General features: G+C 46.2%; 55 protein-coding genes, 2 tRNA genes and 1 other annotated feature (2 of these 58 cut by a window edge). Of the genes, 17 read left to right on the forward strand and 40 right to left on the reverse strand.

From position 1 onward, the window contains the following. The 5 genes from FGQ85_RS01470 to pap all read right to left on the reverse strand — a co-directional run. Positions 1–533 carry the 5' portion of a Nif3-like dinuclear metal center hexameric protein gene (locus FGQ85_RS01470; protein WP_087168248.1) on the reverse strand. 253 nt of this gene lie to the left of the window's left edge, so the window shows 533 of its 786 coding nt (coding positions 1–533); its start codon is at positions 531–533; its stop codon lies off the left edge, out of view. Between the two features lie 13 nt (positions 534–546). Continuing rightward, positions 547–1,251, reverse strand: coding sequence for a class I SAM-dependent methyltransferase (locus FGQ85_RS01475; RefSeq protein WP_087168249.1), 705 nt, complete (start codon positions 1,249–1,251; stop codon positions 547–549). Between the two features lie 9 nt (positions 1,252–1,260). After that, positions 1,261–2,379, reverse strand: a complete 1,119-nt coding sequence (rpoD, locus tag FGQ85_RS01480; RefSeq protein WP_087168250.1) for an RNA polymerase sigma factor RpoD — start codon at positions 2,377–2,379, stop codon at positions 1,261–1,263. 36 nt (positions 2,380–2,415) lie between these two features. Next, positions 2,416–4,188: a DNA primase gene (gene dnaG / locus FGQ85_RS01485; RefSeq protein ID WP_138372463.1), complete on the reverse strand. Its 1,773-nt coding sequence runs from the start codon at positions 4,186–4,188 to the stop codon at positions 2,416–2,418. A gap of 117 nt (positions 4,189–4,305) precedes the next feature. Next, complete coding sequence (gene pap / locus FGQ85_RS01490; protein ID WP_087168251.1) at positions 4,306–5,790, reverse strand: polyphosphate:AMP phosphotransferase; 1,485 nt, start codon at positions 5,788–5,790, stop codon at positions 4,306–4,308. A 100-nt stretch (positions 5,791–5,890) separates the two neighbouring features. On the opposite strand from pap, the gene FGQ85_RS01495 reads away from it, so the two are divergent. Both FGQ85_RS01495 and FGQ85_RS01500 read left to right on the forward strand, forming a co-directional pair. After that, positions 5,891–5,975, forward strand: a tRNA-Leu gene (locus FGQ85_RS01495). Positions 5,976–6,173: 198 nt separating this feature from the next. Further along, positions 6,174–6,258 (forward strand) — tRNA-Leu (locus tag FGQ85_RS01500). A gap of 166 nt (positions 6,259–6,424) precedes the next feature. Here FGQ85_RS01500 and FGQ85_RS01505 read toward each other — a convergent pair. From FGQ85_RS01505 to infC, 4 genes are all read right to left on the reverse strand, one after another. Then, positions 6,425–7,339: an NAD(P)/FAD-dependent oxidoreductase gene (locus FGQ85_RS01505; RefSeq protein ID WP_087252789.1), complete on the reverse strand. Its 915-nt coding sequence runs from the start codon at positions 7,337–7,339 to the stop codon at positions 6,425–6,427. A gap of 198 nt (positions 7,340–7,537) precedes the next feature. Continuing rightward, on the reverse strand, positions 7,538–7,894 hold the full coding sequence (rplT, locus tag FGQ85_RS01510) for a 50S ribosomal protein L20 (protein ID WP_087168253.1): 357 nt from the start codon (positions 7,892–7,894) through the stop codon (positions 7,538–7,540). Between the two features lie 30 nt (positions 7,895–7,924). Further along, positions 7,925–8,122 carry a 50S ribosomal protein L35 gene (gene rpmI, locus FGQ85_RS01515; protein ID WP_087168254.1) on the reverse strand — a complete coding sequence of 66 codons (198 nt, stop codon included), beginning with the start codon at positions 8,120–8,122 and terminating at the stop codon, positions 7,925–7,927. A gap of 34 nt (positions 8,123–8,156) precedes the next feature. Then, complete coding sequence (infC, locus tag FGQ85_RS01520; RefSeq protein WP_087168255.1) at positions 8,157–8,651, reverse strand: translation initiation factor IF-3; 495 nt, start codon at positions 8,649–8,651, stop codon at positions 8,157–8,159. 366 nt (positions 8,652–9,017) lie between these two features. Between infC and FGQ85_RS01525 the strand changes: the two genes are divergently transcribed. The 6 genes from FGQ85_RS01525 (at position 9,018) to FGQ85_RS01550 (ending at position 17,195) form a co-directional block, all read left to right on the forward strand. Then, entirely contained in the window at positions 9,018–10,352 is a 1,335-nt protein-coding gene (locus tag FGQ85_RS01525) for a sodium-dependent transporter (RefSeq protein WP_087168256.1), read from the forward strand. A 120-nt stretch (positions 10,353–10,472) separates the two neighbouring features. Beyond that, positions 10,473–11,822, forward strand: a complete 1,350-nt coding sequence (locus tag FGQ85_RS01530) for a spore germination protein (protein WP_138372464.1) — start codon at positions 10,473–10,475, stop codon at positions 11,820–11,822. A gap of 85 nt (positions 11,823–11,907) precedes the next feature. After that, positions 11,908–12,771, forward strand: a complete 864-nt coding sequence (locus FGQ85_RS01535) for a DegV family protein (RefSeq protein ID WP_087168258.1) — start codon at positions 11,908–11,910, stop codon at positions 12,769–12,771. 163 nt (positions 12,772–12,934) lie between these two features. Continuing rightward, complete coding sequence (locus tag FGQ85_RS01540; protein WP_087168259.1) at positions 12,935–13,552, forward strand: TetR/AcrR family transcriptional regulator; 618 nt, start codon at positions 12,935–12,937, stop codon at positions 13,550–13,552. A gap of 140 nt (positions 13,553–13,692) precedes the next feature. Then, positions 13,693–15,468: an ABC transporter ATP-binding protein gene (locus tag FGQ85_RS01545; protein ID WP_138372465.1), complete on the forward strand. Its 1,776-nt coding sequence runs from the start codon at positions 13,693–13,695 to the stop codon at positions 15,466–15,468. Further along, the gene (locus FGQ85_RS01550; RefSeq protein ID WP_138372466.1) at positions 15,465–17,195 is read left to right on the forward strand and encodes an ABC transporter ATP-binding protein; all 1,731 of its coding nucleotides are present in this window, start codon (positions 15,465–15,467) and stop codon (positions 17,193–17,195) included. Before FGQ85_RS01545 ends, FGQ85_RS01550 begins: the two co-directional genes overlap by 4 nt. 77 nt (positions 17,196–17,272) lie before the next feature. Here the strand turns inward: FGQ85_RS01550 and glyA are convergent, their stop codons facing one another. The 6 genes from glyA to FGQ85_RS01585 form a co-directional block, all read right to left on the reverse strand. Then, positions 17,273–18,514: a serine hydroxymethyltransferase gene (gene glyA / locus FGQ85_RS01555; RefSeq protein ID WP_138372493.1), complete on the reverse strand. Its 1,242-nt coding sequence runs from the start codon at positions 18,512–18,514 to the stop codon at positions 17,273–17,275. A gap of 21 nt (positions 18,515–18,535) precedes the next feature. Continuing rightward, positions 18,536–19,039, reverse strand: coding sequence for a deoxyuridine 5'-triphosphate nucleotidohydrolase (locus FGQ85_RS01560; protein WP_087252792.1), 504 nt, complete (start codon positions 19,037–19,039; stop codon positions 18,536–18,538). A 173-nt stretch (positions 19,040–19,212) separates the two neighbouring features. Continuing rightward, positions 19,213–19,986, reverse strand: a complete 774-nt coding sequence (locus tag FGQ85_RS01565) for an ATP-binding cassette domain-containing protein (RefSeq protein ID WP_087168263.1) — start codon at positions 19,984–19,986, stop codon at positions 19,213–19,215. Beyond that, positions 19,979–20,860 (reverse strand): ABC transporter permease, encoded by an 882-nt coding sequence (locus FGQ85_RS01570; RefSeq protein ID WP_138372467.1) that lies wholly within the window; start codon positions 20,858–20,860, stop codon positions 19,979–19,981. The genes FGQ85_RS01565 and FGQ85_RS01570 overlap by 8 nt, the downstream gene beginning before the upstream one ends. A 24-nt stretch (positions 20,861–20,884) precedes the next feature. Then, a complete protein-coding gene (locus tag FGQ85_RS01575; RefSeq protein ID WP_138372468.1) occupies positions 20,885–21,898 on the reverse strand; it encodes an ABC transporter substrate-binding protein in 1,014 nt (337 codons plus the stop codon). 151 nt (positions 21,899–22,049) lie between these two features. Further along, positions 22,050–22,299, reverse strand: a binding site (T-box leader). 23 nt (positions 22,300–22,322) lie between these two features. Next, positions 22,323–22,841, reverse strand: a complete 519-nt coding sequence (locus FGQ85_RS01585) for a shikimate kinase (RefSeq protein WP_138372469.1) — start codon at positions 22,839–22,841, stop codon at positions 22,323–22,325. Between the two features lie 93 nt (positions 22,842–22,934). Here FGQ85_RS01585 and aroE point away from each other — a divergent pair, with 93 nt between their 5' ends. Next, on the forward strand, positions 22,935–23,807 hold the full coding sequence (aroE, locus tag FGQ85_RS01590) for a shikimate dehydrogenase (RefSeq protein WP_138372470.1): 873 nt from the start codon (positions 22,935–22,937) through the stop codon (positions 23,805–23,807). Positions 23,808–23,911: 104 nt separating this feature from the next. Here aroE and metA read toward each other — a convergent pair whose 3' ends face one another. From metA to FGQ85_RS01625, 7 genes are all read right to left on the reverse strand, one after another. Beyond that, positions 23,912–24,832 (reverse strand): homoserine O-succinyltransferase, encoded by a 921-nt coding sequence (gene metA, locus FGQ85_RS01595; protein ID WP_138372471.1) that lies wholly within the window; start codon positions 24,830–24,832, stop codon positions 23,912–23,914. Beyond that, positions 24,810–26,168, reverse strand: a complete 1,359-nt coding sequence (locus FGQ85_RS01600) for an AI-2E family transporter (RefSeq protein ID WP_087168270.1) — start codon at positions 26,166–26,168, stop codon at positions 24,810–24,812. The genes metA and FGQ85_RS01600 overlap by 23 nt, the downstream gene beginning before the upstream one ends. Before the next feature lie 109 nt (positions 26,169–26,277). Further along, positions 26,278–26,592: a DUF1540 domain-containing protein gene (locus FGQ85_RS01605; protein WP_087168271.1), complete on the reverse strand. Its 315-nt coding sequence runs from the start codon at positions 26,590–26,592 to the stop codon at positions 26,278–26,280. Between the two features lie 54 nt (positions 26,593–26,646). Further along, entirely contained in the window at positions 26,647–28,572 is a 1,926-nt protein-coding gene (thrS, locus tag FGQ85_RS01610; protein WP_087168272.1) for a threonine--tRNA ligase, read from the reverse strand. A 25-nt stretch (positions 28,573–28,597) separates the two neighbouring features. After that, the gene (locus FGQ85_RS01615) at positions 28,598–29,455 is read right to left on the reverse strand and encodes an aldo/keto reductase (protein ID WP_087252796.1); all 858 of its coding nucleotides are present in this window, start codon (positions 29,453–29,455) and stop codon (positions 28,598–28,600) included. A 334-nt stretch (positions 29,456–29,789) separates the two neighbouring features. Next, complete coding sequence (locus FGQ85_RS01620) at positions 29,790–30,521, reverse strand: YdcF family protein (protein ID WP_087252797.1); 732 nt, start codon at positions 30,519–30,521, stop codon at positions 29,790–29,792. Then, positions 30,521–31,033: an SEC-C metal-binding domain-containing protein gene (locus FGQ85_RS01625; RefSeq protein ID WP_087168275.1), complete on the reverse strand. Its 513-nt coding sequence runs from the start codon at positions 31,031–31,033 to the stop codon at positions 30,521–30,523. Before FGQ85_RS01625 ends, FGQ85_RS01620 begins: the two co-directional genes overlap by 1 nt. Positions 31,034–31,189: 156 nt before the next feature. Here FGQ85_RS01625 and FGQ85_RS01630 point away from each other — a divergent pair, with 156 nt between their 5' ends. Next, entirely contained in the window at positions 31,190–31,399 is a 210-nt protein-coding gene (locus FGQ85_RS01630; RefSeq protein ID WP_087168276.1) for a hypothetical protein, read from the forward strand. Between the two features lie 145 nt (positions 31,400–31,544). Here the strand turns inward: FGQ85_RS01630 and FGQ85_RS18255 are convergent, their stop codons facing one another. Next, positions 31,545–31,697, reverse strand: a complete 153-nt coding sequence (locus FGQ85_RS18255) for a hypothetical protein (RefSeq protein WP_162610171.1) — start codon at positions 31,695–31,697, stop codon at positions 31,545–31,547. A 248-nt stretch (positions 31,698–31,945) separates the two neighbouring features. On the opposite strand from FGQ85_RS18255, the gene asnA reads away from it, so the two are divergent. Continuing rightward, on the forward strand, positions 31,946–32,956 hold the full coding sequence (asnA, locus tag FGQ85_RS01635) for an aspartate--ammonia ligase (RefSeq protein WP_087168277.1): 1,011 nt from the start codon (positions 31,946–31,948) through the stop codon (positions 32,954–32,956). 88 nt (positions 32,957–33,044) lie between these two features. Here asnA and FGQ85_RS01640 read toward each other — a convergent pair whose 3' ends face one another. After that, on the reverse strand, positions 33,045–34,319 hold the full coding sequence (locus FGQ85_RS01640; protein ID WP_087168278.1) for an adenylosuccinate synthase: 1,275 nt from the start codon (positions 34,317–34,319) through the stop codon (positions 33,045–33,047). A gap of 155 nt (positions 34,320–34,474) precedes the next feature. Next, a complete protein-coding gene (gene cls / locus FGQ85_RS01645) occupies positions 34,475–36,040 on the reverse strand; it encodes a cardiolipin synthase (protein WP_347563030.1) in 1,566 nt (521 codons plus the stop codon). A gap of 197 nt (positions 36,041–36,237) precedes the next feature. Between cls and FGQ85_RS01650 the strand changes: the two genes are divergently transcribed. Then, on the forward strand, positions 36,238–36,549 hold the full coding sequence (locus FGQ85_RS01650) for a hypothetical protein (RefSeq protein WP_087168279.1): 312 nt from the start codon (positions 36,238–36,240) through the stop codon (positions 36,547–36,549). A 63-nt stretch (positions 36,550–36,612) separates the two neighbouring features. Further along, positions 36,613–38,730: a glycogen debranching protein GlgX gene (glgX, locus tag FGQ85_RS01655; protein WP_347563032.1), complete on the forward strand. Its 2,118-nt coding sequence runs from the start codon at positions 36,613–36,615 to the stop codon at positions 38,728–38,730. 35 nt (positions 38,731–38,765) lie between these two features. Here the strand turns inward: glgX and FGQ85_RS01660 are convergent, their stop codons facing one another. After that, entirely contained in the window at positions 38,766–39,635 is an 870-nt protein-coding gene (locus tag FGQ85_RS01660; RefSeq protein WP_087252801.1) for a radical SAM protein, read from the reverse strand. Positions 39,636–39,796: 161 nt separating this feature from the next. On the opposite strand from FGQ85_RS01660, the gene FGQ85_RS01665 reads away from it, so the two are divergent. Next, complete coding sequence (locus tag FGQ85_RS01665) at positions 39,797–41,146, forward strand: nucleobase:cation symporter-2 family protein (protein WP_087252802.1); 1,350 nt, start codon at positions 39,797–39,799, stop codon at positions 41,144–41,146. 79 nt (positions 41,147–41,225) lie between these two features. On the opposite strand, the gene FGQ85_RS01670 is transcribed toward FGQ85_RS01665, so the two are convergent. From FGQ85_RS01670 to FGQ85_RS01695, 6 genes are all read right to left on the reverse strand, one after another. After that, positions 41,226–42,674: a 4Fe-4S dicluster domain-containing protein gene (locus tag FGQ85_RS01670; RefSeq protein ID WP_087168380.1), complete on the reverse strand. Its 1,449-nt coding sequence runs from the start codon at positions 42,672–42,674 to the stop codon at positions 41,226–41,228. Positions 42,675–42,773: 99 nt separating this feature from the next. After that, positions 42,774–44,354, reverse strand: coding sequence for a DUF975 family protein (locus FGQ85_RS01675; RefSeq protein WP_087252803.1), 1,581 nt, complete (start codon positions 44,352–44,354; stop codon positions 42,774–42,776). Continuing rightward, on the reverse strand, positions 44,341–45,672 hold the full coding sequence (locus FGQ85_RS01680; protein WP_138372473.1) for a replication-associated recombination protein A: 1,332 nt from the start codon (positions 45,670–45,672) through the stop codon (positions 44,341–44,343). Before FGQ85_RS01680 ends, FGQ85_RS01675 begins: the two co-directional genes overlap by 14 nt. Positions 45,673–45,731: 59 nt before the next feature. Next, a complete protein-coding gene (locus tag FGQ85_RS01685) occupies positions 45,732–47,075 on the reverse strand; it encodes a CapA family protein (RefSeq protein WP_171027854.1) in 1,344 nt (447 codons plus the stop codon). Between the two features lie 129 nt (positions 47,076–47,204). Then, the gene (locus tag FGQ85_RS01690) at positions 47,205–48,416 is read right to left on the reverse strand and encodes an aminotransferase class I/II-fold pyridoxal phosphate-dependent enzyme (RefSeq protein ID WP_087252806.1); all 1,212 of its coding nucleotides are present in this window, start codon (positions 48,414–48,416) and stop codon (positions 47,205–47,207) included. A gap of 129 nt (positions 48,417–48,545) precedes the next feature. Next, on the reverse strand, positions 48,546–49,091 hold the full coding sequence (locus FGQ85_RS01695) for a histidine phosphatase family protein (RefSeq protein ID WP_242958989.1): 546 nt from the start codon (positions 49,089–49,091) through the stop codon (positions 48,546–48,548). Positions 49,092–49,345: 254 nt separating this feature from the next. Between FGQ85_RS01695 and FGQ85_RS01700 the strand changes: the two genes are divergently transcribed. The 3 genes from FGQ85_RS01700 to FGQ85_RS01710 all read left to right on the forward strand — a co-directional run bounded on the left by FGQ85_RS01700 (position 49,346) and on the right by FGQ85_RS01710 (position 50,594). After that, positions 49,346–49,885, forward strand: coding sequence for a Uma2 family endonuclease (locus tag FGQ85_RS01700; protein WP_138372475.1), 540 nt, complete (start codon positions 49,346–49,348; stop codon positions 49,883–49,885). Positions 49,886–50,059: 174 nt separating this feature from the next. Further along, complete coding sequence (locus FGQ85_RS01705; protein WP_087168386.1) at positions 50,060–50,332, forward strand: hypothetical protein; 273 nt, start codon at positions 50,060–50,062, stop codon at positions 50,330–50,332. Then, the gene (locus FGQ85_RS01710) at positions 50,316–50,594 is read left to right on the forward strand and encodes a DUF4160 domain-containing protein (protein ID WP_087168387.1); all 279 of its coding nucleotides are present in this window, start codon (positions 50,316–50,318) and stop codon (positions 50,592–50,594) included. The genes FGQ85_RS01705 and FGQ85_RS01710 overlap by 17 nt, the downstream gene beginning before the upstream one ends. Before the next feature lie 259 nt (positions 50,595–50,853). On the opposite strand, the gene FGQ85_RS01715 is transcribed toward FGQ85_RS01710, so the two are convergent. From FGQ85_RS01715 to FGQ85_RS01750, 8 genes are all read right to left on the reverse strand, one after another. After that, on the reverse strand, positions 50,854–51,864 hold the full coding sequence (locus FGQ85_RS01715) for a GGGtGRT protein (protein WP_087252808.1): 1,011 nt from the start codon (positions 51,862–51,864) through the stop codon (positions 50,854–50,856). A gap of 20 nt (positions 51,865–51,884) precedes the next feature. Continuing rightward, a complete protein-coding gene (locus FGQ85_RS01720; protein ID WP_048622003.1) occupies positions 51,885–52,577 on the reverse strand; it encodes a nitrogen fixation protein NifU in 693 nt (230 codons plus the stop codon). Positions 52,578–52,732: 155 nt separating this feature from the next. Continuing rightward, a complete protein-coding gene (locus FGQ85_RS01725) occupies positions 52,733–53,998 on the reverse strand; it encodes a competence/damage-inducible protein A (RefSeq protein WP_138372476.1) in 1,266 nt (421 codons plus the stop codon). Between the two features lies 1 nt (position 53,999). Then, positions 54,000–54,545: a CDP-diacylglycerol--glycerol-3-phosphate 3-phosphatidyltransferase gene (gene pgsA, locus FGQ85_RS01730; protein WP_087168390.1), complete on the reverse strand. Its 546-nt coding sequence runs from the start codon at positions 54,543–54,545 to the stop codon at positions 54,000–54,002. Further along, on the reverse strand, positions 54,546–55,868 hold the full coding sequence (rimO, locus tag FGQ85_RS01735; RefSeq protein WP_138372477.1) for a 30S ribosomal protein S12 methylthiotransferase RimO: 1,323 nt from the start codon (positions 55,866–55,868) through the stop codon (positions 54,546–54,548). 63 nt (positions 55,869–55,931) lie between these two features. After that, positions 55,932–56,174 (reverse strand): DNA-directed RNA polymerase subunit omega, encoded by a 243-nt coding sequence (gene rpoZ, locus FGQ85_RS01740; RefSeq protein ID WP_087168392.1) that lies wholly within the window; start codon positions 56,172–56,174, stop codon positions 55,932–55,934. 26 nt (positions 56,175–56,200) lie between these two features. Then, complete coding sequence (gene gmk, locus FGQ85_RS01745; protein ID WP_087252811.1) at positions 56,201–56,818, reverse strand: guanylate kinase; 618 nt, start codon at positions 56,816–56,818, stop codon at positions 56,201–56,203. 29 nt (positions 56,819–56,847) lie between these two features. Continuing rightward, positions 56,848–57,671, reverse strand: the 3' portion of a protein-coding gene (locus FGQ85_RS01750; RefSeq protein ID WP_087168394.1) for a YicC/YloC family endoribonuclease. The gene runs 55 nt beyond the window's last position; only the last 824 of its 879 coding nucleotides appear in the window; its start codon lies off the right edge, out of view; the stop codon is at positions 56,848–56,850.

The following is a 57,671-nucleotide window of genomic DNA, read 5'->3' on the forward strand; positions in this document are numbered from 1 at the left end:
ACCGCCACCGTTTTGACCGGCCTGTCTGCTCCAAAGCACCGAAGTTCCTCCAGGCCAAAACGTGTTCTGATTCTGGCCGCAAATTCAAGAAGGCTCTCCGGCTCTTTCAACGTTCCGGTCACGCCGATTCCACACGGAACCCCCAGCCATTCCCCGGTTTCCTCAAGCGGACCGGTCTCTTCCAGTCCGATTTTTTCTGCGGCAAGCATCCCCATCCTGCAGATATCGTAGTTCGTATGCATGGCATAGTAGGCCACGTCTGCCTGTATCAGCTTTAGAATTCTTCTTCCGATAAACGCTTCATCCGTAATCCGCTTCACAGCCCGGAACAGAAGCGGATGATGAGAAAGGATCATATCCGCCTTGATTTCCAGTGCCGTCTCCACGGCAGCATCATCGACATCAACCGTAATCAGGACCTTTTGGACCTCCTTTTCTTCTCTTCCAAGTATGAGACCGCTGTTATCCCAGTCAAGCGCATAACTCTCCGGTGCAGCCTCCACCAAAATATTTCGGATTTCTTTTACCTTCATCTTGCCTCTCCTTTTACCGGTACCTGCCTTCTGCTGCGTACAGCTGCTTCAGTTCTTTTTCTATCTCTATGATCCGGGCTTTGGAACTTTCCGACGGATCCTGGCTCTTCCTCAGATTCTCCAGAATGTTCGTCCGGATCCGGATTTCCCGTTTCAGAAAATCATGGAGAACCGGATGTTTCTCTTTCAGAAGAACTCTTCCATACTCATATTCCTCTTCCGTGTACGGGAACTGCTCCCTCTTCCCCGGAACAGCCTTCATCATCGGGTAGTATTTTCCATCCTCATATATCATATTCTCATACTCAATGGAAAATCCGTTTTCAATCAGAAACCGGCGGACTTTCCCGATCTCCGACTGCGGCTGGAGAATACATTCTTTCAGCGACGCCGTCGTTTCCGGACAGGCCGACAAAATCTGTATAATAAGAGCGCCGCCCATTCCGGCGGCGATCATACTGTCTGCTTCCTGGATGCTCAGTTCTTTGAGTCCATCTGATCTTCTTGTCCCGATTTGCTCTTCAAGCCCATATTCTCCGATATGTTCTCTGGCACGCTGGAGCGGCCCTTCGTTAACATCCATCGCAACCGCGGATGGAATCCGTCCGTTTTGCACCAGCCAGATCGGGACATACGCGTGATCCGTCCCGATGTCTGCCACTCTGTATCCGGGCGTCACCAGCTCGGCGACCGCCCGAAGTCTCTTTGATAATTCCATGCTCCGCTCCTAATCCAGATAGTCTCTTAATTTACGGCTGCGGCTTGGATGGCGCAGTTTTCTCAGTGCCTTGGCCTCAATCTGACGGATACGTTCTCTTGTAACATCAAACTCTTTACCGACTTCCTCCAGTGTCCTTGCCCGGCCGTCGTTCATTCCAAAACGCAGTCTTAAGACCTTCTGTTCTCTGTCTGTCAGTGTATCCAGCACTTCATTGAGCTGTTCCTTTAACAGTGTGGCGGCAGCAGCTTCCGCCGGAACCGGCACATTATCATCCTGAATGAAATCACCAAGATGGCTGTCCTCTTCTTCCCCGATCGGTGTCTCAAGAGACACCGGTTCCTGTGAAATCTTCAAAATCTCTCTGACACGGTCCACAGGCATGTCCAGTTCTTTTGCAATCTCTTCCGGAAGCGGCTCTCTTCCGAGCTCCTGAAGGAGCTGTCTGGATACCCGGATCAGTTTGTTGATCGTCTCCACCATATGAACAGGAATACGGATCGTTCTCGCCTGGTCCGCAATCGCTCTCGTAATTGCCTGACGGATCCACCAGGTCGCATAGGTACTGAACTTAAATCCCTTCTGGTAATCAAACTTCTCAACCGCCTTGATCAGACCAAGATTACCTTCCTGAATCAGATCCAGAAAGAGCATTCCCCGCCCGACATAGCGCTTTGCAATGCTGACTACAAGACGGAGGTTCGCCTCTGCCAGTCTCTTTTTGGCACTCTCATCGCCTTCCGCCATTCTTTTGGCCAGATCAATCTCTTCTTCTGCACTTAAAAGAGGAACCTTTCCGATTTCTTTCAAGTACATACGCACCGGATCCTCAATGCTGATCCCGTCCGGCACAGACAGATCGATCTTTTCCATATCGACCTCTTCCTCTTCTTCTGCAAGAATCAGATCGTCAATATCTGCGTCCAGGTCATCATCATTTCCAATACGCAGCACATCGATATTCATTGCCTCCAGATACTCATACACCTTTTCCATCTGCTCTGAAGATAATTCCAGATCAGCCAGAAAATCACTGATCTCCTGAATTTCCAGAACTTTCTTTTTCTTTTTTCCAAGTTCGACCAGCTCTTTCAGCTTTTCCTCAAATTTTGCTACGTTTTCTTCCATGCTTTTGTCCATCCTCTCATCGCTTGTTCTATACTTTTATTTTATGGATATCTGCATCTGATACAGTTTCTGCAGATCCTTTTTGGCTTCCATGAGCTTCTGAAGACCTTTGATATCCGTCGGGTCCAGCGCTCTTCCCGCTTCTTCAATACTGTGGTTTTTCACCTTGATCACCGTCTCTTTGAGAGCTTTTTCCTGCTCCTCTTTCGTGGAGAGTTCACGAATCTTTGTATGAAACAGTGATGCGGCCTCCCGATGCTCTTCCTCATCCGTAAAGTGATTCAAAATGCGGGCAGGATTGAGATCTCCCTCTTCATACTGCTCATAAAGCAGTGAGGCAACTTCCTTATACAGGCTTCCGGTGAAATCGTCCGGTGTAATGTAATTCTTCACCTGAGAAAATACTGTCATATCATCAATCATCCAGGTCAGAAGGATCTTCTGGGACTTCAGATTTCCGTCTTCCTTCTCCTTGACAGCCGCAGTCTGCTTCGGCCGTCTGGCCGGTGCTGCCAGCCCCTTCTCTATAGCCGTCTTTGCCACCAGCTTTTTCAGATCCTCGAAGGCTACTTTATATGCTCTGGCAACCGCCTCGGTATAATTATCCCTTTCAATCTGCTCTTCAAATTCTCCAAGTCTTGCCGCTGCCTCTTTCATGAAACCGGTCTTACCTTCCGGGGAATTCATGTCATACTGACGTTCCAGCACCTCCAGACTGTACATAAACCCGTTTCTGGCTTTGCTGATCCGCTCTTCAAAAGCCGCCGCACCCAGATTTTTGATAAACTCGTCCGGATCCTTATACGGATCCATCCGGATCACTTTCGCCGTAATGCCCGCCTCTTTCAGAATCGGCATCGCTCTCAGGGCTGCCTTCGTTCCTGCCTCATCGCTGTCATAAGTCAGATATACTTCCTGAACGTACCGCTTAATTAAAGATGCATGTCCAGGTGTAAATGCAGTCCCGAGGGAGGCAACTGCATTGGTAAATCCTGCCTGATGAAGCGCAATCACATCCATATACCCTTCGCACAGCAGAAAATAAGGCTTTCTGGAACTTCTTGCACGGTTCAGCCCGTAAAGATTTCTGCTTTTATCAAAAATCGGAGTCTCAGGGGAGTTCAGATATTTCGGTTTCCCGTCACCCATGACACGGCCGCCGAATCCAATAACACGGCTGTTTGCGTCCATGATCGGAAACATCACACGATTCCAGAATTTATCATGAATTCCTTGTTTCTCATCGACACTTGCAAGCCCGGACTGCACGATCAGCTCATCCGAATAGCCCTTCAACTTCAGGAATCTGCTCAGATCATCGCTGTATTTATTTGCATATCCGAGCCCGAAGTGCACGATGGTCTCCTCTGTCAATGCTCTGTCGGTCAGATATTGATAGGCCTGCCGCCCTTTTTCCGACTTCAGCTGTGCAAAATAATATTTTGCTGCAAGCTTGTTGATCGCAAGAAGCGTCTCTCTTAAATCTGCTCTTTCTTTTGCCTCTTTGGAATACTGTTCCTTCGGCAGCTCCACTCCCGCTCTGTCCGCAAGATAACGGAGCGCTTCGGTAAATGAATAGTGCTCATATTCCATCAAGAATGTAAACACATTTCCTCCTGCCCCGCAGCCAAAGCAGTAGTACATCTGCTTGTCTCGGCTGACAGAAAAGGACGGGGATTTTTCATTGTGAAACGGACAAAGTCCAAAATAAGAATTTCCTTTTTTCTGCAGTCTTACATAAGAAGAAATCACGTCTATAATATCGTTTTTCATTCTTACTTCTTCTATCACGTCATCTGAATAATACACGTCTTTCCCTTCCTTCTTGCCTGTGTACATTCTCCTACAAATTATATATTCGACAAAAGATGTTGATTTCCTTTTTCTTTTTTTAATTTTTTCAAAAAAGCGATGAAAGACTGTTTTTTATTTCTCTTTTTCTTCAGAAAGCCGCCTGCGGATTGCTTCTACTACCGTCTCAAGCACTTTGATTCTCGCATAGTACTTATCATTTCCTTCTACAATAATCCAGGGTGCAGACGGGGTTGATGTTTTCACGAGCATCTCTTCAACAGCTCTTTCGTAGAGATCCCATTTTTCCCGGTTTCTCCAGTCTTCGTCCGTAATCTTCCACTGTTTCGCCGGATTTGCCTGGCGTTCTTTAAATCTCCGCTCCTGTTCGTCTTTATCGATCTGCATCCAGAATTTCATTACAATCGCGCCGGAATCCGCAAGCTGTTCTTCCATATCATTCATTTCCTTATAGGCACGTTTCCACTCCTGCTTTGTGCAGAATCCTTCAATCCGTTCCACCATCACCCGTCCGTACCAGGTCCGGTCAAAAATGGTAATATGTCCTTTCTTCGGCATCTTAATCCAGAATCTCCACAGGTAATGATGCTTTTTCTCCCAGTCGTTCGGAGCTGCCGTCGGAATCACGACATATCCCCTCGGATCAAGTGCCTGAGTCAGCCTCTTGATGGCACCGCCCTTTCCTCCGGCGTCCCACCCTTCAAATCCGAGGATCATCGGAATTCTTCTGCGGTACAACTCCCCATGAAGTTTTGTCAGTTCTTTCTGAAGCTTTTTCTTTTTCTTCTCATATTCTTCTCTTGTGTAGGACAGGGACAAATCAGCTTTATTCAATACAGACTCTACCGGCTTTTCATCCAGTTCCGATGCTTTTTCTTCTTCCTCCGGCTTCCGTTCCACCGCAGCTTCCAGAGCCTTGATCACCGTCTTGTAAATCTTGACGGCAGCATATCTCTTATCCGTTGCCTCCACGATCGTCCAAGGAGCAAAGTCCGTATCCGTCTTTGCCAGCATCTCTTCGTTCACCTGGAGATATGCATCATATTCCTCGTTTCTGCGCCAGTCATTTCCTGTCACTCTCCATTCACTTTCTCTGGAAGATGTCAGCTTTTCAAACCGCTTTTTCTGCTCCCTTTTACTGATATAAAGGAAAAGTTTAATAATCACCATACCGTCATCAGTCAGTTCTTTTTCAAAATTCTGGATAGTATGGTATGCTTTGGCGACTTCCCCTTTGGACATCTGATTTTCAAACCGCTCCCCAAGCACCTTCCGGTACCAGCTCGTGTCAAAAATAGATATCTTGCCCCGCTCCGGGATCTTCGTCCAGAAACGCTTCATGTAAGGATAGAACTTTTCTTCTTCTGTTTCTTTTTTGACTGCAAACACTTCAAAGCCCCGCGGGTCCAATGCCTGGATCAGCTTGCCGATCTGCACTCCTTTTCCAGACGCATCCAGGCCTTCAAATACTATCATCACCGGAATTTTGGCACTCTGGCAGGCTCTCTGCAGTTCCCCAAGCCTGATCGAAAGTGTCTGAATCTCTTCTTTGTATTCCGGTTTCTTCATTTTTTTCGACAAGTCAATTTTCTCTAACATCGTCCTTCCTCCTCATGCTACAAAATAATTATATTTTTTTGTTGACATTCCCTCTGATCTGTAGTAATATATCTTTCGGACGGTCGAAAGACAGTCACATGCGGAAGTGTCGGAACTGGCAGACGAGCAAGACTAAGGATCTTGTGACTATTGCAGTCGTGTGGGTTCAAGTCCCATCTTCCGCATCTTGAAAGCAGAGTGCTGCAGGTCAGGCTCTGCTTTTTTGATCAGAATGTGTTATTTTCTATTATAGCACGATCTGATGATAAATTGTATCTATTGATTAAAAAATATACATTTTTCAATTATTTTTAATTTTTATATTGACATTTTCTTTTACTTGTAGTAATATAATCTACGGACAGCCGATAAGGCAGTCACATGCGGAAGTGTCGGAACTGGCAGACGAGCAAGACTAAGGATCTTGTGACTATTGCAGTCGTGTGGGTTCAAGTCCCATCTTCCGCATTTTTCATTATTCAGCTGAAATCCTCATTTTATGCAGGATTTCAGCTTTTTCTTTTTTGAATAAAGGAAGGATTTTTAGCTTCTACTCTTTCCGCACTCCAAAACAAAAAAAGCAGAAAGAAATCTTTTTTTCTTTCCGCTTGTCTTTTCGCTTCTTTCTTTATTATTATGACAGGCTTCTGACGTACGCTGCCGCCCAAATCGCAGCAACCGCCCCGTCACTTACTGCTGTGGCCGCCTGTCGTACAAGTTTGACACAGATATCCCCCGCCGCATATACCCCCGGCAGATTCGTCTCCTGTTTTTCGTTGGTTACAAGATACCCGTCTTTTTTCTCCAGTTCCGGATAGAGCGATGTATTCGGCGTTGAACCAGCATAGATATAGACCGCACATCCCGGCGCCTCAATCCACTCCTGCTCTTTCGTATGTTCGTCTTCAATAACAATTCGATCCGCCTGCCCCTCTCCTTCAATCCGGGACAGTCTGCTGTGAAGGCGCACCTCCATATTCGCCGTCCGTTTTACTTTCTCTGTAAATTCCGGAATTGCTCCCAGCGTATCTTCAAAGTGGATAATCGTTACTTTGGAAGCAAATTTCGAAAGAAAAAGCGCTTCTTTCACCGCTCCGTCTGCTCCGCCCACAACAAATGCTTCTCTGCCTTCGTACTTCTTTGCATCTTTTGCCGGATTCAGCCCTGTTCCACGTCCCGCAAATGTATCTTCTCCCGGAATACCAAGCTTTCTTGGCGTCGTTCCTGCTGCAATGATTACCGCCTTCGCTTCGTATGTCGTTCCTTCTGTCACGATCCGTTTTACCGCTCCGGAAAGATCTGCTTCTACTACTTTTTCCATTGCAATTTCGATTCCCGCACGTTCGGCCTGTTCCTTCAGTCTAAGGGAAAAACTCTCACCTGTTTCGTCCGCAAGAATTCCTGCATAATGAGTGACAGTCGACACACTTCCAAGAAGTCCTCCTACCTTTTTCTGTTCTAAGACAATGGTTTTTAACCCTCTGCTTGCGGCATATACCGCACTGCTGATTCCTGCCGGCCCCGCTCCAATGACACAAATATCGTACATTCTATTTCCTCCGCTTCTATTTTCTTTTCAGTGATGATCATAACACAGAGTTTCAATAAAGAAAAATGATATATTCTTATTATTTCATAATTTCAGTTTATTATTCATATCCTGCAAGCCGGATACAGCCAGTCTCGGAACCACATTTTCAGGCATCAAAAAAACAGAGGAGGTTTCCTCTGTTTTTCCAGTTCTATCTTAAGCCTGATTTGCTTTTGCAAGTTCTGCTAATGCTGTAAATCCTTCCGCATCGTTGATTGCCATATCCGCAAGGATCTTTCTGTTGATCTCTACACCTGCAACCTTTAATCCATGCATCATCTTGCTGTAGGATAATCCGTTCATTCTTGCTGCCGCGTTGATACGAGCGATCCAGAGCTGACGCATCTGACGTTTTCTCTGCTTACGTCCTGCGTAGGAGCTTGCAAGAGCTCTCATAACAGACTGTTTTGCAACTCTGTACTGTTTGGAACGTGCTCCTCTGTATCCTTTCGCCAGTTTTAATACTCTATTATGTTTCTTCTTTGCGTTCATTCCGCCTTTAATTCTTGCCATGTCTTACTCCTCCTTCTATTTTTCCAACTCTTATAAGTACGGTAATACTTTCTTCATGTTCTTTACATTTGTAGAATCAGTAATGATAGATTTTCTAAGATTTCTTTTTCTCTTAGTAGATTTCTTTGTTAAGATATGGCTCTTGTAAGCTTTATTTCTCTTTAACTGTCCTGTTGCTGTTTTTTTAAAGCGCTTTGCAGCTGCTCTATTTGTTTTAATTTTTGGCATAATAATGTTCCTCCTTAAATTATAAAATTTATTTTTAACGTTTTTCAGTTAAAACCATGCTCATGCTTCTTCCTTCCAGCTTTGCCGGCTTTTCTACAACCGCAATCTCTTTCAGGTGTTCCGCAAAATCATCCAGAATATGTTTGCTCTGCTGCATATGAGCCATTTCACGTCCACGGAAACGAAGTGTAACTTTTACCTTATTCCCTTTCTGGATAAACTTCCTTGCATTGTTTACTTTCGTGTTCAAGTCATTCGTATCAATATTTGGAGATAATCGAACTTCTTTTACATCTACAGTCTTCTGCTTTTTCTTTGCCTCTTTTTCTTTTCTTGTCTGCTCGTATTTGTATTTGCCGTAATCGATAATCTTGCATACCGGCGGCTTTGCTGTTGGAGCAATCTTCACGAGATCAAGCTCGGCTTCCTGCGCGATCTTCTGCGCTTCTCTTGCAGACATAATTCCTAATTGTTCTCCATCCTGTCCGATCAGCCGCACTTCTCTGTCGCGGATCTGTTCGTTAATCATTAAATCGCTAATTGTTGTACACCTCCATGTTTGAATACTCATTCCTTGCCATAAAAAAATGGATAGCACAGACTATCCACATGATCTATCTTTACAAACCGGGCTCTCTGATATAAAATATAGAGATAACGATTGTAATTCTATATCAAACCATCAGTCACTCTTTCGTGCTGCGGTGAGAGTGGATACTCTGCTTTCTTTTCACACAGCTGTTATTTTAGCACAGCTTTCTTTTTCTGTCAAATACTTTTTTTAGAAATCTGACCTTTCTATTTTTCTCTTGTTTTTTACACGTCTCTGTGACATAATATACACACTCACTTTAAAGTGATAAAAAAATAAATTGTTGGGAATTTGGGGGTACAAATGAAAGAAAGAAGTAATTTTTCCAGCAGGCTCGGCTTTGTTCTTGCTGCGGCCGGATCTGCTGTAGGTCTTGGGAATATCTGGCGTTTTCCCTATCTGGCAGCACAATACGGCGGGGGAACTTTCCTTCTGGTTTATCTGATTCTTACTGTCACTTTTGGTTTTTCTCTGATGCTTGCGGAAATCGCCATCGGACGAAAAACCGGATTAAGCGCCATTGGTGCATTCAAAAAACTGGATCATCGTTTTGGGTTTCTCGGAATTCTGGCATCCCTTGTGCCGATCATCATCTTTCCTTATTATTCCGTAATCGGCGGATGGGTTACAAAATATCTTGCAGTCTTTTTGACAGGAGGAGGAAAGTCAGCTGCAGCCGATACCTATTATACTGATTTTATCGCTTCTCCTGTCGAGCCGCTGGGCTGGTTTTTTCTTTTTCTCGCCGCCACAGCTGTTATTGTCCTTCTGGGCGTGGAAAAAGGAATCGAAAAGGTCAGCAAGTTTATGATGCCTGTACTCGTAATCCTGACAGTCGGAATTGCGGTATACTGCATCACACTGCCAGGAGCCGGTGAAGGTGTCGCCTACTATCTGAAACCGAACCTGAAAGATTTTTCAACCAAAACCGTCCTCGCTGCCATGGGACAGCTGTTTTACTCTATGTCCCTTGCCATGGGAATCATGGTAACATATGGCTCCTACATGCAGAAAGACAATAACCTGGAATCTTCCGTACGGCAGATCGAAATTTTTGACACCGGCTTTGCGTTTCTTGCCGGTCTCATGATTATCCCTGCTGTATTCGTCTTTTCCGGCAAGGACGCTCTTCAGACAGGTCCCGGCCTGATGTTTGTCACACTTCCAAAAGTATTTGCAAACATGCCTTTCGGAGAGTTGATCGGAGCTGTATTTTTCCTCCTTGTATTGTTTGCCGCACTGACTTCTTCCATCTCCCTGATGGAAACGATTGTCTCGATTATCTGCGACAGACTGCACTGGACCCGGAAACGTTCAGCGCTTACCGTAGCCGTATGCGCACTGATTCTCGGCGCTCCTTCTTCTATGGGATTTGGGCCGTTAAGCTTCGTCAAAATTCTGAATCTTTCGATTCTGGACTTCATGGATTTTATCAGCAACAGCGTGATGATGCCTGTTGTAGCCTTTTTCACCTGCATTTTTGTAGGTTTCTTTATCAAACCGGAGGCTATCGGCGAAGAAGTACGTCTGAGCAGCAGAACATTCAAAAGCGAAAAGCTTTTCTCTGTCATGATTAAATGGATCGCTCCGCTTTTCCTTGTCGCAATCCTGCTAAGCTCCGTATTTCACTGGGTATAGTTTAAAAAGAGTTCTTTGGCGGGCACAGTATTATTCGATACTGTGCCCGCTTTTTTGCATACTTTTTCTCCATTTCGGAAAAACTCCATACTGAAACAGGAAAAACGGAGGAACAGTCTAATGAAGATTTCCAAGCTGATACAGGAAAATATTTCTTATATTAATGAAATCCTTCCGGTAAAAGAAAGCTTTGACATTATAGAACGCGATATGATCATCGGCGGACGTGAAAGCTGCTTTTTCTTTATCGACGGATTTATGAAAGATGAAGTCATGTCCAAAGTTATGGATACGCTCTTTAAACTCACACCGGAAGAAATGCCGAAAACGGCGACCGAGCTTTCCAGAACAATGATCTCGTATGTAGAAATCGATACTTTTTCAGAATATGATGAAATTATAAAGAATATTTTATCCGGAGTCTCCTGTCTTTTTGTAGACGGCTTTGAATCCTGCATTGCCATTGACTGCAGAACCTATCCTTCCAGAAGTGTGGACGAACCAGCACAGGACAAATCACTCCGGGGATCCAGAGATGGATTTGTAGAAACAATTGTCTTTAACACCGCATTAATGAGAAGAAGGATTCGCGATCCGCATCTGACTATGAAAATGACGGAAATCGGGAAGTCTTCCCGGACAGATGTCGCTCTTTGCTATATGTCTGACCGGGTAGATCAGAACCTGCTTTCACTTCTTACACAAAAACTGGAAGCAATGCAGGAAGAAGATCTGAAAATGAATCAGCAGAGTCTTGCCGAGCTTCTCTTTAAAAGAAAGTGGTATAATCCATTTCCGAAGTTCAAGTATACAGAGCGTCCGGATACTGCTGCCGCCTGTCTTCTGGAGGGAAAAATCATTCTGCTTGTAGATACCTCTCCTTCCGCGATGATTCTGCCGACATCTATCTTTGATATGATCGAGGAGGCAAACGATTATTATTTTCCAACACTGACCGGGATTTATCTGAAGATTTCCCGCGGTCTGATTACTCTGATGACCATTTTTCTCACGCCACTTTTCCTGCTTTTTATGCAGAATCCGCAGTGGATACCGGAAATTTTCGATTTTGTGCTTGTGAGGTCTACTGTAAATATCCCCTTGTACTTTCAGCTTCTGCTGCTGGAGCTTTCCATTGACGGACTGCGGCTGGCAGCTCTCAACACACCCAGCATGCTCAGTACTCCTCTCAGTGTTATCGCCGGTATTGTGATGGGGGAATTTTCCGTTCAATCCGGATGGTTTAATTCCGAAATCATGCTTTACATGGCCTTTGTTGCTGTGGCAAACTATACCCAGCCCAATTTCGAACTGGGGTATGCATTAAAATTCATGCGTCTTCTTCTTCTCACGCTCACGGCCTTATTTGACTGGATCGGTTTTGCGGCGGGGTGCATCATTATCGTGTGTTCCATCTGTTTTAACCGTACGGTTTCCGGACGAAGCTATCTGAATATCCGCAGGAATTAAATTACAGCCTCCAGCATAAAATCTTTTGCTTCATGCCTTGAAAAATGGTATGATAAGTAAAAAGCAGGATGAGGAGGTTACAGCAATGAGAGAGTTTGTTATTACTACGGACAGCACCGTCGATCTTCCAAAAGAATGGCTGGAAGAGCGTAATATTCCGACGCTGAAATTATCATATACCATTGACGGCGAAACCTATCCGGATATGGAGGGGATTTCAAAAAAAGAATTTTTTGACCGCATCAGAAGAGGTTCTCTTCCGACTACGTCCCAGGTGACACCAGGTCAGGCAAGGGAACTGTTTGAACCTATCATAAAAGAAGGCAAAGATATTATCCACATCGGATTTTCTTCCGGATTAAGCGGAAGCCTGAACAGTGAACGGATGGCCGCGCAGGATCTGATGGAAGACTATCCTGAAGCACGGATCACCGTGATCGATTCTCTTTGTGCATGTCTTGGCGAAGCACTGCTTCTCTACTATGTTCTGAAGCTTAAAAAAGAAGGGAAAACTTACGATGAGATCGTGACCTGGGCAGAGGAGAACAAGCTTCACGTCTGCCACAATGTTACAGTGGATGATCTGAACCATCTGCACCGGGGAGGCCGTGTTTCCAAAGCTACCGCCGTCCTTGGAACCATGGTAAAGATCAAGCCTATGATCCACATGGACAATGAAGGAAAACTCAGTGTCATCGGAAAAGAACGGGGACGCAAGCGCTCCCTGCACAAGATCGTCGATATCATGGAGGAGCAGATGAAGGGCTGGGACAATGAAATTGTCATGATCACACATGGGGATTGCGAGGAAGATGCCCAATATGTCGCCGGTCTGATCCGGGAAAAATACGGAATCGATAACATTCTGATCAATGTGATCGGAACTGTCATCGGAAGCCATACCGGCCCTGGCGTTGTTGCCACGTTCTGTATGGGAAATAAAAGATAAGATTTACAGGACTCTGCATGAATGCAGAGTCCTTTTTCGGGCACATTTTCTCAATCTATCTTCTGTTTATTCTCAGGAAAATCCCCTTCTTCTATTGACATCTTTCCATTTCTTTTGTAATATAACAGTGATATATAGCAGTGTTATATAGAAGGGGATCCGCATGAATGAAACAAAACCAGACACATTGCAGGCTATCCTGACAGCAGCAATGGACGAATTCCTGGAAAAGGGATTTCAATCAGCTTCTCTTAGGAATATCGTGAAACAGGCTGGTGTAACCACCGGAGCCTTTTACGGATATTTTTCCAGTAAGGAAGCTCTGTTCGAAGCTCTCGTCGGAGAACAGTATGAGTATTTCATGAACTGTTTCTGCAGCGCTCAACAGGAATTCGCTTCTCTTCCGGCGGAAGCTCAGCCTGACCAGGTAGGCATCACGTCCGGCTCATGTATGCGCGAGATGCTTTTGTATGCCTATTCTCATCTGAAGGAGTTCAAATTGATTCTCTGTCATTCCACAGGCACACGCTTTGCCGGTATGATTGATGAAATGGTAAGAATCGAGCTTCAGGCGACTCATGACTATCTGAATGTGCTGAAGTCACTTGGAAGACCCGCACCGCCGATTGATGAGCATCTGGAACACATCCTTGTGACCGGAATGTTTAATGCTTTTTTTGAGCTTATTATCCATGAAATGCCGCTTCCAAAAGCGGAAAACTATCTCGAAGAGATGCGGGAATTTTATACTGCAGGATGGCTGAAGATTATGGGGCAGTAAGCCCTGTAATTTTTATCCAGAGGTTAGTTTGTGCTAACTTTTTTATAGCGGACTCCGGCTGCTTCTCCGTTCCTGTATGTTCCGGCCGGGCTTGGCAGGTATTCGGACAGCATCCGACACTTTTTATAAGGAGGTTTATCATGAAAAAACAGTCAAATTTATCGCGGCTTTTGTCCTATGCCGGCGGTCACAAAATCCTGACATGGCTTTCATGGATTTTGTCAGTGGTCAGTGCGCTTCTGGCACTTGTCCCTTTCTGGTACATCTGGCGTATCATCCATGATCTTCTGGAAGCAGCCCCTGATTTTTTCAGGGCAGACCAGACAGCGTCCTATGGCTGGAGTGCTGTGCTTTTTGCAGTACTTTCTGTTCTGGTCTACATTGCTGCGCTGATGTGTTCTCATCTTAGCGCATTCCGGATTGCTTCCAACATCCGGAAAGAGCTCCTGCGCCATATTGCTTCTCTCCCGCTTGGCACCATCGAAAAATACGGCAGCGGAAAACTCCGCCGAATTGTCAACACATCCAGCGCCGCCGCGGAGACATATCTTGCCCACCGTCTTCCGGACAAGGCCGGAGCCATTGCAACTCCCGTTGGTCTTCTCTTTCTGCTTCTCGTATTTGACTGGCGTCTCGGGCTTTTAAGTCTCATCCCTGTCATACTCGGCTTTCTGATTATGATGAGAATGACCGGGCCGGATATGGAGGCAAAAATGAAAGAGTATCAAAACGCCCTCTCAGACATGTCCAATGAAGCGGTAGAGTACGTCCGCGGTATTCCTGTTGTCAAGACCTTTGGCCAGAGTGTCTATTCCTTCAAACGGTTCAAAGCTTCCATTGACAACTATGAGAAATGGGTGATCGCCTATACGAAGACGCTGCGGCTTCCAATGATGTTTTATACCACAGCCATCAACGGCGTCTTTGCCTTTTTGATTGCAGGCGGAATCTTTCTGTCCAGAAACGGCGTCTCAAACGACCTTCTTCTGAATCTGATTTTCTATATTATTATTACGCCGGTAATCGGAACGACCCTGACCAAAATCATGTTCATGAGTGAAGATGCAATGATTGTCACGGACGCCCTCTCCCGCATCGATACCATCCTGGATGAAAAGCCCCTTGCCGAAAGTGCTGCCCATACAATCCCTTCCAGCCATTCTATCACTCTGGAACATGTGACATTCAGTTACGACGGCCAGAAAGATGCTCTCAGCGACCTTTCCCTGTCCATTCCATCCGGGCAGGTCGCCGCCCTGGTTGGTCCTTCCGGCGGCGGCAAAACAACGCTTGCCGGCATCGCTGCCAGATTCTTTGATCCTCAGAAAGGCCGGGTGCTGATCGGAGATGTGGATATCCGGCAGATTTCAAAAGAAGATCTGATGAATCAGGTATCCTTTGTCTTTCAGAACAGTCGGCTGATCAAGGCCTCCATTCTGGAAAATGTCCGGATGGCAAGGCCTGATGCTTCCCGGCAGGAGGTATTTCAGGCACTGGAAGCCGCCCAGTGTATGGATATCATCGAAAAGCTTCCGGACGGCATTGACACGGTCATCGGTGCGGACGGCATCTACCTGTCCGGCGGTGAACAGCAGCGGATCGCCATTGCCCGGGCGATTTTGAAAAACGCGCCTGTCCTGATCCTGGATGAGGCCACCGCATTTGCGGATCCCGATAACGAAGTCCGTGTACAGCAGGCACTCTCCACACTCTCCAGAGGCAAGACCGTGCTCATGATTGCCCATCGGCTTTCTTCCATCACCGGAGCAGACTGTATTTATGTCATGCAGGATGGGAAAATCACGGAAAGCGGCACTCACGCAGAACTGCTTCAAAAAAACGGACTGTTTGCCCATATGTGGCGGAACTATTCCGAAGCGGCGGAATGGAAAATCGAAAAGGAGGAGAACGTATGATTCAGAAATTACAAAGACGATTTGCATTATCCCGTCAGGGAGCCATTGACCTGATCAAAGGTTGTCTGGCCTGTGTCCTGCAGGATCTTTCCTTTATGTTTCCGGTCGGACTTTTATACCAGTTTGTGCTTGACATGATGGCCGGAGGCGTAAACGGCAGCCGGATCCTCTTTTATCTGGCAGGATGTGCCGCATGCCTGGTTCTGATTTTTGTCGTCACCTGGTTTCAGTATAATGCCACTTATCTGGCAACCTATGTGGAAAGCGGTGTGCGGCGGATCTCGCTGGCCGAACAGCTCCGGAAGATCCCCCTCTCCTTCTTCGGAAAAAAAGATCTCGCCGATCTGACCAATTCCATCATGGGAGACTGTGCCACCTTGGAGACTACGTTTTCCCACTATGTGCCCGCCCTGTTCGGATCCTTGATTTCAACCACCCTCGTTGCGGTCTGCCTGCTGTTTTTTAATGTAAAAATGGCCCTTGCCGCGATCTGGGTCCTTCCTGTTGCCTTTGCCATTACTCTCTTTTCTGCCCGGATTCAGGAATATTTCAACCGGAAAGCGGTGGCTGCCAACGTTGCACTGGAGAAGGGCGTCCAGGAATGTATCGAAAGTATGCAGGATCTGAAAGCATATAACGCAGAGCACCGCTATCTTACCGGTCTGTACCGGAAAATCGACGAGTCGGAAAAACGCCATATTGTAACGGAGCTTGGCACCGCCCTTTTTGTCGTATCTTCCACCCTGATTCTGAAATTTGGAATCGCCACCACCGCTCTGACCGGATCCGTGCTTCTGATCCGCGGGGAGATCGATATTCCTCTGTTTTTTATGTTTCTGCTTGTAGTATCCCGTCTTTACTCTCCGCTAGAAGGCGCACTCCAGAATCTGGCCGCCGTCATTTCCAGCAGGACAAATATCAGCCGTATGAACGAGATTCTCGATCACCCGGTACAGACCGGAAGCAAAGACCTGACCAACAAAGGATATGATATCCGCTTCGATCATGTAGGCTTCTCCTACAATACCGGAGAAACCATTTTAAAAGACGTATCCTTCACTGCAAAGCAGGGGGAAGTTACTGCCCTGGTCGGCCCGTCCGGCGGCGGCAAGACAACCGTCTCCCGTCTGGCTGCCCGTTTCTGGGATATTCAGCGTGGAACCATCACCGTGGGAGGTATGGACATCTCCAAAGTGGATCCGGAAACACTGCTTTCCTTTTACTCCATCGTCTTTCAGGACGTGACCCTGTTTAATAATACAATCATGGAGAATATCCGGATCGGACGAAAAGACGCCACAGACGCTGAAGTCCTGGCTGCCGCAAGACTGGCAAACTGTGAAGAGTTTGCTCTCCGGCTTTCGGACGGTTACAACAGCATGATCGGAGAAAATGGATGCGAACTTTCCGGCGGTGAACGGCAGCGTATCTCCATCGCACGGGCCTTTCTGAAAGACGCCCCGATCATTCTTCTGGACGAGGCCACCGCAAGTCTGGACGTCGAGAACGAAACGCTGATTCAAAGCGCTCTTTCCCGTCTGATCAAAGAGAAAACTGTTCTCGTCATTGCACACCGTATGCGGACAGTAAGCGGTGCCGACAAGGTCGTGGTTCTTTCCGAAGGAACTGTCGCGGAACAGGGAACTCCAAAAGAACTTCTTCAGTCCGGCACTATCTACCCTCATATGGCAGGACTGCAGGACATCAGTCAGAGTTGGAAGCTGTAATCAACCACATATTTAAAACGGACAGCATACCCGTTAACGGTATGCTGTCCGCCTGATATGATTTGCGGATTCATCTGTTATTGATAGATCGGATATCTGCCGCAGATGTCGGTCACCGCCCTGCGGATCTGATCCGCGTTCTTTTCAAAATCAACTGCTGCAAGACGAATCAGCCCTGCGATCTCTTTCATCTCCGGTTCTTTCAATCCCCGTGTTGTCACTGCCGGCGTACCGATCCGGATACCGCTTGTGATGCCCGGTTTCTGAGGGTCGTTCGGAATTCCGTTCTTATTGACTGTAATATACACTTCATCCAGCCGGTTCTGCATCTCTTTTCCGGTCAGATTCATCTTTCTTAAATCCACCAGCATCAGATGATTGTCCGTGCCGCCGCTTACGAGGTCAAATCCCTCTTCCAGCATGGCCTCCGCAAGAGCATGGGCATTCTTCACGATCTGTTCCTGATAGTTCCTGAACTCCGGCTTCAGCGCCTCACCAAAGCAGATGGCCTTTGCCGCAATCACATGTTCCAGAGGTCCGCCCTGTGTGCCCGGGAATACAGCCTTGTCCACCTGCTTTGCATATTCTTCCTTGCAGAGGATCAGACCTCCCCTCGGGCCTCTTAATGTCTTATGAGTCGTGGTGGACACCACATCCGCATATGGAACCGGGCTCTGGTGAAGTCCCGCTGCAACAAGCCCTGCAATATGCGCCATATCGACAAAGAAGTATGCGCCCACTTCTTTTGCAATGTCCGCAAACAGATCAAAACGAATCTCTCTTGGATAGGCGGACGCACCTGCTACAATCATCTTCGGTTTACATTCTTTTGCAATTTTGCGGATCTCATCGTAATCAAGAAAACCATCCTCACCGACATTGTATGGTACAAAATGATAAAGCTTTCCGGACTGGTTGACCGGAGAACCATGGGTCAGATGCCCGCCATGATTCAGGTTCATCCCCATCACCGTATCCCCCGGCTGAATAAATGCCTGATAAACCGCCATATTGGCCTGTGCACCGGAATGAGGCTGTACACAGGCATGTTCCGCCCCAAACAGCTTCCTGGCCCGTTCGATTGCCAGTGTCTCAATCTCGTCTACATGTTCGCATCCGCCATAATAGCGTCTTCCCGGATATCCTTCCGCGTACTTATTGGTCGGCACTGTTCCCATCGCAAGCATGACCGCCGGACTTACAATATTCTCCGACGCAATCAGCTCCAGATTTCTCCTCTGACGTGCCAGCTCCGCTTCCAGTCCCTTTCCCACTTCCGGATCATACTGACTGATATAATCCATGACTTCCTGTACCAGATTCATTACACATCCTCCTTCTTATTTTGTTGTACTGCCCAAACCTCCATTTCTGATGCCGTCAGCATCGTCATCGAGGGTGATGCCATATTCCACAAAGATTCCCTGCATAAATCCTTCTCCTGCTTTCAGCTCCACAGTTTTTCCCTCATTGGTATCATTGGTCAGTTTTGCGAAAATATGCCCTTCATTGTCTGAGTAGTAATAATCACTGTCAATGATACCGACCGTATTGTTGAGCTGAAGGCGGTACTTGAACCCAAGGCCGCTTCTCGGATAACATTTCAGCACCCATTCCTCCTCCATCCAGACACGGATGCCGGTCGGGATTTTCACCGTCTCTCCCGGTGCAAGCGTGACCGGATACGGGGCGAAGAAGTCATATCCCGCAGAGCCTTTTGTTGCCCTTCTCGGAAGCCTGATCTCTTCATACACCTTCTCTGCCTCCTCTGCGGTCAGAATCCCCTCTGTCCCCTCCAGGAACTGTTCTTTACTTACTTTCTGAAATTTCGCGATTCTTTTCATCGTGTTCTCCTTTTTCTGCCTTATTTTACAAGTTTTGCATTAATTTCATCATACTATTCTGAACGCAGAAAGTCAAATTCAATTCTGAATTCCGGGTGCCCCTTTGAATATTCTACAATAAAAAAAAGATCAAAAACAAATCTTCTGCTTCTGATCCTTTTTCCTGGTTTATTCTAATTTCCACATTCAATACTGATCTCATTAAAGAGTTCCAGAATCGTATCGACTGTTGTCTCCTCTTTTTCTTTCCCTGATCTGTCAAGAATACAGCGTCCCTGATGCATCATCAGCATCCTGTTGCCGTATTCTACCGCATACCGGAGATTATGTGTGACCATGATGGTCGTAAGCTGCTTTTCTTTTACAATCTTATCGGTCAGTTCCATAATGGTCTCCGCCGTCTTCGGATCCAGCGCCGCCGTATGCTCATCCAGAATCAGAAAATCTATCGGGGTCATCGTGGACATCAGAAGAGCCATGGCCTGGCGCTGGCCGCCGGAAAGGCTTCCGACTTTGACGTCCATCTTATCTTCCAGTCCCAGGTTGAGCTGCCGGAGCAGTTCCCTGTAATGCTCTTTCCGTCCTTTGTTGATCCCTCTTCCAAGTCCATAAAACTTTCCTTTATTGTCCGCAAGAGACATGTTTTCCAGAATCGTCATGGACGGGCAGGTTCCCATGGCAGTGTTCTGATACACTCTTCCGATTCTACGGTTCCTTTTATATTCTTTCATTTTTGTGATATCTTCACCGTCCATCAGGATCTGCCCCGACTCCACCGGGATACTTCCGCAGAGAATATTCAGCATGGAAGTCTTTCCGGACCCGTTGCTTCCTACAACAGAGACAAACTCTCCTTCCCGGACAGTCAGGTTGAAATCCTGAAACAGACACATTTCATTGATAGTGCCCGGATTATAATATTTCGTAATTCCTCTTAATTCAAGCATTTCCTTTTACCTTCTTCTTTCTTTCCATTCCGATGATCAGTATGATCAGGAACAATACTGCCGTGATCAGCTTCATATCCTGCGGTTCAAAGAACTTCAGCGCTGCCGCAACACAGGCCTTATAGATGACGGAACCAATCAGAACCGCCGTGGTTGCTTTCATAAACGTCAGGCTCTTGAACAGGCTGGTTCCAATAATCACGCTTGCAAGCCCGATAACAATCGCACCGGTACCGCTGGAAATCTCAAACACTCTTTGTTCCTGACAGAAAATACTGCCCGAGAGACATACAAGTCCATTCGCAATAGCAAGACCGAGGATCTTGACATTTCCCTGATCCTTGGCAAGGGACGTCACAAGATTTGCGTTATCGCCCACCGCCCGGAGCAGAAATCCCGATTTTGTCTTCATATACAGATCAAGAATGATTTTGGCAATCAACGCAATCACCAGGGAAATCACACACACTTTGTAAGAAGAAAGAGATCCCGTAAAAATTCCATCCATCAACTCGTTATCAAAAATACTCTTTTCTCCAAAAATCGGCACGTTTGCTGTTCCGGCAAGTCGAAGATTGATCGTCCAGAGCGCGGTCATCATGATAATTCCGGACAGCAGATCCCGGACCTTGAATTTTACATGAATCAATCCCGTACAGACTCCTGCCAGTACTCCTACCCCAAAGGAAATCACCAGAGTCAGATACGGATTGACTCCTTTGACAATTAAAGCCGCCGTCACGGCAGAACCCAGAGGGAAACTGCCGTCCACGGTCAGATCCGGAAAATCCAGAATCTTGTAAGTGATATAGACTCCAAGTGCCAGGATCCCGTAAATCAGGCCCTGCTCTACTGTTGTTACAATAAGGTTCATCTGTCTGCCTCCCGTTTTCTTCCTTTATGATGCGGAAATTTCATCGAAACTTTCCACCGCCTGGCTTACCAGGCTTTCATCCAACGTAATTCCAAGATTTTCCGCTGCTTTTGTATTGACATAAAGTCCAGGTTCTGAAATTGTCTCGTAATTCATTTCGGACGCTTTCTTTTCTCCCTTTAATACCTGCGCCGCCATCTTTCCGGTCTGCTTTCCAAGTTCGATATAATCCAGTCCCTCTGCTGCTACACATCCAAGTTTTACCTGCTCAATTTCACTTCCAAATACCGGTATGTTCTGTGCGTTCGCCTTGTCAAGAATCGTCGCAAGGGAATTGACGACAGTATTGTCCGTCAAGTTTGTCAGACAGTCCACTTCGCTTAAAAGCTCCTCAGTTGCAAGAGAGATATCCGCTGTCTGGGTCACGCCTTTTTCTACAATCTCAAAGTCATAATCTCCTGCCAGCTCTTTGTATGTTTCCAGCGCAGATACGGAATTTGCTTCACTTGTTGTATAGAGAATTCCGATCTTTTTCGCGTCCGGAAGAATCTGACGGATCATTTCCAGCTGCTCCTTAATCGGAAGCTCGTCACTTGTTCCTGTCACTTCTCCAACCGGAGTACCATCCTCATCAGCCAGCTTTGCAGCTACCGGATCTGTCACAGCTGTATAAATCACAGGAATGTCTGCATTCAACGCAGAGTTAAATGATGCCTGAGCACTTGGTGTCGCAATTCCGCAGATCAGATCTACTTTGTCGGATACAAATGCATCGCTGATCTGTTTTGTCGTTCCCTGATCCGCTGCCGCGTTTTTATATTCAATTTTCAGATTCTTTCCTTCTTCAATACCTTCTTCTTTCAGTCCTTCTATAAAGCCTTCTCTGCAGTTATCCAGAGATCCATGCTCCGCAAACTGGGAAATACCAATTGTATATTCCGCATCTCCCGAGCTGCTTCCATCACCGCTTCCACATCCTGCCAGAAGTCCCATTGCCATTACTGCACTTACTAATACGGTTACCATTTTCTTTTTCATATTGTTTTCTCCTTTTCTACTACATAAAATATGATGATTCTTCCGGATGTTGTATGCCAAACATCCGGCCCTTGTCAGTAAGAAAGGAAGTGGAACCCTTCAAAGAAGTCTGTAAATCTTTTCTTCAAATAAAAATCCGCCCCAAGCTTCTGCTTGAGACGGTAATAATCATCTTATTATCGCGGTACCACTCAAATTGGCATCTGATGCCCACTTTCTCATGTACTAACATACACTCCTGATTGATAACGGGTTCGGTTCCCGACAAACCATACTTGCCATGCGGCTTTCAGGCTGCCCTCGAAAGTCCATTCAATCATCTGCTCCATACAGCAGTTCCACCATCTGCCGCTCTCTGTGATTTCGCCTGATGATCTACTCCTCTTTCTCATCGGTTTAAAATATAAATCTTGGGTATACTTTATCACACTGCTTTACTGCTGTCAAGAAATTTTTTTATTTCTTCTGCGATCTGCCCTGCACTCTTTCCGTCTGTGGAAACTTCCAGATCCGCCGCCCTCTGATAATACGGCTCTCTTTTATCCAGCAGTTCCCGGATATATTCCGGAGTTTTGTTCTGTTCCAGAAGCGGCCTGTCATGGCTGTCCTTTACTCTTTCATAGATCGTCTCAGGACTGGCGGTCAAAAGGACTACAATGCCGCACGCTTTCATGGCCTCCACATTCTCGTCCCTCAGAGGCACACCGCCGCCGCAGGAGATAATGGATCCTTCTCTTTCTTTCAGATTTCTCAGGAACCCGGTTTCGCACTGCCGGAAATAGGTCTCTCCCATCTGTGCAAAGATCTCCGGAATCGGCATCTGTTCCATGTCTTCGATTGCCTGATCCATATCGATCACATCCATATGCAGGAGTTCTTTCAGACTTCCTGAAATCGTTGTCTTGCCTGTCCCCATAAATCCGGTTAAAAATATGTGCTTCATCCTGTTTTCCGCCTTCCGTGATAGATTGACTTTCTTTTTCTCATTCTTTATAATCTTACCATAATCAATACCAGATAGAAAGAGGGAATCCCTATGTCATTACAAATCAGCGGACACACCGGACTCTTAGGCTTCTTTGCCGATCCGGCGTCCCATTCCAGATCCCCATTGATGTACAACACGGCTTTTGAGAAACTGGGACTGGATTACGTGTATCTTGCATTTCAGATCGACCAGACAACACTTCCGGATGCTGTTCAGTCCATGCGTACCCTTCGGATGCGCGGAGCAAATGTTTCCATGCCGAACAAGACTGCTGTCATGCAGTATCTGGACGAAATCTCCACAGAGGCACGTCTCTGCGGCGCAGTCAATACCATTGTGAACGACGACGGGCATTTGACCGGTTATAACACCGATGGAAGCGGCGCTATGCTGGCTCTTTCCGAGGCGGGCGTTTCTGTTTCAGGAAAGCATCTTGTCATCCTCGGTGCCGGAGGTGCCGGCACTGCCATTATCACACAGGCGGCACTGGACGGCGTTTCAGAAATTTCTGTTTTTGTCCGAAAGTCAAGCTTCTGGAAATCCGAAGCGTTTCTTGAGAAAATCCGGAAAGAAACCGGTTGCAGGATCTCACTTCTGGACATCGGGGATCCTGCTGTCTTAAAGCAGGAACTTTCCCGTGCCGACATCCTGATCAATGCCACCAGCATCGGCATGGAACCGAATACAGATGCCTGTCCGATTCCCGGACCTGAGTTTCTGAATGAAGGTCTCTTTGTCATGGATATTATCTACTCTCCGGAAGAGACAACGCTGCTTCGGTACGCCAAAGAAAAAAGACTGCCATGCTGCAACGGCCTTGGCATGCTCCTCTATCAGGGCGCGGCAGCATTCCGCCTGTATACCGGGGAAGAACTTCCGATTGAGGATGTAAAAAAAGCATGGGGCGTGGAAACACTCTGACACTTCCAGAATGTGAAAAGAGCAGATCCAGACATTTTGCATGGAATCTGCTCTTTTTTATTACCCATTTACTTTTTCAACATTTTCTTTATCAGAACCCGGTTCTAAAACGGTGTTCCTACCATATCGTACGGTGTCACCTGATATACGTAATAGTTCAGCCAGTTCGTATACAGGTTATTGGCATTGGATCTCCATGTAAGGAGCGGCCGGTTCTCCGGATTGTCATCCGGGTAATAGTTGACCGGAAGTTCAATCGGAAGTCCTTTTGACTTATCTCTCTTATATTCCTGATCCAGTGTCATCCGGTCGTATTCCGGATGTCCCATGACAAAAATCTGTTTTCCATCTTTGGTCATGGCAAGGAAGATTCCCGCTTCTTCAGACTCTGCAAGCACCATCAGATCCTCGCACGCCTTGATCTTCTCCGGATCCACCTGGGTGTGGCGGGAATGCGGCGCGTAAAACACATCGTCAAATCCTCTGACCAGAGGGATTCTTCTGTTCATGACGCGGTGGCGGAATACGCCGAACAGCTTCTTATCAAGCGGGTATTTGTCAATTCCAAAATGATAATAATAAGCTGCCTGGGCTCCCCAGCACAGATGAATCGTGGAGGTGACATTGGTTTTTGTCCATTCCATGATCTCCTTCATCTCATCCCAGTAGTCTACTTCCTCAAACGGCATCTGCTCGATTGGAGCCCCCGTGATGATAAATCCGTCAAACTTCTGATCTTTTACGTCCTGAAACCGGACATAGAATTTATTCAGATGGTTTGCTGATGTGTTCTTGGACTGATGATTGGACACCATCACAAAGGTCACATCCACCTGAAGCGGGGTATTGGAAAACGAACGCAGAAGCTGAAGCTCCGTATCCTCTTTGAGCGGCATCAGATTCAGCAGTCCTATTTTCAGGGGACGGATATCCTGGTGCACCGCACGGTGCTCATCCATCACAAAAATATTTTCGCACTCCAGTATTTCTTTTGCTGGAAGATCATTTTGTACTCGAATCGGCATCTTCTCTTCTCTCCTTTGTTTCTTCTAAATATGTAAATTCTCCATCTTCTTCCAGATACTCTACATCTCCGTAGTGTTCCGTGTCCGGAGGCAGTTTTTTCTTCTTCAGTTTCTCTTCCACTACCATCTTCACGATATAGTAAATCACAGCAAACGTCGGAACCCCGATGATCATTCCGATAAATCCGAACAGTCCGCCTCCGAGCAGAATGGAAAACACCACCCAGAACGCGGATAGTCCTGTGGAATTTCCAAGAATCTTCGGTCCGATCACATTGCCGTCCAGCTGCTGTAGGGCAATGATAAAGATCAGAAAATAAAGTCCCTTAAGCGGATCTGCAAGGGCAATCAGGATCGTACTTGGAATAGCACCAATATAAGGTCCGAAGAACGGAATCACGTTGGTCACTCCGACGATCACGCTGACAAGCAGGATGTACGGCATGTCCAGAATGGTGATCCCGATAAAACAAAGTACGCCGATAATGGCGGAGTCAATGATTTTTCCGATAATAAATCCGCCAAAAATTTCATTGCTTTTTCTTGTAATATGCAGCACCATATTGGCGCGCTCTACCTGCATGCCCGCATACAGCATTTTTTTAATCTGTGCCGCAAAAGTTTCCTTTCCGAACAGCATGTAGACAGAAACAATACATCCGACAAGAAAATTAAACACTTCGCTTAATACATTAATAGCACCTGTCGTTATATTGGTCATCAGCACATTCATTTGTCTGAGCAGATCCGTTTGAATCCAATTCTGAATATTCTCCGACGCATGATTCAAAATATTTTCCACTATCGCACCGACCGGCGACTGTTCTTTTTGAATATGATCAAAAGAGTCCATCACTGCGTTCAACTGCCCCGGCAATGTCTCCATTAAATTGTGAACGCTTGTTATGAGTTCAGGAATCAACATATTCAACAGAGTAATAATAATTGCGAATAAAACAAGCAGAGCCAGGCAGATTCCAATTCCTCTGGAAAGTCTGTCTGCCGTCCTCTTCTTTTTCAGCTTCTTCTCCAGCAGCGGGCAAAGGTATCTGTCTACTGCTTTTACAATTGGATTCAGCAGATAGGCGATGGCAAATCCGTAAATAATCGGCTTCAGAATTCCCATGATCGTCCGGATCACGCCGAAGATCGTGTCTACCCTGAGAAACGCAAAATAAAGAACGATACATGCCGCGATTACAAGGAAAAATGTCAGACCTCTCCCAAAGGACTGGCGAATTCTGGACGGGCCTTTTCTTCCAAAAGCAGGCAGTTTATCCGGCTCTTTTTCCTTTTTGTTTCCGATTCCCGAATGACTGGTATCTTTTCGCTTCAAATTCTTCCCTCCCGGTTGAAACACATATAAATTTATTATAGCGAAAGCTTTGAAACGCGTCAACAAAAGAACAGACGGAAATCATTCCGTCTGCTCTCTTACTTCTTTCTTACCGACACTGGAAAGTTGCGCACTCTGTCTCTTCGCAGCTGCATGCCCCGCCACCTTCTACACTGATCTTCCCTGCATTACATTTGCAGTTTTCATTGTAACAGCATTCCTGAGCCTTACAGTCAATCGTGCTGAGAGGAGAAGCCTCCATGGACGCATTTGTAAATGTTCCGGATTTTCTCTCCTCAAAGCTGTCACAGCATGTGTCGGATGCATTTTTTGCCTGATCGCCTCCTACGCGAATACTGTCAAGATTACAATAATAGTTCTGATTGTGCATACAATTCTGCACCGTACATTTTAATTCTGGCATCTTTTCATCCTCCTTCTATTTCTCAGGAGGTAGTATGTCCAGCTTTCAGATAATCTATTCCTTTGTTTCGATTTCTCTTCTCACTCTTCCAGAGATTTCCTTTTTGATATCGCACAGGAAGTCTTCAAGAGCTTTCTGTCCTTCATCTCCTGCAAATCTGCTTCTTACGGAAACAAGGCTCTCTTCTTCCTCTTTTGCTCCTACTACCAGCATATACGGGATCTTCTGCATCTGAGCCTCACGGATCTTGTAGCCGATTTTCTCTGCTCTTGTGTCAATCTCGGCGCGGATTCCTGCCTCTTTTAATGCCTCGAATACTTTCTCTCCGTATTCCAGATGTTTGTCGGAAATCGGAAGCACTTTCACCTGTACCGGAGCAAGCCAGGTCGGGAATGCCCCTGCAAAGTGTTCAATCAGAATTCCGATAAACCGCTCGATGGAGCCGAATGCTACACGGTGGATCATGATCGGACGATGTTTCTCTCCGTCTGCCCCTGTATATTCCAGATTGAAACGCAGCGGAAGCTGGAAGTCAAGCTGGATTGTTCCGCACTGCCATGTACGTCCGATGGAGTCTTCCAGATGGAAGTCGATCTTCGGTCCGTAAAAAGCACCGTCACCCTCATTGACTACATAGTCCATTCCCAGTGCATCCAGTGCTTCTCTGAGCGCTTCTGTAGCCAGATTCCAGTCTTCATCGCTTCCCATGCTGTCTTCCGGTCTTGTAGAAAGTTCTACATGATATTTGAAGCCAAACAGCTTGTATACTTCGTCAATCAGAAGCGCAACACCCTTGATCTCATCTTTCACCTGTTCCGGTGTCATAAAGATATGGGCATCGTCCTGTGTGAAGCAGCGCACTCTCATCAGTCCGTGCATCTGTCCGGATTTCTCGTGGCGGTGTACAATACCAAGTTCTCCCATACGAAGCGGAAGGTCACGGTAGGAACGCGGTTCTGACTCATAAACGAGGATGCCGCCCGGGCAGTTCATCGGCTTCACGGCAAAATCCTGATCGTCGATTACTGTTGTATACATATTTTCTTTGTAATGATCCCAGTGTCCGCTTGTCTCCCAGAGATGACGGCTGAGCATGATCGGAGTGGAAATCTCCACATAGCCGTTCTTTGTATGGATCTCTCTCCAGTACTCCAGAAGCGCGTTTTTCAGCGCCATTCCTTTCGGAAGGAAGAACGGGAATCCCGGGCCTTCTTCTCTGAGCATGAACAGCCCCAGTTCTTTTCCAAGCTTTCTGTGGTCTCTTTTCTTCGCTTCTTCCATCATTGTCAGATACTCATCCAGATCTGCTTTTTTTGTAAAGGAAGTACCATAGATTCTTGTCAGCATCTTGTTCTTCTCATTGCCTCTCCAGTAGGCACCTGCAAGACTTGTCAGCTTGAATGCTTTTACCGCTTTTGTATTCATCAGGTGCGGTCCTGCACAAAGATCCGTAAACTCTCCCTGTTTGTAGAAACTGATAATAGAATCTTCCGGAAGATCCTCGATCAGTTCCACCTTGTACGGCTCCTCTTTTTCTTTCATCAGAGCGATGGCTTCTTCTCTTGGAAGTGTAAAGCTTTCAATCGGCAGCGCCTCTTTTACAATCTTTTTCATCTCTTTTTCGATCTTTTCCAGATCCTCTGTTGTAAACGGAGTCTCTCTGTCCAGATCATAGTAAAATCCATCAGCAATTGCCGGTCCAATGGCAAGTTTTGTCTCCGGATACAGACGTTTTACCGCCTGTGCCAGAATATGGGAGGAAGTATGCCGGAATGTTTCCTTTCCTCCTTCGTCCTGGAATGTCAGGATGCTGAGTTCGCAGTCATCGGAAAGCACCGTTCTCAAATCCACCACTTCCCCATTGACTTCTCCTGCCATTGCCACTCTTGCAAGGCCTTCGCTGATATCGGATGCAATCTCGAATACAGACATGCTCTTGTCGTACTCTCTCACAGACCCGTCTTTTAATGTAATTTTCATCTTGTTCTTCCCCTTTCTATTCTGTTTATTCTATGGAAACCCTCTCACGGTCCGGATGTTCACCTGACCATCCGACCGGAGGCATGGTATCGAGCTTTTGCATTTCTGTTTTCGTCAACTCAAAACCGAAAATATCCTGATTATTCTTCATCCGTTCCTCACTCGATGCCTTCGGAATTGGAATGATTCCTTTCTGGAAGGCATACCGCAGGCAGATCTGTGCCTGGGTCACATGGTGCCTTTCTGCAAGAGCACGGATCAGTTCATCATCCATCACCCGCCTTCTTCCAAGCGGGCTCCATGCCTGTACAAGAATATCATGTTCCTGGCAGTAGCGCACTGCCGCTTCCTGAGTATATCCCGGATGAAACTCCAGCTGGTCAACCGCAGGTACAACCTCACAGGATTCCAGAAGATTCTCAATGTGGTGCGGAAGGAAATTGCTGACACCGATAGCGCGTACCCGCTTCTCGTGATAGAGCTTCTCCAGTGCTTTCCATGTTTCTATATCCAGTTTCTTCCAGTTCTCACAGTCCGGCGATGGCTTCGGCCAGTGGATCAGATACAGATCCAGATAGTCTGTCTGAAGATTTTTTAATGTCTGCTCAAAAGCCCGCAGAGTATTATCATATCCCATCTCATCTTTCCAGACCTTGGAGACAAGGAAAAACTCTTCCCTTGGAATTTTGCTTTCTTTCACAGCCTCTCCCACATAGGTCTCTGTCTGATAAAAGGAGGCTGTATCCAGATACCGGTATCCGCACCGGACAGCTGTTTTGATAATCTTTGATGTACTTCCTTCCGCTGCCTTGTAAGTGCCGAATCCCAGACACGGAATCTGTACACCATTGTTCAACGTCCTGCATTCTTTAATACTGTTCATTTCAAGTTCCTCCTTTTCTTAACTGTAAAATCAGATCCCTGTGAAATAAAAAGTCCCCTGCAGCTATCGCTGCAGGGGACGAGTTCTCACCCGCGGTTCCACCCCGCTTATGCCGTCCACCCCGAAAGATGAAAGACATCTCTTGCTGATAATGATAACGGTATTAAACCGGACGGTTTTGCCGCCGCTCAGAGGTAGTCTTCAGATGGTCCGTGATAAAAGGCTTCCAGCCAATGGCCTCTCTCTCTGGATCCGGTTTCACACCCTACTCGTCTCGTCACCACGTTTTCGTTTCTCAAATATAGAGTAATTATAATCATTCCGATTTTATTTGTCAATGCCTGTTTCTCCATCCTTTTACAGACAAAAGCAGCACAGCCAGTGCTTCGCGCACCATATAATTCAGATAAAGAACCGGCTCTGACTTTGCCGGAACAGGGAAAAGTCTTTGGTACCCTTCCCTCTTTCCAAGAAGCCATGCCCGGTAAATGTGGAAGCTGTTCGTCACCACGCCGGCTTTCTTTTCCCTGATCTCCGGAATGAGCCGCGCCGTAAACCTTAGATTTTCCTCCGTTGTGGAAGACCGGTCCTCCGGAAAAATCCGCTCTCTTTCGATCCCTCTTTCGGCCAGATACTCTTTCATGGCCTCTGCTTCCGGGATATCCTCGCCTCTTCCCTGCCCTCCGGAAACCACAATTTTCACAGCCCTGTGTCTGACTGCATAAGTGTATGCCCTGTCAAGCCGGAGCTTTAGCGAGCTTGTGATCCGGGTACGGTCTACCTTTGCCCCAAGAACAATCAGATACTCCAGGTCTTTCGCTTCTTTCTGCCTGCCAAAAAACAGCATCCGGATCCAGACAGCCGCCACTGCCGTCCAAAGCAGTGTCCAAAGCACAAGTGCCGCCCGTTCAGCCTGCCACGGAAGTCTCTCCTGCAACAATCCATACCCGATGCAAAGCACACCGCAAAGAAGCCAGAAGCGGGAAAAGGTTGAATTCCATCTTCCGACATACCGGCATACAGCCAGATAATAAAGAAGACAGAACATTCCTGTCACAAAAGACATTATTTATTTTTGCCGCAGCAATGTTTGTACTTCTTGCCGCTTCCGCACGGACACGGGTCGTTTCTTCCGATCTTCTTTCCTTCTCTTACAAAAGTATGCATCTTTTTCGCTTCCTTATACAGCTCTTTCTGCTGTTCTTCGGAAAGCAGGATGTTCCACTGTGGAAGCTGGTAAAGCCACTCAGCCTTCGCATCTACCATGTTTTTGTAAAGTTTTTCTTTATCATAGATCAGATTGACCTCTGTATCTTCTTCCATGGTCTCGATCGGATTCTCGTTTATAAGGCTTTCGTTGATTCCGTCAAGGAATCCTACCATTGTCATAACTTCCACACCATATTTTTCGGCCAGTTCTTTCACTGTGCCTTTCACTTTCTCATCCGGGTTGGAAAGTAATTTTTCGTAAATTTCTTTTTCAGTCTGAAAATATGCGCCCCAGAAAGTCTCAAGCTGCTGCTTTGTCATCTCTCTGGAATACGCAGTCTCTCTCCACTGTTCCAATAACGTACTCATATCAAATTCTCCTTTGATTTAAAATAATCTTCGCAGACTTCATTATATAACAGGATATTTTATATTGCAAGAAAAACCACCCTGCCCTCTTCCATTGCTTTTTTAACGTATCTTTTATATAATTGTCATGAAAATAATCCATCAGGAGGTTTAACCATGAAAAAGACAAAACGAATTCTGGCTGTCCTTGGAATCATTCTTCTGATCACCATGTATGCCAGTACACTCATTTTTGCATTGATTGATCATTCCGCATCCCTGGGATTGTTAAAAGCATCCATCGCCTGTACAATTTTCGTTCCTGTTCTGCTTTATGCCTACACTTTGTTTTACCGTCTTCTTCACCGAAACGATGAAGATATGTAATCTCTTTACCAGAATATCAGATTTCAGCAAACATTTTCCTGTAGAATAAAACAGTGTGCCCGGAGCAAATCATTTTCTCCATGGACACACTGTTTTATTATCTGCCCGGGACCTGACTTCCGGCCGGGCGTTATTCTATTTTATTTCATGCCAGACTGAAAAAAAGAATCGGGTTGAAATCCACCCCTGCGTCTTCTCTCTGGCTTCTTTTTTCTTTTTCTTTCATCTCTTTTCTTCTGTTTAAGTATTCTTCCATTGAAATTGCTTCCATGCGTCCCGGTATACTACTCTGCTGCATATAAAAACCTCCTTTTTCTGTTTCCCGGTATCACTATTATATGAAACGGAAAAAAACTTTATGACTCCCCCTTTACATCTTTCACTTTACCATCGAAATGTGTCTGTTTTGTGGCACTGTTCTAAAATTTATCTAACTTCTTTCTTAAAAAAATAAACAAAACCGCTCTTATCTGTTATCACTTTATCTCTTGACAGTATAAAAGTTTTATTTTACACTAGTAATAATTTTTAAAGGAGGACTCGAACATGGAAAACTTAATGATACCAGAGGGCTACCGCCCGCCGCTTTCCATCCGTGAAACGGAAGTTGCCATCAAAGAGGTGAAAGATCACTTTGAAAGGTCTCTTGCAAAGAACCTTCATCTGACACGTGTATCTGCCCCTCTTTTTGTTCGTCCGGAATCCGGACTGAATGACAACCTGAACGGTGTGGAACGCCCGGTTTCTTTTGGAATAAAAGAGCAGAATGATAAAGAGGTGGAGATTGTACACTCTCTCGCGAAGTGGAAACGCTATGCGCTGAAGCGTTATGGTTTTCACTCCGGAGAAGGTCTCTATACAGATATGAGTGCGATCCGCAGAGATGAGGATACCGACAATCTTCATTCCATCTATGTGGATCAGTGGGACTGGGAAAAGGTGATCTCCAGAGAAGAGCGTAATGATGAAACGCTGGAATACACGGTACGGAAAGTCTATGCGGCACTGAAGGAAACCGAACACTTTATGGCACGGCGCTATAACTACATCGGAGAAATTCTGCCGGATGACATTACATTTATCACTTCCCAGGAGCTGGAAGATCTCTATCCTGAATGTACGCCGAAGGAGCGGGAATACCGCTATGCGAAACAGAAAAAAGCCATCTTCATCAAACAGATCGGAAAAACATTAGCGTCCGGCGAACGCCATGACGGACGTGCTCCTGACTACGATGACTGGGAATTAAACGGCGATATTATCGTCTACTACCCTGTTCTTGATACAGCTCTCGAGCTTTCCTCCATGGGAATCCGTGTCGATGAAGCTGCGCTGAAACGCCAGCTTGCTCTTGCCGGCTGCGAGGAACGTGCCGAACTGGATTTCCAGAAATCTCTCCTCGGCGGGGAACTCCCGTATACAGTTGGAGGAGGGATCGGACAGTCCCGTATCTGTATGTTCTACCTGCGCAAGGCTCATATCGGTGAAGTTCAGTCTTCCATCTGGCCGAACGAAGTGGTTGAAGAAGCTGCGGTAAACGGAATTCCGCTTTTATAGATTTCAAAACCGCTCTGAACCACTTATTCCGGACATCCAAAACGGCTGCATGATGAATCATCATGCAGCCGCTCTTTCTTGTTTTTCTTTATCTGTAAATGATATCCTCACGTCCCGGTCCGTTGGAAACAAGTGTGATCGGGTAACCGATCTTCTCTTCTACGAACTCGATGTATTTCCGGCAGTTTTCCGGAAGATCTTCGTATTTCCTGATGCCGCGGATATCGCATTTCCATCCCGGAAGCTTTTCGATCACCGGTTTTGCCTTCTCCAGAAGGTAAGTCGGCGGGAACTCTGTTGTGATTTCTCCGTCGATATCGTAAGCAACGCATACCGGAATTTCATCCAGGTAGCCAAGTACATCCAGTACTGTGAACGCCACATCAGTTGTTCCCTGCATACGGCATCCGTATTTGGATGCAACCACATCAAACCATCCCATTCTTCTCGGACGGCCTGTCGTTGCGCCGTACTCTCCGCCGTCACCACCGCGGCGTCTCAGCTCGTCTGCCTCTTCTCCGAAGATCTCGCTGACAAACGCACCTGCTCCTACCGCACTGGAATATGCCTTACATACTGTCACGATCTTGTTGATCTCATATGGCGGAATTCCTGCGCCGATTGCACCGTATGCAGCCAGAGTGGAAGAAGATGTAACCATCGGATAGATTCCGTGGTCAGGATCTTTTAATGTTCCAAGCTGTCCTTCCAGAAGGATCTCTTTTCCTTCTTTTAATGCTTCGTGAAGGAATAAAGATACATCGCAGACATACGGCTCGATCATCTCCTTGTAACCCATCAGCTCTTCGAACAGCTCGTCCGGCTGAATCAGCGGTTTATGATATAAGTGCTCCAGAAGAACATTTTTCTGCTCTGCAACACGCACAACCTTTTCCTTTAACAGTTCTTCATCAAACAGTTCGCTTACCTGGAAGCCGATCTTTGCATACTTGTCTGAATAGAACGGGGCGATTCCGGACTTGGTAGATCCGAAAGATTTCTTTCCAAGACGCTCCTCTTCATACTGGTCAAAGAGCTTGTGGTAAGACATTACCATCTGTGCACGGTTTGACACTTTGATCTTCGGAGCCGGCACATTTCTGTCCACGATAGACTGAATTTCATTTATTAAAACCGGAACGTCCAGTGCAACTCCGTTTCCGATTACACTTGTTGTATGATTATAGAACACACCGGATGGTAGTGTATGAAGTGCAAACTTTCCATAGTCGTTGATAATCGTATGACCGGCATTTGCTCCTCCCTGAAAGCGGACGATGATATCGGCCTGCTTTGCGAGCATATCCGTAATCTTACCTTTCCCCTCATCTCCCCAGTTAGCACCTACTACTGCTTTTACCATAACATATCCTCCTGTATGTGAATCGTTTTTTAACCACCTAAGCATTATACTATATTTTTAGGCAAATGTACATTTGATTTTCCGTTTTTCGGAAGTTTTCCAAAGATTTCGCAGCCTTTCCGCCCGGCAGGATGCTTTCCGGGACATATCCAGGTCTACATCAGAGGTGCAAACAGCCTCAGCACCTGTCCTTCGATTTTTTCCTTAACACTTCGCTCCTGAACCTCTTTCATCGTCACAAAGTGACACTTCTTCAATGTCTCCTGAAAGTCCCTCTCAATATCCGCGACAACCGGATTGTTATAAATAAAGACTCCATCTTCAAAATGAAGATACAGACTTCTGTAATCCAGATTAATTGTTCCTACTGTCGCGGTGTCATCATCAGATACGAAGATCTTGGCGTGAACAAATCCCGGAGTATACTCATAAATCCGGACCCCTGCTTCAATCAGTTCTTTATAATATGTCTTCGCCACCGCAAACGCATACGGCTTATCCGGAATGTGCGGCATGATGATGATCACTTCCATCCCGCTTTTTGCCACACGGGCGAGCGTTTTTATCATTTCATTATCCAGAATCAGATACGGTGTCATAATGTGGACATACTCTTTTGCATGATTCAGGATATGGAAGTATACTTCCTCACCGACAGTCTCATTGTCGTACGGGGTATCCCCGTACGGAAGAACGTATCCGTCTTTCGGATCAAACGGTTTACGGGAAGGATACAAATACTTTTCGTAGGCATCACTCTTCTTCTCATCGATATTCCACATCTGAAGAAACATGATCGTAAGACTCTGTACGGCATCTCCTTCCAGCATGATCGCCGTATCCTTCCAGTGTCCGAAACGCTCTCTCCTGTTAATATATTCATCCGCCAGATTAACCCCGCCTGTAAATCCTACCTTGCCGTCAATCACACAGATCTTTCGGTGATCACGGTTATTCTGAATTGTGGATACAATCGGATTGATCGGATTGAATACCTTACACCGGATTCCTCTTCTTCTAAGATACCACGGATAATCTGACGGAAGCTTGGAAATACTGCACATACCGTCATACATAAACCGGACTTCCACGCCTTCGGCAACTTTTTCTTCCAGAATGTGACGGACTTCATCCCACATTTCTCCGCCTTCCACGATAAAGTATTCCATAAAAATGAAATGCTCCGCCTTTCTCAGCTCTCTTTTAAGCGCATCAAACTTGTCCTCTCCAAGAGGGTAATATTCCAGCCTGGTGTTGCCATAAGTCGGGAATCCCATATGTTTTCCAAGATAAAAGGACAGATTCTTATTCGCCAGTTTACTCTCCTTCATGGCATCAATGATCTCCATATCCTGACACATGTACTCTTCGGTCTCTTGCCGGAGGGTTTCAAGCCTCTTTCCAATATACCGCGTACCGATTTCGCATTTGACATAGATGTAGAAAAACGTTCCGAAAATCGGAAGAGCCATGATACACAGGGCCCATGTCAGCTTAAACGCCGGATTATCTTCCGAATTAATGATATAAATCACCGCAATCGTACCGATAATACTGAAGACTCCATATAAATAGGTCCAGCTATCCGTCAGAAAATAAATACCAAAAACCATGACAAGAATCTGGATCAGAATCAGAAGAAGAATGACAGCAGTTCTGCCGTAGATCACACTGAAGAGTTTCTTTTGTACTTTTCGCTTTTTGCTTGATTCCAAATTCAATACCTCGGTTCCTTACTAAATACGGTTTATTCTAACACATTTCATTTTACACCTCAACTCCAAACGATTCAATCATTCATTAACTATTCTAAACTTCTATTAAGAAAATATAAAATTATGAATCTTTTCTTTCTTTTTCACTCAAAAAGTATTACAATAAGGATAGTATATGATTGAACAGAAAGGAGTTGCCCTTTATGGCGAAAAAATGGACAAAAGGTATCGTCGGACTCGCGGCGATCGGTGCAGCAGCGGCCGGCATTCTTTATATGAAGAATAAAAAAGATAATGAAGAGCTGGAAGACGAATTTGCTGATGATTTTGAAGATCTTGACTTCGATCTGGATGATGATTTAAGCGATACATCCGGACGCGAATATGTACCTCTGAACAACGGTTCTTCTGAAGAAGAGCAGGAGGAATCATCTGAAGAAGAGGCCTCTTCTGAAGAAGCCGCGTCCGACGATGAAGAGTCTGAAGAAGACGAAAAAGACAACACGGAAGCATAATATCCATGGAAATCAATGCTGCTCTGCAAGACAGAGCAGCTCTTTCTTTTTGAAAGGAGGTATATTATTTTGACCTGCTCCGATTTAACTCTTGTTCCCAGCAGCCATCTAAAACCACTGGATGTCATTTCCGGATTTCAGGTACGTCCCGGGTTTTTTCTTTCTCCTGGAACCACCGTTATTCCCGGAGGTGTCAACTTTACGATTCAATCACAGGCTGCTACCTCCTGTGAGTTGCTTCTCTATCACCGGGAGGCTGAAGAACCCTTTGCAGTTCTGAAATTTCCGGAAACCTACCGGATCGGTTTTGTCTACTCCATGATCGTATTTGGGCTTGACATCGAAGAGTTTGAATACGCCTACCGGCTGGACGGCCCGTACGAACCGGAAAAAGGACTTTGTTTTGACAAGACAAGAATTCTTCTTGATCCTTACGCAAAAGCTGTCACCGGGCAGAGCCGCTGGGGATGTAAAAACGACCAGAAACATGGATATCGTGCCCGTGTTGTCAGAAGCAATTTTGACTGGGGCGATCATAAACAACCGATGATTTCCATGTCGGACACGATCATCTATGAGCTCCATGTCCGGGGATTTACAAAAGATTCTTCTTCCGGCGTCACACATCCCGGCACTTTTGCCGGATTGATCGAGAAGATTCCCTACCTTCTTGAGCTTGGTGTGACTACCATTGAGCTTATGCCGGTATTTGAGTTCGATGAAATGCGGGACTGCCGTCTCCTCGACGAAAATCAGCTTCTGGATTACTGGGGCTATAATCCGGTCAGCTTTTTTGCTCCAAATACAAGTTATGCCTCTACCTCCGAATATAACCGGGAAGGGACCGAGTTGAAGCAGCTGATCCGTGCATGTCACGCAAACGGCATCGAGGTGATCTTTGACGTGGTATTTAATCACACAGCCGAAGGTGACGAGCGCGGTCCTTATATTTCTTTCAAAGGATTCGACAATCAGATTTATTATATGCTGACCCCGGACGGACATTATTATAATTTCAGCGGATGTGGAAATACGCTGAACTGCAATCATCCGGTCGTGCAAAATCTGATTATGAACTGCCTCAGATACTGGGTAACAGAATACCGGGTGGACGGCTTCCGTTTCGATCTTGCTTCTATCCTTGGAAGGAACGAGAACGGATCCCCTATGAACCAGCCTCCCCTTCTGCAGTCACTTGCTTTCGACTCCATCCTCGGCAATGTCAAGCTGATTGCCGAGGCGTGGGATGCAGGAGGACTTTATCAGGTCGGTTCCTTTCCATCCTGGAACCGCTGGGCAGAATGGAACGGTAAATACCGGGATGATATGCGGCGGTTTCTAAAGGGAGATACTTTCATGCTTCATGCCGCAGCGCAGAGAATTATGGGATCACCGGACCTTTATCCTCCGGAAGGGCGCGGAAGCAATGCTTCCGTCAATTTCCTGACCTGCCATGACGGCTTCTGCCTGAATGACCTGTATTCCTATAACACGAAGCACAATGAGGGAAACGGGTGGAGCAATGCGGACGGCACCAACGATAATTACAGCTGGAACTGCGGGGTCGAGGGGGAAACGGATGATCCGGATGTTCTTTCCCTTCGTCTACGCATGATGGAGAACGCATTTGCCGTACTCTTATGCAGCCGCGGAACCCCGATGTTTCTTTCGGGAGACGAATTCGGAGACACCCGGTACGGGAATAACAACCCGTACTGTCAGGATAATCCGGTTTCCTGGCTGGACTGGTCGCTGATTGAGAAAAACCAGAATCTGTTTTCCTTCGTCAAGTATATGATTGCATTCCGTAAGAGACATCCTGCCATCCGTACAGATCTTCCTGCCGGAAGATTTTCTTTCCCGTCGATGAGTTTTCACGGTATCCATCCATGGGAACCTGTATCTGACCTGGAATCGCACGTTCTCTGTGTGCTGTTTTCCGGTTTTGACAAGGAACAGCAGATTCAGGATACCATCTACCTTGCCATCAATACACATTGGGAACCCGTTACCCTTTTTCTGCCTGATCTTCCTTTTGAATGGAACTGGCACATTGCCGTCAATACCGGTGATCCGTCCCGGACGATCTTTCAGGATACAGAAATGCCTCCGGCAGACCATACCGTCCTTTTAGGTGAACGTTCCGTCATTCTCTTTGTTGTCAAAAAACGGAGTGTCTGATTTCTAATCAGACACTCCTTCATTTTTCTTTTCTCTTATTTCACAAAGGCTGTAAGTCCCGGCTTTTCTACGGCAATTCTTTCGTCAAGCCTTGCAAGCATACTTTCCTTATCTTTCGGGAGTTTTCCTCTGACCCGGAACTCAATCATGTCATGAAATCCGTCGTAAAGCACTTCCTGCCCCCAAGGCTTAAGAAGCTCCAGAAGTCTTCTCTCTTCGATCAGATTTTCCAGCTCATCCGCAGGCCGGAATGTACCTTTTTGAATTTCTTCGTACAATGCTGCCCGTTCATGAAGAAACATGGAAAAATTAATCATTCTGGACGGCCTGGTCCGGTTAAAAAACTCTGCGGTATACTCCGCATTTTCTATACCTCTGCCCTTTCCGGCTATACCGGTCATAAAATGTGCATCGTAAATCAGCCCGGCTTCTCTCATCCGGTCAATCTGCCGGTATGCCTGCTCTAATGTATGATCCTTATTCATAAAAGCAAGGACATCATCCAGTCCGCTCTCAATACCAAGATATAGATGCCGGACTCCCGCTTCATAGAGCCTTCGCAGATCCTCATCGCTTTTCCGGCTGATATCGGTCACAGTCGCATCCATGTGAATCCCCTCGCATCCCGGAAAATGAACATGTATCCTTTCAATAATCGCCAAAAGTTTTTCCGTTGAAAGTCCGAATGCATTTCCATCTCCCAGAAATACGGTCCTGGGATTTCCGCCCACCGTACTGACCCGTTTTAATTCTTCTTCGATCTGTTCCATTGGGAGCTCCCTGTATTTCAGATGCTTGAACAGGGTGCAGAATTTACAGCCGTTATACGCGCACCCCACTTCCACAGGAAGCATAAAAGAGGAACGTTCCATCGGTCCCCTGCAAATCTGTCCTTCGTAATTCATACCATCACCTGCACCTTTCCTGCCTTTATTATACACCGTAACAGGCAGAAAGGCGGAGAAATCTTTAAGAAAATTTAAGATTTTTGGCAAAACCACTTGCAGGCAGGCTGTGACTGGTATAGTATTATCATGTTTTATAGATTTATACTAAGGAGGACATTATGTCAAATTCAAACCACTCGTCTCAAAGCAGGCAGTATGCCTCAGTTTTTGAGCTGAACGGAGTACCGAAGTTTGGCCAGGCACTTCCTCTTGCGCTTCAACACGTCGTTGCCATGATTGTTGGATGTGTCACCCCTGCAATCATCGTATCCGGTGTGGCCGGACTCAACGAGCGTGATCAGGTCATTTTAGTGCAGGCTGCCCTTTTCACTTCTGCAATCAGCACTCTGCTTCAGCTGTTTCCTTTTATCCGGTTTAAAAATTTTCAGCTCGGTTCGGCTCTTCCGGTCATTATGGGAATCAGCTTTGCCTACGTGCCAAGCATGCAGGCCATCGCCGCGAATTCTGATGTCGGAACGATTCTCGGCGCGCAGCTCATCGGCGGATTTGTCGCAATTATAGTCGGTCTTGCCATACAGAAGATCCGTGTTCTGTTCCCGCCGATCATTACCGGAACCGTCGTATTTACAATCGGACTCTCCCTGTATCCTACCGCGGTCAACTATATGGCAGGAGGTACTTCGAATCCTGATTACGGTTCCTGGAAAAACTGGCTTGCGGCCTTTTTCACTCTTGCCGTAGTAGTCGGTCTGAATCACTTTGCGAAAGGATTTTTAAAGCTTGCGTCCATCCTCGTAGGAATCATCGCAGGGTATATCTTTGCATCGTGTCTGGGACTCGTCGATTTTTCCGGAATCCAGTCCGCGGGCTACTTCCAGCTCCCGCAGCCACTGCATTTCGGACTTTCTTTCGATCCATCCGCCTGCATTGCGATCGGTGTGTTGTTTGCCATCAACTCCATTCAGGCGATCGGAGATCTTTCTGCTACAACAGTAGGAAGTATGGAACGGGAACCAAAAGATAAAGAACTGCAGGGCGGTATCGTCATGTACGGAGTCACAAATATTCTGTGCTCCCTGATCGGCGGACTTCCGACAGCAACTTACAGTCAGAATGTCGGCATTGTTACGACAACAAAAGTCATCAACCGCTGTGTACTTGGTCTTGCAGCGGTCATCATGCTGGTTGCCGGATTTGTCCCGAAATTTTCAGCGCTTCTGACTACGATTCCTCAATGTGTACTTGGAGGCGCAACGATTTCCGTTTTCGCATCCATCGCAATGACCGGAATCAAGCTGATCATGCTCCAGGAGATGAATTACCGGAATACCGCTATTGTCGGGCTGTCAGTTGCCCTTGGCATGGGTGTTACACAGGCACCTGCTTCACTGGCGTCATTTCCATCCTGGGTTACAACAATCTTTGGAAGTTCTCCGGTTGTCCTTGCAACACTGACGGCGATTATTCTGAATACCATTCTTCCGAAAGAAGAAAAAAAGAAATCATAGATGAACAACAAAAAAGGAAAGTTCCAATGAACTTTCCTTTTTCTATATTCGTTTCTATATACAGGAAATCAGATATTTCCTACTCTCTGTGCATGGAGAAGCTGTCCATCTGATATCTGCTCAGGTTTTCGTGAATTCCTCTGTCGTCTGCCTGGCTGATCAGTGCATCTCTGTTCTTTTTGGATGAGAACTGGTCGTTATATGCGCTTGGTCCTCCCACGCAGCCGCCTTCGCATGCCATTCCTTCGATAAAGTCAAACGGAAGTTTTCCTGCTCTTAAAAGAAGAAGAGCCTTCTTGCATTCTGCGGCCCCGTTCGCCTTCTGTACTTTCACATCGATATCGGCGTCGGCCTCCTTCATACTCTGCAGTACTGCCGCCGTCACTCCACCGGAATTTGCAAAGCGTTTTCCAAATGTAGATGCAATCTGATCGTTATTCTCACATGGTTCCAGTTTCACATTTTTGGCTCTCATAATCGCGCGGATCTCACTGTATGTAAGTACAAAGTCTGCATTTCCTTCAATCTGCTGATCCACAACTTCTGATTTCTTCGCCACACATGGTCCGATGAATACCGTAACTGCCTCAGGATCCTGTGCCTTGATCAGCCTGGATACCGCACACATCGGTGATACCGTTGTAGAAACACAATCTGCAAGCTGTGGAAAATGCATCCGCACCATATTGACAAATGCCGGACAGCAGGATGTCACTTTCTTCTTTCCTTCCTTGTAGGCTTCCGTCCATTCTTCCGCCTCGTATGCCGCAGTCATGTCCCCGCCAAGTCCTACGTCGTAAAAGTCCACAAAGCCGATTTCCTTCATGGCCTTTCTCCAGCTTGCCATCGTGATATCCGGACCAAACTGTCCTTCTGTGGCAGGGGCTGCCATTGCATAAACATGTTTTCCGGACTTCAACGCTTCAATAACCGGTACCATGAAGCTCTTTGTTCCGATTGCTCCAAACGGGCAGCTGTGGATACATTTTCCGCAGCGGATACATTTGTCCTTATTGATCACGGAAAGACCGTATTCATTGTAAGTAATTGCGTCAACCGGACAGCTGAACTTACACGGCCGCTTCAAATGTGCAATCGCATTATACGGACATGCCTTTGCACACTGTCCGCACTCTTTACACTTGGATGCATCAATATGGGACCGGTGTCTTCCTGATTCGATTGCTCCGAATTTACATGCGTTGATACATGCTTTTCCAAGACAGTTCTGACAGTTTTCAGTCACTGTATAACTGGAAATCGGACAGTCCTCACACGCCGAATTAATGACCTGAATAATATTTCCATCATCCTCTTCACCCGGCGCCTTTCCTTCTGCCAGACGAACTCTCTGACGTATGATTTCTCTTTCTTTGTAAATACAGCATCGAAACTGCGGAAGAGGTCCCGGAATCAGTCTGCCTGCAATGTGATCCCGCTCTTCTTCCAGTTTTCCTTCAAAAGCCAGCCTCGCCACTTCATTCAGTACCTTATGTTTGATTGTGATTACATTTTCATCAGCGTACATGTTTCTCTCCTGTCTCCTTTTTTCTTACTCTTTCATTAATGCGCTGATTCTATTATAAATTAATCATGGAAAAAAGGAAAGTGTGCACCGTGTATTTATTCAAAGACAAAGCAGCGACAATACTTCGCCAGCATGTACATGATAGTCGGTAATCCCTGCCCCGCTGTTCGGATGGATCAGTGAATAAACGATATCAACAGCAAACAGAAGCAGCAGGACTACACAGATAATTCTTGCAATCTTCTGTGGAATCCGCCTGTAAATTTCATCAAAAAACGGCGCCGCGATATAGATAAAGGCACAGCCTCCAAGCCCGAATACGATCAACCCTTCCGCGCAGATGCGCCCGTGAAGATTCAAAAAGTATCCGGTATAATTCCACCAGTACATACCTTTAATTTCCCACAAAAGCCATGCGGACAGATATTCTACAGCACCACACACAACCACCGCCATCAAAAAAGTCACAAGCGGCTTATGCACAAACCGTTTCAAAAGCACGACTACCAGAATGCCTCCCGTTCCGTAAATCGGCAGCCACGGTCCATGAAAAAATCCCCTGTTTACAAACACACCGTCCCCAAACAAATGAAGAGACACTTCCCACAGCCATCCGACGAATGAAAAGGTAAAAAATATAAGAATAAGGGATCTCAAAGAATAGGTCCGCTCATACTCAATGCGGATCCATTTTTTCATCTGCGGATTATAAAGTCTATGGGATTCTACCGGATACTCTTCCAGATCTGATTCTTCATACAACCTCTCGTCATCGAGGAAACGGACTCCATCAAGTCCTTTTTCAAACGCTTCCTCTCTCAGCGCCACATAAAGCTCGGCAGATGTGGTCTCCGTATACGGGGTAATAAAGGCATACCTTAAAATATCCATGGTAAATATATTCAGGATATGCCATCCCAGAAAAGAAAGATCCAGGATAAAAGCCCGCATTTTATTTCCATTCATCATCTGTCTGGACAAAAGAAAGGCTTCACGGTGCGGAATATCCGGATTTTCCGCCAGAATAAACGGAATCATCCGATAAGAATACCTTTTGATGATACCGCCGATAATCGTCATATCCCACAGAAACAGAAAAACTGATTTTTTCAGCATGATAAACATTACATTTTTCCAGCGTCTTGCTCTCCAGACAAAGGCAAGCCGGCCCATTTTTACCTGGCGGTATGTTCTGTTTTCCAGAAGAAATCTGCACTGCCCTACGCTTAGGACGTTACTTACAAAAATCAGAAACAGAATCAGCAAAATGACACCGATCAGAATAACAAAGCCTTCTGCAATTTTATCTTTGAACAAAAAATCATTCATCGCATTTAAAAATCCAAAAAAAGCAGATCTTTCCTTGGTCATATGATTATAGACTCCGGCCAGCACCCCTTTTTTCGGGGTATAGTGCTCCCCCAGAAAGGCCAGAATCTGTCCGCTCTCCGTATCAGAGCTTCTCTCTATACTCAAATACCAGTCGTTCAAAATCTGCGCATTCGTCGGTATTCCGATTTCCTCTCCGGTAAGTCTGACTGCCGCATCGTCAATCCGGTAGGAAATCCTCATACCTCCTGCAATAAATGCCAGCATCAAACTGATTCCGATAATCCGCCACCAGTTCTTACGCAAAGCCTGCTTTCCCTGTTTCTTCAGCTTTTTTCTACTCCACATCATTTCGATCTCCGTTTTTCCATTCCTTTATCTTCTGAAGGCGCTCTTTTACTTTGCGCTCTTCTCCCTGTTCCGTCGGCTCATAATAGATTCTTCCCTTTAAACTGTCCGGCATGCACTGCATACGGGTCAGTTTTTCTTCAGTATTATGAGCATATTCATACCCTTTTCCGTAATTTAACTCTTTCATCAGTCCTGTTGGCGCATTTCTCAATACCAGCGGCACCGGCTCTGCGCGTTTTTCTTTCACATCCCGCTTGCAGGACTCACACGCCCGGTACAGGGCATTGGATTTTGGCGACATTGCCAGATATACAACTGCATGGGTCAGATGTACATCGCACTCCGGCATTCCAAGAAAATGGCACGCCTGATATGCCGCAACCGCCACCTGCAGCGCCCGGCTGTCTGCCATCCCCACATCCTCGCTTGCAAACCGGATCAGTCTCCGGGCAATATAAAGTGGATTTTCTCCGCCTTCCAGCATCCGGCACATCCAGTAGACTGCTGCATCAGGATCGCTGTTTCTCATGGACTTGTGAAGGGCGGAAATCAGATTGTAATGCTCCTCCCCGGTCTTATCATAAAGCAGAGACTTCCGGCTGATACACTGCTCCAGTCCTTCATTGGTGATCTGGATTCCCTCTGCGCTCATTTCCCCGTTCAGCACCGCCATCTCCAGCGTGTTCAACGCAGTCCTGGCATCCCCGTTTGCAAAGGCGGCGATCGCCTCTATCTGCTGCCCGGTAATCTGAATATTCTGATTTCCGAATCCCGCCGGACTTTTCAACGCATGCTCGAGCAGTTTCACCAGATCTTTCATCTCCAGTGCTTTCAGTACAAAGACCTTGCATCTGGAAAGGAGCGCGGAATTTACCTCAAAAGACGGATTCTCCGTAGTCGCCCCGATCAGAATAATACTTCCTTTTTCCACAAACGGAAGGAAGGCATCCTGCTGCGCCTTGTTGAACCGGTGGATCTCGTCCACGAAGAGCACGGTCCGTTTTCCCATCTGACGCTGCATCTCCGCCGTATTCATGACTTCCTTAATCTCTTTGATCCCGCTTGTCACGGCACTGAAATTGACAAACTCCGCCTTCGTTTTCCCCGCAATGATACTTGCAAGGGTTGTCTTTCCGACACCAGGCGGCCCCCAGAAAATCATGGAGGAGATCTGATCTTTCTCAATCAGCTGCCTTAAAATCCTCCCTTTCCCGACCAGATGCTCCTGCCCTGCAAACTCCTCCAAAGAGGAAGGACGAAGCCGGGAGGCAAGAGGCGCCGACCGTTCTCTGTCATCAAATAACGATAATTGTTCCATAGCTCTTTTTTACCTCCTTTTTCATCTCGCCCCTGTTGCAGGCTGTCTGACTGACCGGATTATTCTGACCGCTCAAATACCTGCGGCTTCAGATATGGTTCAAAGTAAGCCTGAATACTCTCCGGTGAAAAATCCTCATTCGTCTCCTGATGGACACCGCTGGCCGCTGCCAGCTCCTCGGTATATTTTTCCAGCGGATATACCGCATATCCTGAATATCCCGGTTCATAATGCATCACGAGAGGCTCCATGGAGTACGTTTCAATACTGATCTCGCCTGTATCCGGATCTTTGACAAACGTCATATCTGCCATTCCCTCCAGAAGCTGGGAAATTCCCTGCTGTCCGGAAACAAAATTCCCAAGAGAATAGTACACAAGCATCTGCTTTCCATCCGGACGTTCCATCATGCCGTACGGACGGATCACATGCGGATGCGTGCCAATCACTACATCTACTCCAAGATCGGCCAGATACTCCACCCGCTCTTTCGTCGCTTCATCCGGTTCATTTTGATATTCCACCCCGGTATGCAGAAAGACCATCACGATATCCGCCTCTTCTTTGGCTCGTTCCACATCCGCTTTTACCGTCTCTTCATCATAGACATCAACCGCATAAGATTCATTTTCCGGAACCGGAGCTCCGATATTGATCAGGGTTGTGTAATTCATCATTGCAATCTTAAACGCCTTCTTCTCGATGATCTTCACCCGGTCCGCCTGCTGGTCTTCGGCGCTTTCATGAATTCCAAGCACTGCCGGAGGCGTCTCCTGGGATTCCCAGAAAGCAAGGGAATCTGTCACTCCTTCTTTTCCTTTATCATAGGAATGATTCGTTGCCATGGTAATCACATCGAATCCCAGATTTGCAAGGGCCTGGCCGCCTTCCTGCGGCATTCCAAAGGTCGGGTAGCCGCTCGTATTGTCGTGGCTGCTCACAATCGGCGTCTCCTGATTGACAACGGCAAGATCCGCCCCTTCAATCTCTTCTTTTACATTTTTATAAATGTAATCATAGCTCCACACTCCGCTTTCCTGCTGTCCGTCGGCCAGTACGGTGTCATGGAAAAAGTTGTCTCCGACAGCCACTATGCGCAGTGTGTGCTCCTCTTTTTCTTTTTTCTCCGCTTCTTCCCGTTTTTTCTTCTCTTTGGCCTCTTTCTCCGCCTGAATCTTCGCATCAGTCTCTACTGCCTTCTGATGGCAGGAGCGGATCGATGAAATCAAGCCAACAATCAGCACAAGAATCAGTACCATACAGCCGATCAGAATTCTCCGCTTCCAGATCAGCTTCTTCCGGCGCTTTTCTCTTCGGATTCTCTTGCGCCTGGCTAATTCCCGTCTTTTTTCCTCTTCGGTCATAGCTTTCCACCCTCTTTTCTCTTTTGTAACTGTTTTCATTCCTTCAGACATTTCGTCCTGTGCTGATTATACCATATTCGACATAAAAAGGCAGTAAAAAGAGATGCGCCCCGGATATATGTTACACTTCTATCCTGGCACATCTCTTTTGTAATCAGCCTTTATCCTTTAAAATACATATTCGTCAAGCCGACGGAATGCTTCCTGCACCCTGGAAAGCGGCAGCGCAAGGTTCATACGAATACCGTATTCACCGTGGAACGGACGTCCGTCCTGCCATGCAACACCGACATCCCATCCTGCCTTCAAAAGCTCGTCCACTGTTTTTCCATGCTTTTTGCACCACTCTTCACAATCCAGGAACAACATGTAGGTTCCCTGCGGTTTTGAGAGGTTTACACCTTCAAAATGCTCTTTGATGTAATCATATGCATAGTCCACATTTCCGGACAGTACCTGACGGAGCTCATCTACCCACTCAGCTCCTTCTTTCCTGTATGCTCCCACAAGCGCATGCATGGAGAGCACATTCATGGAATTATAATGGCATTTGCTGCTGCTTGCCACAACTCGGTCACGAAGATAGGAATTATAGATCACGTGATAACTTCCAATCAGACCGGCCAGATTGAATGTCTTGCTTGGCGCATACAGTGCGATGGTCCGGTTCTTTGCGTCCACGCTTACAGACTGGGTCGGTGTGTGGTGATATCCTTCCAAAATCAGATCAGACCAGATCTCGTCGGAAATAACAATACAGTCGTTTGCCTTGTAGACTTCCATGGCCTTTTCGATTTCTTCCGGCTCCCAGACTCTTCCGGTCGGGTTGTGTGGATTACAGAACACTGCGACATGGATCTTGTTTGCCTTGATTTTGGCATCCATATCTTCATAGTCCATCCGCCAGACTCCTTCTTCATCCTGCTTTAACAGACTGTGTACTATCTTATACCCTGCTCCTTCGATACTGTTTGTAAAACCGATATAAGTCGGACTGTGAACAAGGATCGGATCCCCATGAGATGCAAACGCATTCAGTGCAGATACCAGTCCCCCAAGCACTCCGTTCTCATAACCGATATCTTCCTTTGTAAGTCCTTCCACGCCTTTACGTTCCTTATGCCAGTTGATAATGGCATCGAAATATGCATCCGATGGATTAAAATATCCAAATGCCGGATGTTCCAGACGTGTCTTCACCTCTTCGATAATAGACGGCGCTGTCGGGAAATTCATGTCTGCCACCCACATCGGGATCAGATCAAACCCTTCCTTCGGTCCTCCCGGCGCAAATCCCCCTGCCGGAACATTGCCCGGAAGATCCACTGCAATGGCGTCCTTACCGCGCCGGTCCATAATGGATGTAAAATCATACTTCATGTTGGTAAACCTCCTCGTTTTTGCTGTCGTATCTTCTCTTGCAAACGCAAGCGCTTTTATTATTATACCACAATCATCCCGGTATGCGGTACAAGTTACTGATAGATACTTCCCAATGTCTTCAGAAACTTATAGCTTTTCCTGATAAAAGCAGATCTCTCCATTGTCAGGATGCGGTACCCCTGTCATCGCCTGAATCATATATCCATGTCCGGCAACTATGATTTTATGATACTGCCTGTATTTTTTCAGAACCCCTTCTACCCTCTGCCGGATATCCTCTGCGGACTCCCAGAGGGCTCCTTCCATTGCTTCTCCGTTACGTTCCATGAACTCATGAAATGCTTTGTGAGCTGTTTCATTTTCTTCGTAAATGTAATGCTTATTTGCCACCCATTCATGCAGGTCGGTCTCTACGGCAATCGGCAGATCCAACCGTCTGGAAAGAATTGCCGCCGTCTGAACCGCCCTTGTATAAGGAGAGGTCAGAATCAACTCTGCACCTTGCAGTCTCGGATCTTTGGCTGCCTCTTCAATCTGACGGATCCCTTCTTCGGAAAGCGGCGCCAGATTCACACCGAATCCCTGGTAAATCTTTTGATCTTTCAGAGAATAATCAGTCTGACCATGCCGGATAAAATAAACATTCATGGATGCTTCATGAAAAGTCTCCATACCTATCACCCCTTGCTTTATTATCGTAAGTATATCATATTTTTCTCATTCTTCGCGATTTTTGTCAATCCATTTCAGAATCTTCTCTATGTCCAGATTTGCAAAGTCTGTTGTGTCGATGTCGAAAATTCAATAATACTAAGAGATTTCAAACCAGTGGGTGTTCCAAAAAGTTTGATATTCATTGTGTTCTTTTGTATAATATATTTAAACAGCTTGAACAAAAAAAGAGCTTTGAGAAAGGACGTGACACTATGCCATTACCGGAAAAACGCTATACATCAGATGATTACTGGAATCTTCCGGACGGAGAACGTGCAGAACTAATCAACGGACAGCTTTACATGATGGCTCCTCCAAGTCGCTTACATCAGGAACTGGTACATCAGTTAAGCCGCATTATTGGCAACTACATTTCTGACAAACGTGGTGACTGTAAAATCTATCCTGCACCATTTGCTGTAAACCTCAACGCAGATGATACCGTGTATGTTGAGCCGGATATCTCTGTTATCTGCTCAAAAGATAAGCTGACCGATAAAGGATGTGTTGGTGCTCCCGACTTCATCATCGAAATTGTCTCGCCAGGCAGTCGTAAGCTGGACTACAGCATCAAAAATGGCAAATATGCCGAGGCAGGTGTCCACGAATACTGGATTGTCGATCCCGAAAAGGAACGAACGACTGTTTACCATTATGACGAAGATTCCGCTCCTGTCATGATTCCTTTCGATCAGCCTGTAACAGTGGGAATATATGGAGATTTAAGCTTTACAATAGCTTCTTTGATCTAGGTGAAAAGTGGTGTGCTGATGGTATGATCTCATTATTCTTTAGCAACATCACTCTTGCTCATGATAATACAGGACACAATATCATACATCTTCTTATAGAAGAAAAAATAGAAAATCACCAGATGTCTCCATAGCAATCTGGGGAATAATATATAGAAAGGACGGTATAAAGGCATGATGTATCCATATTTAACTCTTAATGATGATACGGAAATCACACATTCTGAGATGCTCCCAGATGGTCGTGTCAAAGTCTATATTGAAACACCCGATCTGAAAGACGGGTTCCATAATGCAACTTGTTTTCTTCCCGAATATGAATGGACAGATATTCACGGCTACTCAGAAAATGAAATGAACTATTTCAAAAAACTGATTCGCAACAACGCGCACTTGATCATGGAGTTTTCTCAGGAAGGAGGCTTCTCTGATGCCGCAAATCTTTAGAATTGGTTCCTATCTTGTTTACTTTTGGTCAAATGAAAACGATCCTCTGGAACCAGTACACGTGCATATTTCAGAAGGACGCGCATCAGCAAATGCCACAAAAATTTGGATAACCAGCACTGGAAAAGCTTTAGTATGCAATAATAACTCCAAGATTCCTCAAAAAGAACTTCGCCGAATGATCCGAATTATCGAAGCAAACAGTGACCTTATATTAGACAAATGGTACACACAATTTGGTGAGATACGGTATTACCTCTAGCACTTTCACTTTTGTTATAAAATCATGATTACCTGTCAAGCATGTATTTTGCATTGTAATCGGCTAGCGCCTAAGGTGCTAGCCTTCATTTCATTATATTATTCTTATCTTTTATTCACAGTCTCCCGTTTCTTAATTCCATACTAAAATTAAATCCTGATCATCGACACATAAAGTCTTGAAAAACTTAGAGGAGATACAGAAAAATAAAAATAAGCGGCACTCTGTTTTACAAAGTACCGCTTAAAATTAAAATTTCTTAGAATTTGCCAGCCTTAGCAGCTTCCTCAATGGCAACTGCAACAGCTACTGTCATACCAACCATCGGGTTGTTTCCTGCTCCGATCAGACCCATCATTTCTACGTGAGCCGGTACGGAAGAGGATCCAGCGAACTGTGCGTCAGAGTGCATACGTCCTAATGTATCTGTCATACCGTAGGAAGCCGGTCCTGCTGCCATGTTGTCCGGGTGAAGTGTACGTCCTGTACCACCGCCGGATGCTACAGAGAAGTATTTCTTTCCTGCTTCGATACATTCTTTTTTGTATGTACCTGCAACCGGATGCTGGAAACGTGTCGGGTTTGTAGAGTTACCAGTGATGGATACGTCTACGCCCTCTTTCCACATGATTGCAACACCTTCACGAACGTCGTTTGCTCCGTAGCAGTTTACTTTGGAACGAAGTCCGTCAGAGTAGGATGTACGGGAAACTTCTTTAAGTTCTCCTGTATAGTAGTCATACTCTGTCTGTACATATGTAAATCCGTTGATTCTGGAAATGATCTTTGCAGCATCTTTTCCAAGACCGTTTAAGATAACACGTAATGGTTTTTTACGTACTTTGTTTGCTTTCTCAGCGATACCGATCGCACCTTCTGCTGCTGCGAAAGATTCGTGTCCTGCAAGGAATGCGAAGCAGTCTGTGTCTTCTTCCAGAAGCATTTTTCCAAGGTTACCATGTCCAAGACCTACTTTTCTCTGGTCAGCTACAGATCCTGGAATACAGAAAGCCTGAAGTCCTTCTCCGATTGCTGCTGCTGCGTCTGCTGCTCTTGTGCATCCTTTTTTGATTGCGATTGCAGCACCTACAATATATGCCCAGCATGCGTTTTCAAAGCAGATCGGCTGAATGCCTTTTACCTGATTGTAAACATCAAGGCCTGCGTCTTTTGTAATTTTCTCTGCTTCTTCGATAGAAGCGATGCCATAGCTGTTTAATACAGCGTTGATTTTATCAATTCGTCTTTCATATGATTCAAATAAAGCCATTTTAAAAGTCCTCCTCTCGCCTATTCCTGTCTTGGGTCGATGATCTTCACTGCATCATCCACACGGCCATACTGTCCCTGTGCTTTTTCCCATGCTTCGTTCGGTGTGTCACCTTTCTTAATGAAATCGGTGAATTTTCCAAGGCTTACGAATTTGTAACCGATGATCTCATTGTTTTCGTCTAATGCGATTCCTGTTACATATCCTTCTGCCATTTCCAGATAACGAGGACCTTTTGCAAGTGTTCCGTACATGGTACCAACCTGGGAACGAAGACCTTTTCCTAAGTCTTCCAGTCCTGCACCGATCGGAAGTCCGTCTTCAGAAAATGCGCTCTGTGTACGTCCGTATACGATCTGTAAGAAAAGCTCTCTCATTGCTGTGTTGATTGCGTCGCAGACAAGGTCTGTATTTAAAGCTTCGAGGATAGTTTTTCCTGGTAAGATCTCGGAAGCCATGGCTGCAGAATGTGTCATACCGGAGCATCCGATTGTTTCAACCAGTGCCTCCTGGATAATTCCGTCTTTTACGTTCAGTGTCAGCTTACATGTTCCCTGCTGAGGAGCACACCAGCCTACACCGTGTGTTAAACCGGAAATATCTTTAATTTCTTTTGCCTGTACCCATTTTGCTTCTTCTGGGATTGGAGCTGGTCCATGATTCGCACCCTGTGCAACTGGACACATCATTTCTACTTCGTGTGAATAAATCATCTTAAGGACTCCTTTCAACTATGTGTAATCTCTCTTGGGAGACTGCCTTTTGACAGCCTTTATCCGTGTTAATTTTCTCACAAAAATGCGTTTTCGTCAATCAGCTGATTGCACAAAACGTCGAATTTTTCGGTTAGATCCATGTGGCGATCATCCTATTTTGCTTCCAGAAGCATCTCTCTTAACAGAATGAGTCCTCTCGCCACAGCATATTCCCGGTTTTTCTGACGATTTCCCGTAAAGCAGCATCGTTCGACTTTTGTTTTTCCTTTCACAGTACAGCCGATGTAAACAAGCCCTACCGGCTTTTCCGGTGTTCCGCCGTCCGGACCTGCGATTCCGGTCACAGCAATGGATGCGTCTGCCCCGGAGACTTTGCATGCTCCCTCTGCCATGGCCCGTGCTGTCTCCTCGCTGACTGCTCCGTATTGCACCAGAATTTCATGCGGCACATGCAGAATCCGCTCTTTTGCTTCATTAGAATACGTCACATGCGCCTCGTTCAGCACGCTGGATGCTCCCGGCACATTGATCAGCCGTCCGGACAGAAGTCCTCCGGTACAGGACTCTGCTGTCGTCACTGTCATATGACGTTCCTCCAGCATATGCACCACAGCTTCTTCCAGTGTGACTTCTTCTTTTGTCGTATAAATATAATCGCCGAACCGGTTTTTCAATTCTTGTACCATCGGCGCCATCAGCTGCTCTGCCGTCTTCTCGTCTTTGGCTTTTGCAGTGATCCGGAAGTGTACTTCCCCGGTCTTTGCATACGGCGCAAGAGTCGGATTGGTCTGAGCATCCATCAGATCTGCCACCATGGTCTCCGCCCGGCTTTCACCGATAGAGCAGACCTTTACCATGCAGGAATAGATTCCTTCCGGCTGCAGCCCGGAAAGATAAGGTGCAATCTGAGTTTCAAACATCGGGATGCACTCATTCGGCGGCCCCGGAATCAGGATTGCACGCTTGCCTTCATACTCGGTGCCTTCCTCTCCCGTCACAATCAGCCCAGGAGCCGTACCGTTCTGATTCTCAATCACAATAGCTCCCTCCGGAACCAGCGCCTGCTTCCAGTTATTCCGGGTAATTTTCCCCTTTGAATGAAGCCGGTTAAAGAATTCCTGAATCCGCTCTTTTGTGTGGGCATCCTCATATAATTCCTTTCCAAATACTTTTGCGGTCACTTCTTTTGTCAGGTCGTCTTTGGTCGGTCCAAGTCCTCCTGTCAGAATTACCACATCAGACCGTTCCAACGCCCGGCGGATCGTATCCTCCATGCGCGCCTCATTGTCCCCTACCACACTCTGGTGATATAAAGACAAACCTAGCAGAGCGCATTTCTCTGCTAGGTAAGCTGCATTGGTATTTACGATATTGCCGAGCAGGATTTCTGTACCGACGGAAATCAGCTCTGCAACCATCCTACATACCTCCTTTTGTCAATACTTCTTTGTTCTTTACAATGTAATCGATCAGGGATACTACCGTCAGAATCAGCGCAAGATAGATCAACACTGTCTCAATGACGGAAGCAATATTCCCCGGAAGATCCAGAATCAGGAAAATAATCATAAACATCTGGGAAACGGTTTTGAATTTTCCCCAGTAGCTTGCGGCAATCACGATACCGCTGTCCGATGCTACCAGACGGAATCCGCTGATAATAAATTCACGGCTGATAATGACAATGACAATCCAGGCCGGAAGTTTATCCATCGGAATCAGACAGATCATTGCGGAGCTTACAAGCAGCTTGTCCGCCAGCGGATCCATAAATTTTCCGAAATTTGTTACCAGATTATACTTTCTTGCAATCTTTCCATCCAGCATATCTGTAAGACTTGCCACACAGAAAATCACAAGTGCGATATAGTTGCTGTACGTTCCTCCCAGATCCGTCAGCATAAATACAACAAAAAACGGAATCATGATGACACGCAGTACAGTCAGTTTGTTTGGCAGATTCATTTACATCAACTCTCCTATCAAATCATATTCACATGCGCCGGTTACTTTGACTTTCGCGAAATCTCCGGACATGAGTTCTGCGTCGGTATTGACAAAGATCAGTCCGTCTACATTCGGCGCATCTTTATAAGTTCTGCCCACATAGGCATTTTCATCTGCTACTTTCCCTTCGATCATAACGAGAACTTCTTTTCCAACCATGTCTTCTGCCTGCTCGAAAGCAATTTCCTGCTGAAGTTCCATCAGTTCGGCTCTCCGGTCTTCCTTGATGCTTTCCTCAATCTGATCCGGCATGGATGCCGCAGGGGTGCCTTCTTCCGGTGAATAGGTGAATACTCCAAGACGGTCAAACTCCATCTCGTCCACGAAGTCCATCAGCTCTTCATGCTGTTCCTGCGTCTCTCCCGGGAATCCGGTAATCAGCGTTGTACGAAGTATGATGTCCGGGATCTCTTCTCTCAGTCTTGAGATAATATGTACCAGTTCCTCTTTGGATGTACGTCTTCCCATTCTCTTTAAAATGCCGTCGCTTGCATGCTGGATCGGAAGATCCAGATAATGACAGATCTTCGGCTCTTCTTTCATCGTCTGAATCAGCTCTTCGGTAATCTCCTCCGGATAGCAGTAAAGAATCCGGATCCAGCGGATCCCGCTGATCTGGCAGAGCTTATGGAGCAGCTCCGGAAGTTTCTTTTCCCCGTAAAGGTCTTTTCCGTAAAGTGTCGTCTCCTGAGCCACCAGGATCAGCTCTTTCACTCCGTCCGCAGCCAGCTGTTCCGCCTCTTTGATCAGATGATCCATCGGAACGCTTCGGAAATTTCCTCTGAGTTTCGGGATGATGCAGTACGTACAGTGTTTGTCACACCCCTCTGCGATTTTCAGGTAGGCATAGTGGCCGCCGGTAGTCACGAGCCGGTGTGTTTCGATAATCGGCAGTGTATTCAGCGGCTCCATCATCAGATAAGAGTGTCCTTTCAAAGCCTCATCCACTGCGTCAAGGATGTGTCCGTAGGAAGCTGTCCCGAGGACCGCGTCCACTTCCGGGATCTCCTTTGTGATCTCCTCACGGTATCGTTCTGCCATACATCCCGTCACGACCAGAGCTTTCAGACTGCCGGATTTTTTGTACTCCGCCATCTGCAGAATCGTCTCAATACTTTCTTCCATGGCATCATGGATAAAGCAGCAGGTATTGACAATAATCACATCCGCCTTTTCCTCTTCATCGACGATCTGATATCCTCTGGAAGCCAGCATCCCCAGCATCGTTTCCGAGTCGGCAAGATTCTTGTCGCACCCAAGTGAGATAAATAAAATATTCATGTATTTTCTCCTAACAGTTCATAAGGCAGATACTTGTTTCAAAAGCACCTGCCTTTTTGTCTCTTATTCTTCAGTTTCTTCTCCAAGAATTTTTAACTTTCCATTGTTCATCTCGTCGATAGCAATAGAAAGCGGTTTTTCTCCGTCTTTAACCGAAACAAGCGGGTCCGCATGATCGATCAGCTGCCTTGCTCTCTTTGCTGTAGCAAGAACGATAGAATAACGGCTGTTTACAATCTTTGTATCCCCCTCTTCTACGTCCTGATTCACCACTTTCATTAAGTCTGTGTAAGATGGATGCAGCATAGCCTCATTCTCCTTTCTATTCTTCTTTACAATTCTTCAAGTTCTTCTCTTATTTTAGCGATAAACTCCGCGTTTCTCATGACTTTCTTCTTCTCATTCTGAATCACTGCGTGAAGCTCATCCACACAGGTCTCCAGATCATCATTGATGATCAGGCAGTCGTAACAGTCAATGCCTCTGGCCTCTTCTTTGGCGCGGGCAAGCCGCTCTTCGATGACTTCCATCGTCTCGGTTCCCCGTCCGATCAGACGTCTGCGGAGCTCCTCAGCGCTTGGCGGGGTGACAAAAACAAGAAGCGTATCCGGAAACTTTTCTTTTACCTTCAATGCCCCCTGTATTTCGATCTCAAGGATCACATCCTTGCCCTTCTCAAGCTGCTCCTTCACATAGGAGCGTGGTGTCCCATAATAATGGTTAACATATCTAGCATACTCTATTAATTCGTCTTGTGCAATCATTTTTTCAAATTCTTCGGTTTCTTTGAAAAAATATTCTCTTCCGTCCACTTCTCCCTCTCTCGGTTTTCTCGTGGTGGCTGAAATGGACAGAGCATAGTCCTCATATTTCTCCATCAGACGCTTCATGGCCGTCCCTTTTCCTGCTCCGGAAAATCCCGAAAGCACGGTCAGTATCCCTTTTTGCATGTTTGTTTCTTCCCTTTCCTATCTAACTGCTATTCAATGTTCTGAATCTGTTCCCGGACTTTCTCGATCTCTGTTTTCAGATCGATTCCATAATTGGAAACGGTCAGGTCATTGGCCTTTGACAGAATCGTATTGGCCTCCCGGTTCATCTCCTGAGCGATAAAGTCCAGTTTACGTCCGATGCCCTCTCCTGCCTGGAGGGTGGATTTCATATGATCGATATGACTTTTCAGACGGACAATTTCTTCATCCGTACAGATCTTGTCCGCAAACAGCACAACCTCCGCGGCGATACGGCTCTCATCGATCTGCGTATCTGCCAGAAGTTCTTTTACCTTCTCTTCCAGCTTTTCCCGATACTCCGAAAGAATCTGCGGGGAGCGCTCCTCAATCTTCTCTACAACAGCCTTCATATCGTCAAGCTTGCCGATGAGATCTTCTCTTAATTTCTCTCCTTCGGTCTCTCTTGCCGATACAAACTGGACACAAGCTCCATCCAGTGCCTCTCTCAGGCCATTCCACATTTCCTCTTCATCCACATCCTGCTCTTCCATTGTGAAGACTTCCGGGTATCTGGAAAGAGCGGAAATGCGGACATCATTTTCCAGTCCGAACTTCTCCTCCATCTGTCTGAAATAGTCCAGATACTCAGAGGCAAGCGCCTCATTATATTTCAGAGACATCTGTCCTTCTGAGAGGTCTTCGTAAGTTACAAAGATATCCACTTTCCCTCTCTGAATATACTTTTTCAAATAGCTTCGGATTGCGGTTTCAAAAAAATAGAGCTTTTTCGGCATACGGATATTGACATCCAGGTAGCGGTGGTTTACACCCTTCATCTCGACTGTAAATT

Source organism: Pseudoflavonifractor sp. BSD2780061688st1 E11 (assembly GCF_005844125.1).
Lineage (GTDB): Bacteria > Bacillota > Clostridia > Lachnospirales > Lachnospiraceae > Sellimonas > Sellimonas catena.

Coding starts and splice junctions, on each gene's coding strand:
- FGQ85_RS01585 (WP_138372469.1), bottom strand. CDS start 22,841: ATGAAGCACATATTTTTAACCGGATTTATGGGGACAGGCAAGACAACG.
- FGQ85_RS01525 (WP_087168256.1), top strand. CDS start 9,018: ATGAAAGAAAGAAGTAATTTTTCCAGCAGGCTCGGCTTTGTTCTTGCT.
- FGQ85_RS01625 (WP_087168275.1), bottom strand. CDS start 31,033: ATGAGTACGTTATTGGAACAGTGGAGAGAGACTGCGTATTCCAGAGAG.
- FGQ85_RS01530 (WP_138372464.1), top strand. CDS start 10,473: ATGAAGATTTCCAAGCTGATACAGGAAAATATTTCTTATATTAATGAA.
- FGQ85_RS01605 (WP_087168271.1), bottom strand. CDS start 26,592: ATGCCAGAATTAAAATGTACGGTGCAGAATTGTATGCACAATCAGAAC.
- FGQ85_RS01680 (WP_138372473.1), bottom strand. CDS start 45,672: ATGGAACAATTATCGTTATTTGATGACAGAGAACGGTCGGCGCCTCTT.
- thrS (WP_087168272.1), bottom strand. CDS start 28,572: ATGAAAATTACATTAAAAGACGGGTCTGTGAGAGAGTACGACAAGAGC.
- FGQ85_RS01535 (WP_087168258.1), top strand. CDS start 11,908: ATGAGAGAGTTTGTTATTACTACGGACAGCACCGTCGATCTTCCAAAA.
- FGQ85_RS01565 (WP_087168263.1), bottom strand. CDS start 19,986: ATGCTTGAATTAAGAGGAATTACGAAATATTATAATCCGGGCACTATC.
- FGQ85_RS01570 (WP_138372467.1), bottom strand. CDS start 20,860: ATGAACCTTATTGTAACAACAGTAGAGCAGGGCCTGATTTACGGGATC.
- rimO (WP_138372477.1), bottom strand. CDS start 55,868: ATGAATATTTTATTTATCTCACTTGGGTGCGACAAGAATCTTGCCGAC.
- FGQ85_RS01550 (WP_138372466.1), top strand. CDS start 15,465: ATGATTCAGAAATTACAAAGACGATTTGCATTATCCCGTCAGGGAGCC.
- FGQ85_RS01575 (WP_138372468.1), bottom strand. CDS start 21,898: ATGAAAAAGAAAATGGTAACCGTATTAGTAAGTGCAGTAATGGCAATG.
- FGQ85_RS01665 (WP_087252802.1), top strand. CDS start 39,797: ATGTCAAATTCAAACCACTCGTCTCAAAGCAGGCAGTATGCCTCAGTT.
- FGQ85_RS01620 (WP_087252797.1), bottom strand. CDS start 30,521: ATGTCTTTTGTGACAGGAATGTTCTGTCTTCTTTATTATCTGGCTGTA.
- rpoD (WP_087168250.1), bottom strand. CDS start 2,379: ATGGAAGAAAACGTAGCAAAATTTGAGGAAAAGCTGAAAGAGCTGGTC.
- FGQ85_RS01685 (WP_171027854.1), bottom strand. CDS start 47,075: ATGAAAACAGTTACAAAAGAGAAAAGAGGGTGGAAAGCTATGACCGAA.
- FGQ85_RS01505 (WP_087252789.1), bottom strand. CDS start 7,339: ATGTACGATATTTGTGTCATTGGAGCGGGGCCGGCAGGAATCAGCAGT.
- asnA (WP_087168277.1), top strand. CDS start 31,946: ATGGAAAACTTAATGATACCAGAGGGCTACCGCCCGCCGCTTTCCATC.
- FGQ85_RS01705 (WP_087168386.1), top strand. CDS start 50,060: ATGATGTATCCATATTTAACTCTTAATGATGATACGGAAATCACACAT.
- rpoZ (WP_087168392.1), bottom strand. CDS start 56,174: ATGCTGCATCCATCTTACACAGACTTAATGAAAGTGGTGAATCAGGAC.
- FGQ85_RS01545 (WP_138372465.1), top strand. CDS start 13,693: ATGAAAAAACAGTCAAATTTATCGCGGCTTTTGTCCTATGCCGGCGGT.
- FGQ85_RS01660 (WP_087252801.1), bottom strand. CDS start 39,635: ATGAATTACGAAGGACAGATTTGCAGGGGACCGATGGAACGTTCCTCT.
- aroE (WP_138372470.1), top strand. CDS start 22,935: ATGTCATTACAAATCAGCGGACACACCGGACTCTTAGGCTTCTTTGCC.
- FGQ85_RS01540 (WP_087168259.1), top strand. CDS start 12,935: ATGAATGAAACAAAACCAGACACATTGCAGGCTATCCTGACAGCAGCA.
- rpmI (WP_087168254.1), bottom strand. CDS start 8,122: ATGCCAAAAATTAAAACAAATAGAGCAGCTGCAAAGCGCTTTAAAAAA.
- FGQ85_RS01560 (WP_087252792.1), bottom strand. CDS start 19,039: ATGAAAAGAATCGCGAAATTTCAGAAAGTAAGTAAAGAACAGTTCCTG.
- FGQ85_RS01475 (WP_087168249.1), bottom strand. CDS start 1,251: ATGGAATTATCAAAGAGACTTCGGGCGGTCGCCGAGCTGGTGACGCCC.
- FGQ85_RS01650 (WP_087168279.1), top strand. CDS start 36,238: ATGGCGAAAAAATGGACAAAAGGTATCGTCGGACTCGCGGCGATCGGT.
- FGQ85_RS01690 (WP_087252806.1), bottom strand. CDS start 48,416: ATGAAGTATGATTTTACATCCATTATGGACCGGCGCGGTAAGGACGCC.
- gmk (WP_087252811.1), bottom strand. CDS start 56,818: ATGCAAAAAGGGATACTGACCGTGCTTTCGGGATTTTCCGGAGCAGGA.
- rplT (WP_087168253.1), bottom strand. CDS start 7,894: ATGGCAAGAATTAAAGGCGGAATGAACGCAAAGAAGAAACATAATAGA.
- pgsA (WP_087168390.1), bottom strand. CDS start 54,545: ATGAATCTGCCAAACAAACTGACTGTACTGCGTGTCATCATGATTCCG.
- FGQ85_RS01675 (WP_087252803.1), bottom strand. CDS start 44,354: ATGATGTGGAGTAGAAAAAAGCTGAAGAAACAGGGAAAGCAGGCTTTG.
- metA (WP_138372471.1), bottom strand. CDS start 24,832: ATGCCGATTCGAGTACAAAATGATCTTCCAGCAAAAGAAATACTGGAG.
- FGQ85_RS18255 (WP_162610171.1), bottom strand. CDS start 31,697: ATGCAGCAGAGTAGTATACCGGGACGCATGGAAGCAATTTCAATGGAA.
- FGQ85_RS01715 (WP_087252808.1), bottom strand. CDS start 51,864: ATGGCTTTATTTGAATCATATGAAAGACGAATTGATAAAATCAACGCT.
- FGQ85_RS01720 (WP_048622003.1), bottom strand. CDS start 52,577: ATGATTTATTCACACGAAGTAGAAATGATGTGTCCAGTTGCACAGGGT.
- FGQ85_RS01725 (WP_138372476.1), bottom strand. CDS start 53,998: ATGGTTGCAGAGCTGATTTCCGTCGGTACAGAAATCCTGCTCGGCAAT.
- FGQ85_RS01630 (WP_087168276.1), top strand. CDS start 31,190: ATGAAAAAGACAAAACGAATTCTGGCTGTCCTTGGAATCATTCTTCTG.
- FGQ85_RS01710 (WP_087168387.1), top strand. CDS start 50,316: ATGCCGCAAATCTTTAGAATTGGTTCCTATCTTGTTTACTTTTGGTCA.
- FGQ85_RS01670 (WP_087168380.1), bottom strand. CDS start 42,674: ATGTACGCTGATGAAAATGTAATCACAATCAAACATAAGGTACTGAAT.
- FGQ85_RS01700 (WP_138372475.1), top strand. CDS start 49,346: ATGCCATTACCGGAAAAACGCTATACATCAGATGATTACTGGAATCTT.
- FGQ85_RS01640 (WP_087168278.1), bottom strand. CDS start 34,319: ATGGTAAAAGCAGTAGTAGGTGCTAACTGGGGAGATGAGGGGAAAGGT.
- pap (WP_087168251.1), bottom strand. CDS start 5,790: ATGTTAGAGAAAATTGACTTGTCGAAAAAAATGAAGAAACCGGAATAC.
- infC (WP_087168255.1), bottom strand. CDS start 8,651: ATGATTAACGAACAGATCCGCGACAGAGAAGTGCGGCTGATCGGACAG.
- FGQ85_RS01695 (WP_242958989.1), bottom strand. CDS start 49,091: ATGGAGACTTTTCATGAAGCATCCATGAATGTTTATTTTATCCGGCAT.
- FGQ85_RS01615 (WP_087252796.1), bottom strand. CDS start 29,455: ATGAACAGTATTAAAGAATGCAGGACGTTGAACAATGGTGTACAGATT.